Annotated in this window: 50 protein-coding genes (2 of these 50 only partly in view); 12 read left to right on the top strand and 38 right to left on the bottom strand. The window is 69.5% G+C overall.

The genetic code is table 11. From position 1 onward, the window contains the following. The 8 genes from mltB to FHR66_RS13710 form a co-directional block, all read right to left on the bottom strand. Positions 1-16 carry the 5' portion of a lytic murein transglycosylase B gene (mltB, locus tag FHR66_RS13745; protein ID WP_160966743.1) on the bottom strand. 1121 nt of this gene lie to the left of the window's left edge, so 16 of the gene's 1137 nt are visible here — the first part of the coding sequence; the start codon lies at positions 14-16; its stop codon lies off the left edge, out of view. Between the two features lie 353 nt (positions 17-369). Further along, complete coding sequence (locus FHR66_RS13740) at positions 370-1800, bottom strand: glycoside hydrolase family 28 protein (RefSeq protein WP_456361761.1); 1431 nt, start codon at positions 1798-1800, stop codon at positions 370-372. Beyond that, positions 1797-3137 (bottom strand): virulence factor family protein, encoded by a 1341-nt coding sequence (locus tag FHR66_RS13735; protein WP_160966741.1) that lies wholly within the window; start codon positions 3135-3137, stop codon positions 1797-1799. Before FHR66_RS13735 ends, FHR66_RS13740 begins: the two co-directional genes overlap by 4 nt. Positions 3138-3463: 326 nt before the next feature. Next, a complete protein-coding gene (gene rodA / locus FHR66_RS13730) occupies positions 3464-4570 on the bottom strand; it encodes a rod shape-determining protein RodA (RefSeq protein ID WP_160966739.1) in 1107 nt (368 codons plus the stop codon). Continuing rightward, a complete protein-coding gene (gene mrdA, locus FHR66_RS13725) occupies positions 4567-6627 on the bottom strand; it encodes a penicillin-binding protein 2 (RefSeq protein ID WP_160966737.1) in 2061 nt (686 codons plus the stop codon). Before mrdA ends, rodA begins: the two co-directional genes overlap by 4 nt. 1 nt (position 6628) lies before the next feature. After that, the gene (gene mreD, locus FHR66_RS13720) at positions 6629-7114 is read right to left on the bottom strand and encodes a rod shape-determining protein MreD (protein ID WP_048491037.1); all 486 of its coding nucleotides are present in this window, start codon (positions 7112-7114) and stop codon (positions 6629-6631) included. Beyond that, positions 7111-8199, bottom strand: coding sequence for a rod shape-determining protein MreC (gene mreC / locus FHR66_RS13715; RefSeq protein WP_167087875.1), 1089 nt, complete (start codon positions 8197-8199; stop codon positions 7111-7113). The genes mreD and mreC overlap by 4 nt, the downstream gene beginning before the upstream one ends. Positions 8200-8369: 170 nt before the next feature. Next, the gene (locus FHR66_RS13710; RefSeq protein ID WP_010343692.1) at positions 8370-9416 is read right to left on the bottom strand and encodes a rod shape-determining protein; all 1047 of its coding nucleotides are present in this window, start codon (positions 9414-9416) and stop codon (positions 8370-8372) included. 257 nt (positions 9417-9673) lie between these two features. On the opposite strand from FHR66_RS13710, the gene FHR66_RS13705 reads away from it, so the two are divergent. Beyond that, positions 9674-10606 carry a carbohydrate kinase family protein gene (locus tag FHR66_RS13705; RefSeq protein WP_160970804.1) on the top strand — a complete coding sequence of 311 codons (933 nt, stop codon included), beginning with the start codon at positions 9674-9676 and terminating at the stop codon, positions 10604-10606. A gap of 254 nt (positions 10607-10860) precedes the next feature. Then, a complete protein-coding gene (locus tag FHR66_RS13700; protein ID WP_160970806.1) occupies positions 10861-12840 on the top strand; it encodes a sigma-54-dependent Fis family transcriptional regulator in 1980 nt (659 codons plus the stop codon). Positions 12841-13266: 426 nt separating this feature from the next. Here FHR66_RS13700 and FHR66_RS13695 read toward each other — a convergent pair whose 3' ends face one another. The 12 genes from FHR66_RS13695 to ubiE all read right to left on the bottom strand — a co-directional run bounded on the left by FHR66_RS13695 (position 13267) and on the right by ubiE (position 28978). Beyond that, a complete protein-coding gene (locus FHR66_RS13695) occupies positions 13267-15663 on the bottom strand; it encodes a TonB-dependent receptor (protein ID WP_160970808.1) in 2397 nt (798 codons plus the stop codon). 16 nt (positions 15664-15679) lie between these two features. Continuing rightward, complete coding sequence (locus FHR66_RS13690; RefSeq protein ID WP_160970810.1) at positions 15680-16789, bottom strand: S-(hydroxymethyl)glutathione dehydrogenase/class III alcohol dehydrogenase; 1110 nt, start codon at positions 16787-16789, stop codon at positions 15680-15682. Between the two features lie 54 nt (positions 16790-16843). After that, positions 16844-17863, bottom strand: coding sequence for a beta-propeller fold lactonase family protein (locus FHR66_RS13685; protein WP_160970812.1), 1020 nt, complete (start codon positions 17861-17863; stop codon positions 16844-16846). Next, positions 17860-18426 (bottom strand): c-type cytochrome, encoded by a 567-nt coding sequence (locus FHR66_RS13680; RefSeq protein WP_160970814.1) that lies wholly within the window; start codon positions 18424-18426, stop codon positions 17860-17862. The genes FHR66_RS13685 and FHR66_RS13680 overlap by 4 nt, the downstream gene beginning before the upstream one ends. A gap of 77 nt (positions 18427-18503) precedes the next feature. Continuing rightward, complete coding sequence (locus tag FHR66_RS13675; RefSeq protein WP_202394994.1) at positions 18504-20210, bottom strand: quinoprotein dehydrogenase-associated putative ABC transporter substrate-binding protein; 1707 nt, start codon at positions 20208-20210, stop codon at positions 18504-18506. Between the two features lie 38 nt (positions 20211-20248). Continuing rightward, complete coding sequence (locus FHR66_RS13670; protein ID WP_160970818.1) at positions 20249-22261, bottom strand: methanol/ethanol family PQQ-dependent dehydrogenase; 2013 nt, start codon at positions 22259-22261, stop codon at positions 20249-20251. Between the two features lie 404 nt (positions 22262-22665). Then, entirely contained in the window at positions 22666-23304 is a 639-nt protein-coding gene (locus tag FHR66_RS13665) for an HAD family hydrolase (protein ID WP_160970828.1), read from the bottom strand. Positions 23305-23309: 5 nt separating this feature from the next. After that, positions 23310-24029 carry a hypothetical protein gene (locus FHR66_RS13660; RefSeq protein WP_160970820.1) on the bottom strand — a complete coding sequence of 240 codons (720 nt, stop codon included), beginning with the start codon at positions 24027-24029 and terminating at the stop codon, positions 23310-23312. Next, entirely contained in the window at positions 24026-25009 is a 984-nt protein-coding gene (locus FHR66_RS13655) for an alpha/beta fold hydrolase (RefSeq protein WP_160970822.1), read from the bottom strand. Before FHR66_RS13655 ends, FHR66_RS13660 begins: the two co-directional genes overlap by 4 nt. 33 nt (positions 25010-25042) lie before the next feature. Then, on the bottom strand, positions 25043-25393 hold the full coding sequence (locus FHR66_RS13650; RefSeq protein ID WP_160970824.1) for a cupin domain-containing protein: 351 nt from the start codon (positions 25391-25393) through the stop codon (positions 25043-25045). Between the two features lie 423 nt (positions 25394-25816). Then, on the bottom strand, positions 25817-27757 hold the full coding sequence (locus tag FHR66_RS13645; protein WP_160970826.1) for a M1 family metallopeptidase: 1941 nt from the start codon (positions 27755-27757) through the stop codon (positions 25817-25819). A gap of 459 nt (positions 27758-28216) precedes the next feature. Next, positions 28217-28978 (bottom strand): bifunctional demethylmenaquinone methyltransferase/2-methoxy-6-polyprenyl-1,4-benzoquinol methylase UbiE, encoded by a 762-nt coding sequence (gene ubiE, locus FHR66_RS13635; protein WP_160969761.1) that lies wholly within the window; start codon positions 28976-28978, stop codon positions 28217-28219. Positions 28979-29090: 112 nt separating this feature from the next. Between ubiE and FHR66_RS13630 the strand changes: the two genes are divergently transcribed. From FHR66_RS13630 to FHR66_RS13620, 3 genes are all read left to right on the top strand, one after another. After that, positions 29091-29546, top strand: a complete 456-nt coding sequence (locus tag FHR66_RS13630; protein ID WP_160969773.1) for a nucleoside deaminase — start codon at positions 29091-29093, stop codon at positions 29544-29546. Between the two features lie 288 nt (positions 29547-29834). Beyond that, positions 29835-31022, top strand: a complete 1188-nt coding sequence (locus tag FHR66_RS13625; protein ID WP_160969759.1) for a DUF1624 domain-containing protein — start codon at positions 29835-29837, stop codon at positions 31020-31022. 75 nt (positions 31023-31097) lie between these two features. Next, the gene (locus FHR66_RS13620) at positions 31098-32462 is read left to right on the top strand and encodes a DUF2252 domain-containing protein (protein ID WP_160969757.1); all 1365 of its coding nucleotides are present in this window, start codon (positions 31098-31100) and stop codon (positions 32460-32462) included. 225 nt (positions 32463-32687) lie between these two features. On the opposite strand, the gene hslU is transcribed toward FHR66_RS13620, so the two are convergent. From hslU to FHR66_RS13575, 9 genes are all read right to left on the bottom strand, one after another. Next, entirely contained in the window at positions 32688-34055 is a 1368-nt protein-coding gene (hslU, locus tag FHR66_RS13615; protein ID WP_048491054.1) for an ATP-dependent protease ATPase subunit HslU, read from the bottom strand. Between the two features lie 99 nt (positions 34056-34154). After that, on the bottom strand, positions 34155-34706 hold the full coding sequence (gene hslV, locus FHR66_RS13610) for an ATP-dependent protease subunit HslV (protein WP_048491055.1): 552 nt from the start codon (positions 34704-34706) through the stop codon (positions 34155-34157). 48 nt (positions 34707-34754) lie between these two features. Beyond that, the gene (locus tag FHR66_RS13605; RefSeq protein WP_160969755.1) at positions 34755-34985 is read right to left on the bottom strand and encodes a DUF3079 domain-containing protein; all 231 of its coding nucleotides are present in this window, start codon (positions 34983-34985) and stop codon (positions 34755-34757) included. 109 nt (positions 34986-35094) lie between these two features. After that, positions 35095-36105, bottom strand: coding sequence for a tyrosine recombinase XerC (gene xerC / locus FHR66_RS13600; protein ID WP_255419591.1), 1011 nt, complete (start codon positions 36103-36105; stop codon positions 35095-35097). Then, on the bottom strand, positions 36102-36767 hold the full coding sequence (locus tag FHR66_RS13595; RefSeq protein ID WP_160969753.1) for a DUF484 family protein: 666 nt from the start codon (positions 36765-36767) through the stop codon (positions 36102-36104). The genes xerC and FHR66_RS13595 overlap by 4 nt, the downstream gene beginning before the upstream one ends. Next, positions 36764-37618, bottom strand: a complete 855-nt coding sequence (dapF, locus tag FHR66_RS13590) for a diaminopimelate epimerase (RefSeq protein ID WP_160969751.1) — start codon at positions 37616-37618, stop codon at positions 36764-36766. Before dapF ends, FHR66_RS13595 begins: the two co-directional genes overlap by 4 nt. Then, positions 37611-37862 (bottom strand): LPS translocon maturation chaperone LptM, encoded by a 252-nt coding sequence (gene lptM / locus FHR66_RS13585; protein ID WP_017914634.1) that lies wholly within the window; start codon positions 37860-37862, stop codon positions 37611-37613. Before lptM ends, dapF begins: the two co-directional genes overlap by 8 nt. A gap of 61 nt (positions 37863-37923) precedes the next feature. After that, positions 37924-38304 (bottom strand): YbaN family protein, encoded by a 381-nt coding sequence (locus tag FHR66_RS13580; protein ID WP_160969749.1) that lies wholly within the window; start codon positions 38302-38304, stop codon positions 37924-37926. 300 nt (positions 38305-38604) lie between these two features. Next, positions 38605-40695, bottom strand: coding sequence for a S9 family peptidase (locus FHR66_RS13575; RefSeq protein WP_202394926.1), 2091 nt, complete (start codon positions 40693-40695; stop codon positions 38605-38607). A 450-nt stretch (positions 40696-41145) separates the two neighbouring features. Between FHR66_RS13575 and FHR66_RS13570 the strand changes: the two genes are divergently transcribed. Further along, positions 41146-42357, top strand: coding sequence for a pyridoxal phosphate-dependent aminotransferase (locus FHR66_RS13570; RefSeq protein WP_160969745.1), 1212 nt, complete (start codon positions 41146-41148; stop codon positions 42355-42357). Between the two features lie 38 nt (positions 42358-42395). After that, on the top strand, positions 42396-42878 hold the full coding sequence (locus tag FHR66_RS13565) for a GNAT family N-acetyltransferase (RefSeq protein WP_160969743.1): 483 nt from the start codon (positions 42396-42398) through the stop codon (positions 42876-42878). A gap of 133 nt (positions 42879-43011) precedes the next feature. Here the strand turns inward: FHR66_RS13565 and FHR66_RS13560 are convergent, their stop codons facing one another. Both FHR66_RS13560 and FHR66_RS13555 read right to left on the bottom strand, forming a co-directional pair. Then, on the bottom strand, positions 43012-45117 hold the full coding sequence (locus tag FHR66_RS13560) for a prolyl oligopeptidase family serine peptidase (protein ID WP_160969741.1): 2106 nt from the start codon (positions 45115-45117) through the stop codon (positions 43012-43014). A 67-nt stretch (positions 45118-45184) separates the two neighbouring features. After that, positions 45185-45484, bottom strand: coding sequence for a hypothetical protein (locus tag FHR66_RS13555; protein ID WP_160969739.1), 300 nt, complete (start codon positions 45482-45484; stop codon positions 45185-45187). Between the two features lie 125 nt (positions 45485-45609). On the opposite strand from FHR66_RS13555, the gene FHR66_RS13550 reads away from it, so the two are divergent. Next, positions 45610-46197, top strand: coding sequence for a lipocalin family protein (locus tag FHR66_RS13550; protein WP_160969737.1), 588 nt, complete (start codon positions 45610-45612; stop codon positions 46195-46197). Between the two features lie 225 nt (positions 46198-46422). After that, positions 46423-46848: a winged helix-turn-helix transcriptional regulator gene (locus FHR66_RS13545; RefSeq protein ID WP_425612909.1), complete on the top strand. Its 426-nt coding sequence runs from the start codon at positions 46423-46425 to the stop codon at positions 46846-46848. Positions 46849-47102: 254 nt separating this feature from the next. Here FHR66_RS13545 and FHR66_RS13540 read toward each other — a convergent pair whose 3' ends face one another. Further along, positions 47103-48074, bottom strand: a complete 972-nt coding sequence (locus FHR66_RS13540; protein WP_010341069.1) for a helix-turn-helix transcriptional regulator — start codon at positions 48072-48074, stop codon at positions 47103-47105. A gap of 181 nt (positions 48075-48255) precedes the next feature. Here FHR66_RS13540 and FHR66_RS13535 point away from each other — a divergent pair, with 181 nt between their 5' ends. After that, positions 48256-49050 carry a DUF481 domain-containing protein gene (locus FHR66_RS13535; protein ID WP_160969733.1) on the top strand — a complete coding sequence of 265 codons (795 nt, stop codon included), beginning with the start codon at positions 48256-48258 and terminating at the stop codon, positions 49048-49050. Positions 49051-49421: 371 nt separating this feature from the next. Here the strand turns inward: FHR66_RS13535 and hemC are convergent, their stop codons facing one another. The 4 genes from hemC to mdoH form a co-directional block, all read right to left on the bottom strand. After that, positions 49422-50345, bottom strand: a complete 924-nt coding sequence (gene hemC, locus FHR66_RS13530) for a hydroxymethylbilane synthase (RefSeq protein WP_160969731.1) — start codon at positions 50343-50345, stop codon at positions 49422-49424. A 58-nt stretch (positions 50346-50403) separates the two neighbouring features. Beyond that, positions 50404-51135, bottom strand: a complete 732-nt coding sequence (locus FHR66_RS13525; protein ID WP_160969729.1) for a response regulator — start codon at positions 51133-51135, stop codon at positions 50404-50406. A gap of 103 nt (positions 51136-51238) precedes the next feature. Then, on the bottom strand, positions 51239-51904 hold the full coding sequence (locus tag FHR66_RS13520) for an alpha/beta hydrolase (RefSeq protein WP_160969727.1): 666 nt from the start codon (positions 51902-51904) through the stop codon (positions 51239-51241). Positions 51905-51943: 39 nt separating this feature from the next. Then, on the bottom strand, positions 51944-53893 hold the full coding sequence (gene mdoH / locus FHR66_RS13515; RefSeq protein WP_160969725.1) for a glucans biosynthesis glucosyltransferase MdoH: 1950 nt from the start codon (positions 53891-53893) through the stop codon (positions 51944-51946). A gap of 417 nt (positions 53894-54310) precedes the next feature. Here mdoH and FHR66_RS13510 point away from each other — a divergent pair, with 417 nt between their 5' ends. Further along, the gene (locus FHR66_RS13510) at positions 54311-54829 is read left to right on the top strand and encodes a cysteine hydrolase family protein (protein ID WP_237475428.1); all 519 of its coding nucleotides are present in this window, start codon (positions 54311-54313) and stop codon (positions 54827-54829) included. A gap of 6 nt (positions 54830-54835) precedes the next feature. Here the strand turns inward: FHR66_RS13510 and FHR66_RS13505 are convergent, their stop codons facing one another. Beyond that, positions 54836-56137 (bottom strand): two-component system sensor histidine kinase NtrB, encoded by a 1302-nt coding sequence (locus FHR66_RS13505; protein ID WP_160969723.1) that lies wholly within the window; start codon positions 56135-56137, stop codon positions 54836-54838. Positions 56138-56252: 115 nt separating this feature from the next. Here FHR66_RS13505 and FHR66_RS13500 point away from each other — a divergent pair, with 115 nt between their 5' ends. Further along, positions 56253-56627, top strand: coding sequence for a response regulator (locus FHR66_RS13500; RefSeq protein WP_160969721.1), 375 nt, complete (start codon positions 56253-56255; stop codon positions 56625-56627). Between the two features lie 64 nt (positions 56628-56691). On the opposite strand, the gene FHR66_RS13495 is transcribed toward FHR66_RS13500, so the two are convergent. Continuing rightward, positions 56692-56808, bottom strand: partial view of a hypothetical protein gene (locus tag FHR66_RS13495; protein ID WP_184645986.1) — the 3' portion only. It continues 108 nt past the right edge of the window; only the last 117 of its 225 coding nucleotides appear in the window; its start codon lies beyond the right edge, outside the window; its stop codon occupies positions 56692-56694.

Here is a 56808-nt window from a genome sequence, read left to right as displayed (position 1 = left end):
GCGAGCGTCGGATCATGCCGGCAGACTACCAGATTCAAGATGAATTTCTACCAATAACGCCATGAAACAAAAGAACTTTGCCGCAGGTCAAGTGCGCCCGCAGCATTCTCTCCCAGGGCGCCTTGCACCTTCAGGGCCGCCTGCTGCTGCCGGAGCGTGAAACACCGCCTGGGATTACCCCGCGGTCGCAGCAGGCTCTCGCTGTGATGGCGCTCCCGGAACAAGTGGACGGTCAGCGGCGGAACGGCACCGGCGCGCAGGCGACATCGGCATGGGCCACGCCCGCGCGGCGCCTTTGTGGTGGCGTCTCACGCCAGGCACTCTCAACGGCGGACGTTTCGAGCGCGTCGGCGCGCGCCGCGCAACGGGCTACAGCGCCGGAAACACCGGCGCATGCGCGCAGGCCGGGACCGAGCCTGCGAGCGTGGTCGCGTAGGTGGAAGCCGCGCTGCTGTCCTCGCTCAAGCGCAGGTCGGACTGATCCACGCCGATGTGCGCGTTGCTGGCATGCAGGGCGGTGACGTCGGCGGCCACGTGCGCCAGCACCAGGTCCAGCGGCGTCGCGGCGCTGTGGCCCTGTACGGTGCTGCCCTTGCCGGCGGGCGTGTCCTGCGCGCGCAGTCCGTCGACCACGATCCCGGCAAAGGTCGGCACGCTGCCGCTGCGGCTGCCACCGTGGTCGTGGCCGTACAGCGGCGTGATCACCAGCGGCCTGGCCACGCCGAACAGGCAGGTGTTGCGGTAGAGCACGTCGCGCACCGGGCCGCCCTTGGCCAGGCCGGTCTTGATGCGCAGGCCGTTGTTATCGGTGGCGACGATGCCGTCGGCGTCATGACCGACCACGCTGTTGCCGTCCACCAGCACGTTGCCGACGCCGTACATCACCTCGCTGCCGATGGAGATGCCGTGGGTGCCGTAGAAGCGCGAGTCGCGCACGGTGATGTCGGCCGAGCGCGCGGCACTGGTCTTGATCGCGATGCCGTCGTCGCCGGCCATCACGTCGTTGTCGGCCAGGGTCGCGTTGCGCACGCTGTCCAGATCCAGGCCGTCGGTGTTGGGGCTGTTGGCGGGCGCCCTGACCCGCACGCCCCACACGGTGACGCCGTCGCCGCCGTGCACGAAGACGTGGAAGTACGGCGCGTCGAGCAGGTTGACGTGATAGAGCTGCAGATCGGCGACGTCCTGCGCACGGATCAGGTCGGGCGCGTTCTGGGTCTGGCCGGCGGCCTTGGCGCTGCGCGCGAACTGCCACCAGCTGTCGCTGCTGCCGAGCATCGGCAAATCGCCGCGGCCATCGATGCTGCCCTGGTGGCCGGCGGCGTCGCGCACGCCCATCACCCCCAGCGCGCGCCCCTGCAAGGTGATCAGCGCGCGGCAACCGCCGCTGCGGGCCGCCGCCTGGCCGCAGGCGTTGCGGCCCGGGACCTGATAATCGGCGGGCTGGCGCGAGGCGAACAGGGTCACGCCACTGTCGATCGCCAGCGTGGTGTTGCTGCGAATCGTCAACGGCCCGCTGAGGAAGGCAGTGCCGCGGCCGGCGCGCAACAGCACCGCGCCATGCGCGCCATCGGCGCAGCGGTCGAGCGCGGCCTGGATGCGCGCGGTGTCCGGCGGGCTGCGCTCCTGCGCATCGGCGAAGCGGCGTTGCTGCGCCTGCAAGGCGGCGTCCAGGGTCATGCACAGCGGCGGCAGGCGCGGTTCGACGACGCGGCGGGAATCGCCGGTCGCCGCCGCGCTGCCGAACGCAGCGGCGGCGAGCAGGCCGCCGAGCAGCAGCGCCGCGCGCATGCGCGAGGTCATTGCCGGAGTGCCGCCTGCGGTGGCTGCGGCGTGGCCGAGGGCGATGCAGCGGCCGGTGCATGGTGCGGCGGCGTCCGCAGTTCGGCGATGGGCTGCGCGCCGGCGGACAGCTGCTGCCAGCGGGTATCGACGATCGTCGCCAGGCCGGCCGGACGTTCGTCGAAATGGTGACCACCGTGCAACACCACGACCTCCGCACCGCGCGCGCGCAATTGCGGGCAGAGCGTATCTTTTTCCTTGTCGCCGTACACGCACAGCAATTGCGCCGCGGGAATGCGCGCCAGTTCCGGCTGCACCGGCAGCGCGTCGTCGTCATCGCCGAGATTGAGCCAACCGCGCACGCGGATCTGGAAATCGGCCTTGTGCTCCAGGCCCAGCAACGCCACCAGGCCGACCTGCTCGCGCTGCGCCGGCGGCAGCCGGTTGACCATGAACGGCAGCGTGGTGGCACCGAAGGAATAGCCGACCAGCAGGATCTTCTGCGGACGCCAGCGCTGCTGGTAGTAGGCGATGACCCGGCTCAGGTCGGCGCTGGCGCGGGCCGGCGGCTTGGCCCGCCAGAAGTAGCGCAGGCTGTCCCAGCCGACCACGGCGATGCCGCGCCGCTGCAGGGCCTCGGCCATGCCCTTGTCGATGTCGCGCCAGCCGCCGTCGCCGGACAGCACGATGGCCAGCGGCGCGCCCGGGGTCGCCGACGGCAGCTCGGTCAGCGGCAGATCGTCCAGCGCGCCGCCGCGGCCGCGCGCATGCAGGTGCGCGGCCACCCGCGCGGCCAGCGCGGCATCCACGCCGCCATCGGCCGGTGCCGCCACGGTGTCGACGAAGCCCTGCGCCGCGGTGGCGGCGGCCGTGCCGGCGCAGACCTCGGTGGGTGCCGGCGCCACGCCGATGGCGCCGCCCAGGGTCGCGGAGGGCGCCGCGCCGACGATGCGCGCGGCCAGGGTCGCGGCGGTGCCGGTCCCGGCCAAGACCGGCAGGTAATAGCTGTCGCCGTGCAATTGCCGCTGCAGCCGCCGGCTCAGCCGTTCGGCGTCGTGCCAGGCCTTGTCGCAGCCGTGGCCGCCATGGCGCAGATGCTTCAGATAGCGCTGGCCGTCGACCACCGCGACCAGCGCGCCGCTGGCGGCGATGCGCTGCGCAGCGGCCTGCCGCTGCGCCGGGCTGCCGCTGGCCAGCAGGATCACCACGCCCTGCGGCGCGCCCTGCGGATGCACCAGGGTCGTGCGGCCATAGCCGCGGACGTGCAGCGCCCCCGGCGGAAAGTAGTAGCGCAGCAGTGCGTAGCCGCTCAGGCCCAGCACCACGCTCGTCAACAGCAACACGCGCAGGAATTTCATCAATACGCATCCATCTCGGCCAACGCCGAGCATCGGGACAACCACTGGAACGGCGAGGGAGCGGCGGACGACGCGAACGGACGGGCCAGGGCCCGGATCGGCGGATGCGCTGCGTGGGGTGCCTCGGCGATGTGGGCTGGGATGGATGCGCGGGGTCGCACCTGCCTGCCCGGAAGTTCCTGCACGCGTGTGGGCCGGGGGGAGCGGCGCGCGTCACGTGGCATCGACGCGCATTGTGCGCATGCGCGACACGCGCCGCAATAATGCAGTCACCTGCCTGCAAGGGCGCGGTTAAGCCAGCGCGCAGCGGCCGCGGTGCCGCTCGCTCAGTAGCCGTGCACCGGACGGTGCGCCTTCACCGCCATCACCAGGCCCAGGCCGGCCAGCAGCGACACCGCCGAGGTGCCGCCGTAGCTCATCAGCGGCATCGGCACGCCGACCACAGGCAGCAGTCCGGAGATCATGCCGCCGTTGACCAGCACGTAGACGAAGAACGCCAGGCCGGTGGCACCGGCCAGCAGCCGCGAGAAGGTGTCGCGCGCCTGCGAGGCGATCCACAGGCAGCGCCCGATCACGATCAGGTACAGGGTCAGCACCGTGGCCACGCCGATCCAGCCGAACTCTTCGCTGAGCACGGAGAACGCGAAATCGGTGGTCTGCTCGGGAATGAAGTTCAGGTGCGACTGCGAGCCCAGACCCCAGCCCTTGCCGTGCAGGCCGCCGGAGCCGATCGCGATCTTGGACTGGATGATGTTCCAGCCGGCGCCGAGCGCGTCGTTCTCCGGATTGAGGAACATCATGATGCGGTCCTTCTGGTAGGGCCGCAGCAGCCACAACCAGGCCACCGGCGCGGCCGCGGCGACGCCGCCGACCGCGATGCCCACCCACCACCACGGCAGGCCGGCCAGCAGCAGCACGAAGCCGCCGCTGGCGGCGATCAGCACACCGGTACCGAAGTCCGGCTGCAGCATGATCAAGGCGGTAGGAATGCCGATGATCACCGCGCTGACCAGCACGGTCGGGATCCGCGGCGGCAGCGGCATGCGGTGCAGATACCAGGCCACCATCATCGGCATGCTGATCTTCAACAGCTCGGCCGGCTGCAGGTAGAACACCTTCAGGTCCAGCCACTGCCGCCCATACTTGCCGGTGCCCAGCACGAACACCGCCAACAGCGGCAGCATCGACAACGCGTAGATCATCGGTGTCCAGGCGCGCAGGCGCAGCGCCGACACCCGCGACAGGCCCCACATCGCCGCCGCACCGATCGCGAAGCGCGCGCCCTGCGCCATCACCAGGTGCATGCCGCCGGCGCTCTTGAGCACCGCCAGCCCCATCGCCATCAACGCGCCCAGCGCCAGGCACATGGGCCAGTCCAGGGTGCGGGTGAAGCGGCCGCCGATCTCGACCAGCCAGCGCAGGAAATCCTTCATCGCTCGTCCGGAATTTCGTCGGGAATCGGCGGCGGCGCGGCCTGCAGCGGCACCGCCGCGGCGTCCACCTCGGCCTGGCCGATCAGCACCGGGCGCTCACCGGCGGCCAGCGCGACCGCATCGGCCGCGGCGCGCGAACCCGGATCCTCGGCGTAGTACAGGTGGCTGCCGAAGGCGGTGGCGCCACGCAGGCTGTCCAGCGGCTCCACGCCAGGCGGCAGCCGGCCGAGCAGCCAGGCGTCGAAGATCTTGCGCGCGATCGGCGCGGCGGTACTGGCGCCGTAGCCGCCGCCTTCCACCGCGATCGCCAGGGCGATGGTGGGCTTGTCGGCCGGCGCGAAGCCTTCGAACAGCGAGCGGTGGCGCAGGTGCATCGGCAGGCTGCGCGGATCGACCGCCGCCAGCCCCTTGCGGCTGACCACCTGCGCGGTACCGGTCTTGCCGGCCATCTCGTACGGCGCGCCGATGGCGATGGCATGGCCGCTGCCGCCCGGACGCATGGTGTCCATCATGCCTTCGCGCACCGCCTGCAGGTTGCTGGGGTTGTCGCTGATCGGCTTGCTCGTGCCCGGCTGTACCGGCGCCCACGGTTGGTCGAAGGCCTCGCGCGTGGCCATCACCAGGTGCGGCGTGCGCAGTTGCCCATCGGCGAGGCCGGCGACGCCGCGCACCAGTTGCAGCGGCGTCACCTTCCAGTCGCCCTGGCCGATGGCGATGTTGACCGTGTCGCCGGGGTACCAGGCTTCCTTGCGGCTCTTGGCCTTGTATGCCGGCGACGGCACGATGCCGCCGGTCTCGCCGACCAGGTCGATGCCGGTGGGCACGCCGAAGCCGTAGCGGCTCATGTACTGGTCGACCTTGCTGATGCCCATGTCGATGGCCAGCTTGTAGTAGTAGGTGTTCACCGACTGCGCGATGGACTTGCGCAGGTCGGTCCAGCCGTGGCCGCCGCGGTGCGAGTCGCCCCAGCCGCGGCTGACCCCGGGCAGGTAGAACATGCCGGTGGAGAGGATCTTGTCCTCCGGGCGGCGGGTGCCGCTGTCCAGGCCGGCCAGGCCCATGAACGGCTTGATGGTGGAGCCGGGCGCCACGCCGCCCAGCACCAGGCGGTTGAACTGCGGCCGCGACGGGTCGCTGTTGAGCGCCTGGAAATCGGCGTGGGAGATGCCGTTGACGAACAGGTTGGGGTCGTAGGACGGCAGGCTGACCATCGCCAGGATCTCGCCGGTGCGCGGATCGATGGCGATCGCCGAGCCCTGGTAGTCGCCGAACGCGGCGACCATGGCACGCTGCAGGTCGGCGTCGATGGACAGGCGCAGGTCGGCGCCGGACTGCGCCGGCACCCGGCCGACGGTGCGGATCGCGCGGCCCTGCACGTTGGTCTCGACCTGTTCGTAGCCGACCTTGCCGCGCAGCTGTTCCTCGTAATAGCGCTCCAGCCCGGACTTGCCGATGTGGGTCAGCGCGGCGTTGCCCTCGCCCAGCGTCTCCAGGTCCTTCTCGTCGATGCGGCCGACGTAGCCGATGATGTGCGCGAACAGGTCGCCGTAGGGGTAGTGCCGGGTCAGGTAGGGTTCCAGCTCCACGCCCGGGAAGCGCCAGCGGTCCACCGCGAAGCGTGCCCGTTCCTCTTCGCTGACGCGCAGCTTCAGGGTGATCGGGCGGAAGCTGCGGCTGGCCTTGCGTGCGGCCTGGAAGCGCTCGATGTCTTCCGGCGACAGCGCGATGACCTTGCCCAGCTCGGCCAGCAACGCATCCATGTCGGCGACCTTGTCCGGGGTCACGTCGAGCCGGAACGCGGGCACGTTCTCGGCCAGCAGGCGGCCGTTACGGTCGTAGATCATGCCGCGCCCGGGCACCACCGGCCGCGGCTTGATGCGGTTGGCGTCGGAGCGGGTGGCGTAGACGTCGTGGTCCAGCACCTGCAGCTTGAAGTACCAGCCGCCCAGGCCCAGCAACGCCACCAGCACGCCGAGAAAGCCCAGTGCCGCGCGGCGCCGGAACTGCTCGGCCTCGGCGTGCGGGTTCTTCTGCGCGCGGCGCGGGTGCAAGGCCATGCTACTTGCTCCGCCGGCCCAGCCGCAGCGCGTCCAGCAGCACGAACAGCGGCGGCCACAAGGCCATGCCCAGCAGCGGCGCCCACCAGTAGTTCCACGGCAGCGTCGGCTCGCCGACCGCCAGATGCACCGCCGCGGCGACGATGCGGTCGTTGACCAGCAGGCCGCCGATCGCCAGCGCCTGCTGCGACATCGGGAAGAAGCGGATGCGCGCGCGGAAACGCTGCAGGATGAAGCTCAGGATCACCAGGCGCAGCGCCTGCTCGCCCAGCACCCCGCCGTACAGCAGATCGGCGAGCACCCCGACCGCGAAGGCGAAACCCAGCCCGACCTTGTCCGGCGTCTCGATCACCCAGTACGCCACCACCAGCGCCAGCCAGTACGGCCGCAACGGCTGCACCGCCAGCGGCAACGGCATCAGCCCCAGCAACAGCGCCACGATCACGCTGACCGGCAACACCCAGCCTTTGCTGCGCAGGCGGCTCATTGGGTGGGCTCCTTCGGAGCCGGGATTGGGGATTGGGGATTGGGGATTGGGGAAGGCCCTGGCTGCTTGGGGGTTGCGGGCGCGGCCGCAGGCCGTGCACGCGATTGGTCACTGGTGGCCCGCGAAGGCGTCGCCTGCTGAGAGGAAGACACCGGCTGCGTGGTCGCCGCCGGCATTCCATGACCATCGCCGACGCCAGTAGCGCCGCTTTTCACCAATCCCGAATCCCCAATCCCCAATCCCGTTGCCGCGGCCGAAGGCCGCAGCAACAACACATCCCGCCCGCGGTCCAGCTTCGCCGCCGGCTTCAGTTCGCCGACCAGGAAGGCGTGGGTGTCGTCCGGGCGCAGGGCGGAGATGGTGCCGACCGGGAAGCCGGCCGGGAAGCGGCCGCCCAGGCCGGAGGTGACGATCTCGTCGCCCACCTCGACGCCGGCGCTGAGCGGGATGTCGCGCAGCTCCAGGCTGCCGCCGCGGCCGTAGACGATCAGGCGCACGCCGTTGCGCGCCACCGTCACCGGCACCGCGTGGTCGGGGTCGGTCAGCAGCAGCACGGTGGAGTGCAGCGGGGTCACCGCGATCACCTGGCCCATCAGGCCGCCGGCGTCGATCACCGCCTGGCCGACGTGCACGCCATCGCGGCTGCCGGCATCGAGCACCAGCCGCTGCCGGGTCGGATCCAGGTCGATGTCCAGGATCGGCGCCAGCTGCACGTCCAGGCCGCGGCGTTCGGCCACGCCCAGCAGTTCGCGCAGCTGCGCGTTGTCCAGCGCCGCGGTCTGCAGCCGGGTCAGGCGCGCCTTGGCGATCAGCAGTTCGTTGCGCAACGCGCGATTTTCCTTGACCAGCTGCGAGTGGCTGGCCGCGTTCTCCTGCACCTGGGTGCCCAGCCGCCCCGGCAGGCCGGCCAGCGCCCAGATCGGCTGCACCAGCACCGTGGCCTGGCTGCGCAGGCGGGCCAGCCAGTCGGCCTGCGCGTCGAGCACGATCAGCACCAACGCCAGCGCCAGGTAGACCAGCAGGCGCGGCGTGCTGGCGGATTCGCCGGGGCGGGCGGTGACGGGAGGACCGGCGTAAGGAGGCACGGGCTAAAGCCGGGATTGGAGAATCGGGAGTGGAAAATCGGAAAGCGACGGCGCGCTCCCGGCGCGATCGGGCCGGGGCGCAAGCGGGCGATTAGAGACGGAGCCGGCAGTGCGGAGACGGAGGGGCCATTCTATTCCCCATTCCCGATTCCCCATTCCCGGCCTCACGCTCACTCCGGCGCGAAGAACTCGTTGCCGTGCATGTCCACCAGCTCCAGCGCACGGCCGCCGCCGCGGGCCACGCAGGTCAGCGGGTCGTCGGCGACCTGCACGTGCAGGCCGGTTTCCTCGGAGATCAGCCGGTCCAGGTCGCGCAGCAGCGCGCCGCCGCCGGTCAGCACGATGCCGCGCTCGGCGACGTCGGCGCACAGTTCCGGCGGGGTCTGCTCCAGGGCCAGCTTGACCGCCGAGACGATGCCCGACAGCGGCTCGTGCAGCGCTTCCAGCACTTCGTTGGAGTTGATCTTGATCATCTTCGGCACGCCCTCGGCGAGGTTGCGGCCGGAGATCTCCATCTCCTGCACCACCGCCTGCGGGTAGGCGCAGCCGATCTCCAGCTTGATCCGCTCGGCGGTGGCCTCGCCGATCAGCATGCCGTGGTTGCGGCGCACGTAGTTGGTGATCGACTCGTCGAAGCGGTCGCCGCCGATGCGCACCGACTGCGAATAGACGATGCCGTTCAGCGAAATGACCGCGACCTCGGTGGTACCGCCGCCGATGTCGATGACCATCGAGCCGCGCGCCTCGGTGACCGGCATGCCGGCGCCGATCGCCGCGGCCATCGGTTCCTCGATCAGGTACACGTCGCGGGCGCCGGCCTCCTCGGCCGATTCCTTGATCGCGCGGCGCTCCACCTGGGTGGAGCCGGCCGGCACGCACACCAGCACGCGCGGGCTGGGCCGCAGGAAGCGCGACTTGTGCACCTTCTTGATGAAGTGCTTCAGCATCGCCTCGGTGTAGGTGAAGTCGGCGATGACGCCGTCCTTCATCGGGCGGATGGTGGTGATATGGCCGGGAGTACGGCCGAGCATCTGCTTGGCCTCGGCGCCGACCGCCGCCACCGAGCGGGTGCCGCCGATCGCCCGGTCCTGGCGTACCGCCACCACCGACGGTTCGTTCAGCACGATGCCCTGGCCACGCACGTAGATGAGGGTGTTGGCCGTGCCCAGATCGATGGACAGGTCGTTGGAGAACATGCCGCGGAGTTTCTTGAACATCGGGGGATTGGGTCCTGGGGCGCGCCGTCGCCAGAATGGCGAAAAAATGGGCAGAAAACGAAGTCCGCTAGCCTAGCAACCCGCCTGGGTACGGGCAAGGAAAATTCTCGCTAAAACCACGCGTTGCGTGGTATCGGCGAGATCGCGATGGATCGTGGTTCTGGCCCTGCCGGGCCGCAGCCGTTACCCTTTGCGCCGCGGCGACCCCGCCCTCGCCCGCCTGAATGCGGGCTCATTCCTCCGCCAAGGCCTGCCCGATGTCTGCACTGATCTGTGGTTCCCTCGCTTACGACACCATCATGGTGTTCCCGGACCAGTTCAAGAACCACATCCTGCCGGACAAGGTGCACATCCTGAACGTGTCGTTCCTGGTGCCGCGGATGCGCCGCGAATTCGGCGGCTGCGCCGGCAACATCGCCTACAACCTGCACCTGCTGGGCGGCAATCCGATCCCGATGGGCACCGTGGGCCAGGACTTCGGCCCGTACCGGGAGCATTTCCAGGCGCTGGGCATCGACCTGTCGCGGATCAAGGTGATCGACGAACTGTTCACCCCGCAGGCGTTCATCACCACCGACCACGACAACAACCAGATCACCGCCTTCCACCCCGGCGCGATGATGCGCAGCTACGAGAACCACGTGAGGGACGTGCCGGGCGTGACCCTGGGCCTGGTCGGCCCGGACGGGCGCGAGGGCATGATCCAGAACGCCGAGGAATTCAGCGCCGGCGGCGTGCCGTTCATCTTCGATCCGGGCCAGGCCATGCCGCTGTTCAACGGCCCGGAGCTGCGCCAATTCATCGAGCAGGCCGACTACGTGGTGGTCAACGACTACGAGTCCAACCTGCTGCAGGAACGCACCGGCTGGGACGAGAAGGACATCGTCTCGCGCGTGCAGGCCTACATCACCACCCAGGGCCCGAAGGGCGCACTGGTGCACACCCCCGAGAAGACCTACGACATCCCGCCGGCGCACGAGCGCCGCGTGGTCGACCCGACCGGCTGCGGCGACGCCTTCCGCGCCGGCCTGATCTTCGGCATCCAGCGCGGCTGCGACTGGCTGACCATCGGCCGGATGGGCAATCTGATGGGCGCCCTGAAGGTCGAACACCCCGGCACCCAGAACCAGCGCTTCGACTTCGACGAGTTCAACGACCAGTTCAAGCAGCAGTTCGGTTACGCCTTGTAAAGGCGGGAGTGGGGAGTCGGGATTGGGGATTCGTAAAAGCTGGCCCCTGGCGCCTTGAGTCCATGAAGAACCGCGCGATCGCGCGGTTTTTTCGTTTGGCCTAACGGGCAAAGAAGCAGCCCCAGCCAAGCCGCTCTTACCAATCCCCAATCCCGATTCCCCACTCCCGGCTTTTGCTGCACTGCGGGTTGAGCACGGACCCCGTTTGTGCGTCACTTGCGTCAGGGGCCCCCTGGGGGGACGAGAGCGCGCCCATGTCCGAGTCGACTGTCGCCAACCTCGCGCACGCCGCTGTCGCACCCGTGCAGGACGCCGACTGTGCGCCGCTCGCGCGTATGCGCCAGTTTCGCCAGATCGAGACCTTGCCACCCGCCCTGGCGCGCTCGTGGCGGCGCTGCCTCGACGACTACGGCCTGGATCCGGATACCCATCCCTCGCCGATGGTCCACGACAACGGCGAGCTGCGCGAGCGCCAGCAGCGGCTGGAGGCGCTGCTGCGCATCGCCAAGGTGGAGATGGAGAACCTCTACGAGCAGATCGCCGGCGGCAGCTATGCGGTGGTGTTCGCCGACACCGAGGCCACCGTGCTGCACAGCGTGCAGGATCCGGCGCTGCTGCGTGCGTTCCGCGAAACCGGGCTGTTCTGCGGCGCCAGTTGGGCCGAACGCTACCAGGGCACCAACGGCATCGGCACCTGCGCGGTCGAGGGCAGCGCGCTGAGCGTGCACCGTGGCGAACATTATCTGGAGCGGCATCTGCCGCTCTCGTGCAGCGGCGCGCCGATCCTGGATCCGCAGGGCAACTTGCTGGCGGTGCTGGACGCGTCCACGCCCGACGCGCGCGACACCAGGCTGGTGCAGTGCCATACCGGCGCATTGGTGCGCATGTCGGCGGCGCAGATCGCCCGCGCGTACTTCCTGGAGCAGTACCGGCATGCGTGGATCCTGCGCTTCCATAGCCGCCCGGAGTTCGCCGGGTTGCTGCACGAGGCGCTGATCGCAGTCGGCGCCGACGGCCGCGTACTCGCGGTCAACGAGGCGACGCTGGAACAGCTGGGCAAGCCCGACCGCTCGCCGCTGGTCGGGCGCGATATCGCCCAGGTGATGCAACTGGATTTCGATACGCTGGAGCAGCGCGCGCGCAACGACGCCAGCACCCTGTGGTCGATCCGTTGCGCCTGCCACGGCCGCCGCTTCTTCGCCCTGGCGCAGCCGCCACGCGCGCGCAGCACTGCCGGCCGCACGCGCGCCGCGGGCGAGGATGGCCAGGCCGCGCGCGCCAACGACCATGTCGGCTCCGATCCGCGCATGCTGCACAACCTGGACAATGCGTTGAAGCTGGCCAAACACCGCGTGTCGATCCTGCTGTGCGGGGCCACCGGCACCGGCAAGGAAGAGTTCGCCAAGGCGGTGCACCGCAGCTCGCCCTGGGCCGACCGGCCGTTCGTGGCGGTGAACTGCGCGGCGATTCCGGAAGCGCTGATCGAGAGCGAACTGTTCGGCTATGCGCGCGGCGCCTTCACCGATGCCGCGCGCGAGGGACGCCACGGCAAGCTGCTGCAGGCCAGCGGCGGCACCTTGTTCCTGGACGAGATCGGCGACATGCCGCTGCCCTTGCAGACGCGCCTGCTGCGCGTGCTGGAGGACCAGAGCGTGACGCCATTGGGCAGCGACCGCGCGATGCCGCTGGAACTGCATGTGATCAGTGCCAGCCACCGCGACCTGGCGCAGATGGTCGGCAGCGGCGGCTTCCGCGAAGACCTGTACTACCGCCTCAACGGCGTGGTGCTGCACCTGCCGCCGTTGCGTGAGCGCAGCGACAAGGCCGAACTGATCCGCACCCTGTTGCGCGAAGAGAGCGGCGAGCAGCCGGTGCGCATCAGCGAGGATGCCCTGCACAAGCTGCTCAGCTATGCCTGGCCCGGCAACCTGCGGCAGTTGCGCAACGTGCTGCGCACCGCCGCGGTGCTGTGCGCCGATGGCGTCATCCGCATTCCCAACCTGCCGCAGGAGATCGTCGACGCCGACAGTGGGCCGTGCCTGCTCGGCGACGATGCGCACGCCGCCGACGGCGTGCCTGGCCGTGTCGCCCTGGACAGCGCCGAACGCAGCGTGCTACAGCAACAGCTCGAGCGTCATCGCTGGAACGTCAGCCGTACCGCCGATGCGCTGGGCATCAGCCGCAACACCTTGTATCGCAAGCTGCGCAAGCATGGGTTGGCGACGGTGAGCTGAGGAGGACTTACACGTTGCGGGTCTTGCCTGCGAGTTGCGAATGAAGCCTTGCCTGTTATGTTTTGCCAAGCAGCTGGCGCTACGATTGCCACGGGAAACGCAAGTCCCAACCTCTGAGGAGGCTGGATGATGCCTGGCTTCGATGTCGCGACTGAAGTCGCTCCTACGACAACAGCCGGCGAATCGATTGGGCGACACAACCTGTGGGAGGCACTTCAGTCCCGACTGCTATCGGAGCCAGATAGGTTCTGGCTCCGAGGTCGCGGCTGAAGCCGCTCCTACATGGGTTTCGCGCTTGGTACCGGCGCAGCGTTTCCTGTAGGAGCGGCTTCAGCCGCGACGGTCACCGGAGCCTAGCGGCTCGCGGCCACGGTAAGGCAAATGGCACGAAGTCCATCAGCGCCGACGCCAACCACGCGACGCGCGCTAGAAACGCCAGCGCAAACCGACCTGGTATTGCCGCGGGGCGCCAGGCGCGACGAAGCGCGAGGGGCCGTCTTCGACCGCGGCGTCCTGCGGGCGTGCCAGTGTGCCGCCCGGGAACAGGTCCTCGGCGATCGCCGCATAGGTTTCGTAGCGGCGGTCGAAGACGTTGTTGATCCGCAGGTACAGCGACAACCCGTCGGCCAGTTCCCAGGTGCCGTGCAGGTCGAGCAAGGCATAGCCGCCGGTGGACAGGTCGTGGCGCGCGGGTGCCTCGCCGTCCTCGGGATCCTCGACCAGGCCGTCCTCGTTGCCGCTGGCCACGCGCCGCGACACCGCGCGCAGGTCCGCGCCCAGCGACAATTGCGCCAGCGCCTGCCAGTCCATGCCCAGCTTCAGCGTGCTGCGCGGCAGGCCGGCGATGCGCGTGCCCGGACGCAATGTCACCGTGCGCTCGCCCGACAGCAATTCGCCGGCACTGCGGTAGGTGGCGTCCAGATAGCTGTAACCAGCGAACCAGCGCAGCGCGCCGTGGCTGCCGCGGTAGCTGAGGTCGGCGCCCTGGTAGCGGGTACGGCCGACGTTGTCGAAATAGCCCTGCTGGGAATTGGGCGCGCGCAGGAACAGGATGTCGTCGCGGTTGTCGGCGCGGTACAGCGAGGCGTTCAGCGTCTGCGCCGGCGACGGATTCCAGCGCAGGCCGACCTCGTAGGTGCGCGAGACGATCTGCTCCAGGCGCGGATCGGCCTGCAGCCCGGTCGGCAGCCGGCACGGTTGTTCCGGGTCGGCGCAGCCGAGTTCGATCGCGGTCGGTGCACGGCTGTTCTGCGAGGCCGAGGCGAACGCGGTGAAGCCGCTGCCCAGGCGCTGGGTGATGCCCAGCGAGGGATTGGCCTTGGCGAACACGAAGCGTTCGCGCGGCAGCACACCGTCGTCGCCGGTGGACAAGGTATTGGCGACGGCGACGCGGTTCCAGCGCAGCGCGGCGTTGAGGTGGGTGGCCTCGCCCAGTTCCCAGGTATCGGCAGCGAACAGGCCCAGGGTGCTGCTGCGGCCGTCGACGCCGGAGAAGAACGCCCGCTCCTCGCCCGGATCTGCGACCACCGACCGGTCGTCCTGCACGAACGCCTCCTGCTCGTACTGGCGGTAGCGCACGCGGTTACGGTCGTAGGTGGCGCCGATGCTCAGCGCGTGCGCGCCGGCCTGGTGGCTGAAGTTCAGCGCCACGCCCTCGGCGTGCTGGCGCATCTGCGTGGTGTTGAGCACGCCGCTGTGCAGCGCGTCGGCATCGGCGCGCGAGACCGTGCAGCCCGCATCCCGCGGCGTGCCGTCGGCGGCATAGCCGTCGGCGCAGTCGTCGACGAATGCCTCGTAGTCGTCGTTGATGTCGCCATTGACGGTGTCGCGGCGCCCCTGCCGGTAGTAGGCCAGCAGGTGCAGCGCAGTGCGTTCGTCGAAGCGATGGTCGAACTGCCCGGTCAGCAGCGTGTTGCGGTTGCGGGTCAGGTCGGGCGAGGTGTAGACCGCGGCGCGGTCGGCTTCGTACAACCCGGGCTCGGTGCCCTCGTCGGTGTAGCGATGGCTGGGCAGCAGGCCATTGCCGACCAGGCGGCTGCGCCCGTGCAGCAGCGACACGTCCCAGTCCGTGCTGTCGCCCTGCCGGCCGAGCTTGCCGAACACGGTGCCCAGGCGGCCGGCGGAGGCGTCGCGCCAGCCGTTCTCGTCGAAGCCGGTGACCGCGACGAAGGCATGCAGGCCGTCGCGGCCGGCGTAGCCGTACGACGCATCCAGACGCTTGCGCGCGCCGCTGCCCATCGACAGGTCGGCGCGCAGGCCCGGTGCGGTCAGGCCGGACTGGGTGGTGAAGGCCAGCGCGCCGCCCAGCGTGTTGGGACCGAACAGCGGGTTGGAACCCGGCATCAGCGCCACGCTGCGGATGGCCGCCTCCGGCATCATGTCCCAACTGACGATGTCGGCGAACGGCTCGTTCATGCGCACGCCGTCCAGGTACACCGACACGCCCTGCGAGGCACCCGGCAGCGCCGAGGCGCGGAAGCCGCGGAAGGTCAGATCGGTCTGGAACGGGCTGCCCTGCACCTCGTTGGTGTCCACGCCGTTCATCTCGCGCAGCAGGAAGTCGGTGAGGTTGCCGGCCTGGCTACGCGCGATGTCGTCGGCATTGGCGGTCTGCACCGTGTACGGCAACAGGTCGGCATCGATGAGCGTGCCGGGAATCGGCGTGGCGGTGACCTCGACCCGGTCCAGCGCGGTGATCTGCGCATCGTCGGCGTTGACCGTGGTTTGCGCGCGCGCGGGTGCGGCGAGCAGGCCGATGGCGGTGGCGACGGCCAGCGCGAGCAGGTTTGCCGACGGGAGGCTGCGTCCGTGGATGCGGGTCATGCCAACTCCTTGCGTGTCAGTAAAGAACGATCGATTTGATGCCACGGCCGGCGCGCATGGTCTCGAAGCCGCGATTGATGTGGTCCAGCGGCAGGGTTTCGCTGATCAGTTCGTCGATGCGGATCTCGCCGGCCAGGTAGCGCTCGGCGTACGCGGGCAATTCGCTGCGGCCCTTGACCCCGCCGAACGCGCTGCCGCGCCAGGCGCGACCGGTGACCAGTTGCAGCGGGCGCGTGCTGATCTCCTGCGCGCTCGGCGCCACGCCGAGGATGATGCTTTCGCCCCAGCCCTTGTGGCAGCACTCCAGCGCCGCGCGCATCGCGCGCACATCGCCCACGCAGGCGAAACTGTGGTCGGCGCCGCCGTCGGTGAGGTCGACGATGACCTGCTGCACCGGTGCGCCGAAATCCTTCGGGTCCAGGCAATCGGTGGCGCCCAGCGCGCGCGCCAGCGGGAACTTGTCGCGGTTGATGTCGACCACGATGATGCGTTCGGCGCGCGCCATCACCGCGCCCTGCACCACCGACAGGCCGATGCCACCGAGCCCGAACACCGCCACGCTCTCGCCCGGACGCACCCGCGCGGTGTTGAGCACCGCGCCGATGCCGGTGGTGACCGTGCAGCCGAGCAGGCAGACCTTGTCCAGCGGCGCGGACGGATGGATCCTGGCCACCGCGATCTCCGGCAGCACGGTGTACTCGGCGAAGGTGCTGGTGCCCATGTAGTGCAGCAGCGGGCGACCGTGCAGCGAGAAGCGGCTGCTGCCGTCGGGCATCAGCCCGCGCTCCTGGCTGCTGCGGATCGCCTGGCACAGGTTGGTGCGGTTGGAACGGCAGTACTTGCACACGCCGCATTCGGGCATGTACAGCGGGATCACGTGATCGCCCGGACGCACGCTGCTGACGCCGATACCGATCTCCTCGACCACGCCGGCGCCTTCCTGGCCCAGGATCACCGGGAACGCCGCCTCGGCATCGACGCCGGACAAGGCGATCTCGTCGCTGTGGCAGATGCCGCTGGCGACCATGCGCACCAGCACCTCGCCGGCCTTGGGCGGCTGCAGATCCACCTCCTCGATGGCCAGCGGCTGGTTCGCCGCCCAGGCGACCGCGGCTCGCGTCTTCATTCCGGCTCTCCCCGCCTCCCCGTCGCGGCGCCCACTGGCGCCGCTCGCCTCACGTCATTGCGCCACGACCACACCCCACGGCATCTCGCCCACCGCGATCTGCTTGATCTCCTTCATCGCCGCCGTGTCGATCACGCTGACGCTGTTGGAACGGCCGTTGGCCACGTACAGCTTCTTGCCGTCCGCACTCAGCGCCGGATTCCACGGACGCTGCCCGACCGGGATCTCCGCCAACGCACGGCGCGCGGCCGGGTCGATCACGCTGACCGTGCCGGCACCGTTGGACGCGTACACGCGGCTGCCGTCGCGGGCGATGGCGATGCCGGCGGTACGCTGCCCCGCCTGGATACTGGCCACGCGCTTGCGTGCGGCCAGGTCGATCACGTCGACCACGTTGGCCGCTTCCTGCGCCACATAGGCCGTCTTGCCGTCGGGCGCGAACGCCATGCCGCGCGGATGGCCACTGGTGGCGATGACGCCGGTGGAGGTGCCGGCCTTGACGTCGATCACGTCCAGGTCGTTGGAGCCTTCGTTGCTGGTCAGCAGCAGCGCGCCGTCCGGGGTGTAGACGCAATGTTCCGGCGCCTGGCCGCGGGTGGCGATATGCGCGCCGATCGCGAAACTGGCCGGATCGATCAGCATCACCTGGTTCTGCCCTTCCACGCACACCGCCAGCTGGCGGCCATCCGGCGCCACGGCGACGCCTTCGGCGTTCTCGCCGATGTCGACGCTGCGCAGCACGCGGTCCTGCACGGTATCCAGTTCCAGCAGGCGATGACCCTGCGCGTCGATGACGTACAGATGCCCAGCCGGTCCCGGCACCACCTGCTGCAGGCGCTTGCCGAGCTGGCCCTGCGCCGACAGCGTGCGCACCACGCGATCGCTGCCGGTGTCGATCACCGAGATGGTGCCGCTGCGCTGGTTCGGCACGTAGGCCAGGGCCGCGGCGCTGGTCGCAGGCGCGGGCGCGGCCGCCGCGGCGTCGGTGCCTGCGGCCGGTGCCGACGTGCGCTGGCAGGCCGCGGCGACCAGCGACAGCGCGACGACGGCGGACAGACGCCACGCATTCCTCATTGCGCGGCGCCCGCGGTCTTGTTGATGGAATGGATGAAGGCCAGCAGCTTCTCGGTATCGCCCGACTTGAGCACCGGCCCGAACGGCGGCATCTGCCCGACCACCTTCTCGTGGCCGATCCGGGTCTTGCCGTGCGCGGTCATGCCGGCGGTGCCTTCGGTGATCAGCGCGCGCAAGGTGTCGTCATCGTTGCCATACACCCAGATGTCGTTGGTCAGCGGCGGGCACATGCCACCACCACCGGTGCCGCCGTGGCAGGCGGTGCAGCCGGCGGAGTTGAAGATCGCCTTGCCTTCGGCGACCAGCTCCGGGGTGACCTTGACCGGCGGCCCCTTCGGAATCGGCGTCACCGCCGCAGCGGGTGCCGGTGCGGCGGCGGCGGGCGCGGGCGCGGCTGCCGCCGGTGCGGAGGCCGGTGCAGACGCGGGCGCCGGTGCGGGCGTGGCCGCCGGCGCGGGCGGCGTTTCCTGCTTGCCGCAGGCGGCCAGCAGCAAGAGCGAGGCGAACAGGGACAGGGGCAGCAGCGCGGAGACGGCGCGACGACGGATGGAAGCAGGACGCATGGGGACAACACCTTTGCGGAATGCACGATGGGAAGAGCAGGCCGCGCGAGCGGCATGTGCGGGACGACAGGAAGCGGTCATTGCGTGCGTCGGTGCTGGGCCTCCGTCAGCAGGTGGGCGAGTTCGGCATTGCCGCGCTGCTGGGCCAGCGCCGCCGGGGTCTTGCCGTCGGCATCGCGCGTATCGGCGCTGGCGCCGGCGGCGAGCAGGCGCCGGGCGCTGTCCTCGCGCCCGGCCGCGGCGGCCAGCATCAACGGCGTGACGCCGGCGCGGTTCGCACGGTCGGCGTCGGCGCCGCGCTTGAGCAGCAGGTCGAGGATCTTCGGATCGTTGCGCGCCACCGCGAACATCACCGGGGTGAAGCCGGCCGGGTTGGCGCGACGCACGCTGGCGCCAGCGTCGAGCAATGCCTGCACCAGGTCGGCATCGGCGTAGGAGATCGCCAGGTCCAGCGGCGTCCAGCCATCGGTGGACACCGCATCGACCTTGGCGCCATGCGCCAGCAACTGCGCGGCGCTCTTGCCGTCGTTGGACCAGGCCGCCTTCATCAGCGGCGTCCAGCCACTGCTGTCGTGGCTTTCGACCTTGGCAGCGGCCGCCAGCAGCTCGCCGACCAACAGCGGCGCCTGGTTACGGATTGCCTGCTGCAGCGGCGGCTCGCCGAGCAGGTTGGGTTTGTCGGCGCTGGCGCCATGGCGCAGCAGCCAGGCCACGCGCACGCCGTCGCCGGCATCCAGCGCGTGCGCCAGCTCCTCGTTGGGATCGGCACCGCCGGCGATGCGCAACTGCAGTTGCGCCAGCATGTCCGACGAGGCCTGCGCGCTCGGCGTGTCGTCCTGGTCGGCGGGCGCCGCATAGGGGCCGTGCGAGCGCAGGTCGCCGGCGACGATGCAATCGGCGCAGGCCACCAGCGGCACGTGGTAGTCGCGCAGGATCGCGTCGATCTTGCCGGCGCTGCGCTGCATCGCCTCATTCAGCGCATCGCGCAGTGCCGCGTTCTTGCGCGACACCGCCCACGCCATCGAATACTCCAGCACCTCGTTGTCGATGACGTTCAACGGCACCACGCCGAGGCCGCCGCGCGCGGCGTAGTAGCCGGCCACCGGGCCCCAGGATTCGGCGGCATCGAGCTTGCCGGCGGCGACTTGCTCGGCGAGCTTGCCGGGATGCTCCTGCGGCGCGCTGGCCGAATCGTAGAACAGGTATTGCACCTCGCCCTGCACGCCATGGTCGAACAGCGCCTGCCGCGCCGGCGAACTCTGGAACACGCCGACCTTGAGTTTCTTCAACGCCGGATCGTCCAGCGAGGCCGGGCGCAGTGCCAGGCCCTTGCGGGTGACCAGCACATAGGTGGAGCGATACAGCGGGCGCGTGGGCAGGCCCATCTCGAAATCGCTGTTCATGTCCATCAGCACGTCGCAACGCCCGGCGTTGATCGTGCTGCGCGCCAGGCCGCGCTGGTAATAGCTGCGCCATTCGTACTCCAGGCGCCGGCCCATCTCCGCGGCCACCACCTGGGCGATCTTGTTCTGGAACCCCTCGCCTGCGCGATCGGACAACGGCATGTTGCCGGGATCGGCGCAAACCCGCAGCACCGGCGCATTGGCCGGCAGCGTGGCGGCGGGCGCGGCGGAGGCCGGCGCCGTAGTGGCGGCTGGGGCAGCAGGAGCGCGAGCCGTCGCGGACGACGGCTCGCGCGTGCAACCTGCGGCGACGAGTCCGAGGCTGCACAACAGCAACACGGCGCGCGCGCCCGCAGGCAGGCGCCACGAGCCGGGCGCCATGCGGCACCCGCTCGTACCCTGGACGCGGCGCCGCCGGCTCATCGCACCGTCTTGGCGGCGACTGCCGCGCTACCGCCGCCCGCAGTCGCGGTGGCGGTCGCGGTAGGCGTGACGGTCTTGCCGGCGCCGTCGATGCGGAAGGTGTGCACCATGCCGCCCAACGGGATCTTGTCGAAGCCATTGCTGAAGGCCAGGCCGGCGGCACCCAGCGCGCCGTACGGATCGCCCGGATCCAGACCGGCGGCGACCGGCAGGCCGATCCAGCCGCCGATGCCCGAGAACACCGCCACGTACTGGTGGCCGTTGGCCTTGTAGGCGATCGGGTTGCCGATGATGCCCGAGGGCAGCTTGGTCTCCCACAGCTTCTTGCCGGTGTCCTTGTCCACGGCGCGGAACCAGCCGTCGAGCGTGCCGTAGAACACCAGCCCGCCGTCGGTGACCAGGGTGCCGCTCCACACCGGGAACTTCTCCTTGATCTCCCACTTGGACTTGCCTTCGACCACGTCGAACGCCTTGACGATGCCCAGCGCACCCGGCTCGTTCGGCTTCATCATCACGTTGGCGAACACGTACGGCAGGCCCATCATGGTGTTGCCGCGCTCCTGCGGGTCCAGCTCCATGTGCCAGTTGTTGGTGCCGCAGAAGAACACCGCCGAGTTGGCCGGATCCACCGAGCACGGCTGCTGGTCCTTGCCGCCCATCGCCGACGGGAACGCTTCGACCTTGCGGCCGCGTTCCAGCGGCGAATGCGCCGCGACCTTGACCGGACGCCCGGTCTTCATGTCGATGCGCTCGGCCCAGTTGGCCGGCACGAACTTGTTGGCGCGCAGCAGCGTGCCGTCGCGGCGATCGAGCACGTAGGCGAAGCCGTTGCGGTCGAACTGCACCACCGAGGGCACCTGCTTGCCGTCGATGGTCAGGTCCACCAGGATCGGCTCGTTGATGCCGTCGTAGTCCCATTGGTCGAACGGGGTCTTCTGGTAGCCCCATACCGCCTCGCCGGTATCGATCTTGCGGGCGAACAGGGTCATCGACCACTTGTTGTCGTACTCGCCGCTGTCGCATTCCTTCTGCGTGGTCTTGCCGCAGCGGTACGACGGGCTCCACAGGCCGGGATTGCCGGTGCCGTAGTAGACCAGCTTGAGTTTCGGGTCGTAGCTGTACCAGCCCCACGCCGCACCGCCGCCGCGCTTCCAGCCTTCGTCCGGATAGGTCTTCTGGCCGAGGTCGCCGAGCTGGCCGTGCTGCGGATTGGCCTTGTTGAAGTCCGGGCCGAGGCAGATGTCCTTGTCGGTGCCGGTGGCTTCGCAGGACCAGGCCTGCTTGCCGTCTGCCAGCGCATACGCGGCGACGCGGCCGCGCACGCCGAACTCGTTGCCGCTGATGCCGGCCACGACCTTGCCGTCGGCGATGATCGGGGCCATGGTGATGGTCTCGCCCTTCTCGGGATAGGCGAGCTTCTGCTTCCACACTTCCTTGCCGGTCTTGGCATCGAGCGCGATCACGTCGCCGCTGAGGCTGCCGAACACCAGCTTGCCGTCGGCATAGGAGGCGCCGCGGTTGACCGTGTCGCAGCAGGCCACCGCCACCGCGCGCTCGTCCTGCTGCGGGGTGTACTTCCACAGCACCTTGCCGTTGTCTTCCTGCGACAGGTCGATCGCGAACACGTTGTTCGGATACGCGCTGACCATGTACATGGTGCTGCCGATCACCAGCGGCTGGCCTTCGTGACCGCGGGTGGCGTCGGTCTTCATCTCCCACGACATCTTCAGGTTCTTGACGTTGTCGCGATTGATCTCGGCCAAGGGGCTGTGCCGGTTCAGGCCGAAGTCGCGACCGATGCCACCCCAGTTGTCGGGGTTGGCGGCATTGGTGGCGAACTCGCTGTCGGTATCGGCGACCGCGGCCGGCGCGGCGGCCGGCGGTTGCTGTGCGGCGGCCGGCGCGGCTGGTGCCGGGGCCTCTTCCTGCTTCTTGCAACCCGCCAGCGCCAACGCAGTGGCCAGCGCGAGCAACGTACAAGCCCGGGTACGACGTGAATGACTGTGCATCGTTCTACTCCCCTCGTTGAAGAGCCGCGACAGCTGCACCTGGGTCGGCGTGTGCCACGGAACCTGAAGCGTGGGTGTCTACGAGCAACGTCCATGCCATCGCACCGCTGCGATGCAACATCCCTTGACGTACGGATCACAACGTCGGTTGTGGTCGCAGAGACGCGCGTCGTCGCGGTCGAAGGCGTCCCGAGAACGTGACACTTTGTGCCATGCCGTTGCATCGCGATTGGCGCAGTGTGGGCACACGCACCGGTGGCACACCCTGCGCCATCGGCGCGCTTGCCGCACAGGTGCAGGCGCACGGGGACGCACGGCAGGAGCGCGCATTCGGCATGCATACGCCGATACGCGGACGGGGTTGGGTGTGAGGACGCGGCGGCCGTCAGCCGCCGCGTGCAGCATCAGTGCGGCTGCGGTCCGACGTGGTCCTGCCACCACGCCAGCAGCGCGGCGCAATCGGCGAAATGCAGATCGGCCAGCGCCGGCCATGGGTTCTCCGGGTTCAGCAGCACGGTGGTGGCACCGGCGTGGCGCCCGCACTGCAAGTCGTACGCGTGGTCGCCGACCATCGCCAGCGCCTGCGGTGCCACGCCCCAGTGTTCGGCCAGCTGCAGCAGGCCGCCCGGATGCGGCTTGGGCGGGGCCTCGTCGCGGCCGAGGATGGTCACTTCCTCGAACAGGTCGTCGACCTCGATCTCTTCCAGGGTCAGCTGCGCCAGTTCGCGGGCATTGCGGGTGAGCACCGCCAGCCGGCAATCGGCCGCATGCAGGGTGCGCAGCAGCGCCGGCGCGCCGTTGGCCGCGGTGGCCTCCTGGGCCAGTACGCGCTCGTGCTCCAGCAGCCAGGCATGCTTGCTGGTGCGCTGCGCGTCCGGCAGTGCCGCCAGGTGCTGCAGGATGTCGGCCTGCGGCGGGATCTGCAGTTCGCGGCGGATCAGCGCGAAATCGTGCACGGCGCGGGTCAGGGTGCCGTCCATGTCGAACACCCAGTGGCGCACCTGGCACAGCGCCTCGGCCGGCGGGGGCGTGGCGGCATGCATCGCGTTCAATCCCAGCCCGGCATCTGCGCACCGTCCAGGCCGCCGGTCTCGAACACCGCGGTGCGGGTGCCGCCGGCCTTCACCGGGAAGGTGATCTGCAGCACCGTGGTCTTGCGCGCCAGCTTCCACAGCGCCTTGTCGTCGCTGATGAACATGGCGATGGCCTCGTCGGTCTTGGGCCGCCAGGCCGCGGCCGCGTGCGGCGGCGCGTCGTCGGCCTTCAGTTCCACCTTGCAGCCGCCGGCGCAGCGGAAATCGCCGGACTGCAGCACCAGGTAAGCGCTGCGCTTCCATTCCGGGTGGTCGCGGAACACCAGTTGCACCGGCTTGGGCCCGCTGCCGTCCACGTCGACCTTGTCGCGGCTGTACAGCATCGCCGAGCGCTGCACGCCCTTGCCGGCCGGCACCTGCGAGTACTGCCAGGCGGCCTGCATGCGGCGCAGCTCGCGCGCCGCCTCGCCCTTGGCCTTGACCTCGGCGTAGCCGGGCTGGATGCGCTCGGCAGCGTCCGACCCGGGATACTGCTGCAGCAGCGCCGCGCCGTGGATCCGGGCCAGGTCCCAATTGCCCGACTTCACCGCGGCGTCGTACTGCTTGGCTAGGTCGTCGGCGGCCTGCGCCTTGGCCTGCGCTTCGGCCGCGGCCTGCGCCTTGCGCTCGCCCTCGTGATCGCCGCAAGCGGCCAGGGCGACGGCGCACAGCGCGCCGAGCAGGATGCGTTTCATCGTGGGGTTCCTCGTTGGATCAGGGTGTCGATGGCCTGCGCGACCTCGGCCGGCTTCTCGACGATGGACATGTGGCCGCTGCCGTCCAGCAGCACCTGGATCGCCTGCGGCAGGCGTTGCGCGTACAGCGCCAGCGCGCTGGCGTCGATCACCGCGTCCTGCACGCAATTCAGCAGCAGCGCCGGCTGGCGGATGTGCGCGGCTTCCTCGAACGGCAGGAACGCCTCCTCGCCGCGGCCGATGCGCGCCAGCACCTGCTGTTCGAACGCGGCCTCGCGACGGCGCCAGGCCACCACCGCCGGCACCGCCCAGCGCGGGATGCGCGGCTTGGCACGTTCGAGCAGGAACACGGTGTCGATGTAGCGCTGCAACGACGCCGCATCGTGCACCGCGAACGGATTGTGCCCGTCCAGCACCGCCTGGCCGAAGGCGTTGTCGGCGAAGCGCACGCCGGCGGCGTTGAACAGGCCGACCCGGTCGAACACCGCCGGATGGCGCGCCGCGGCCAGCGCGGCGATGCCGCCGCCCATCGAATGCCCGAGCAGCACGCATTCGCTGCCGGCACGACGCGCGCACTGCGTGGCGAACGCGGCCACGCGCTCGGCCTGCGCGACGAAGCCGTAGTCCTGCCCGGCGATGCGCTGGCTCTCGGCCCAGCCGGGCAGATCCGGGATCACCAGGTGATAGCGCGTGCTCAGCGCACGCGCCAGCGGCAACCAGTTCTCCTTGCTGCCGGTGAAACCATGCACCAGCAGCAGGGTCGGCGCGGCGGGATCGGTCGCGGCGCGCACGAGATAGGTCCAGGTGTGTCCAGCGACCTGGGCCTGGCGCCGCTGCAGTCCGCTGCCACGGCGCTGGCGCAAGCTCTCCAGGCGCACCAGCAGAAACGGATCGCGCAGCACCAGCAGCACGCCGATCACCACTGCCACCACCAGCAGGATGCCGGCGAGCAGCAACCAGGCAATCGTCAGCACCAGCACGGCGACACCGGAAGGCGAATACGGATCATGCGCTCAGACCACCACGTCGGCTTCGCCGAGATGCAGGGCCAGCCACACGGTCGGCTGCCCGGGATCGGTGAAGGTCACCCGATGCGGCGTATCGGCCGGGATGAACAGATGGTCGCCCGGCGCCAGCGCGACCTCGCGCTCGCACAGCGCCACCCGTGCGCTGCCGCGCAACAGCAGCACCCATTCGTCGTGCGCCTGCAGGTAGGGCGCGTCCTGCGGCGTGGTTTGCCCGTGCGAGACGATGCGCTCGACGCGGCAGCCGGAGCGCCGCAGCAGTTCGGTGAAGATTTCGCCACCGCGGGCATCGGGCAATTCGGCCAGCAAGGAGCCGGACAGGGCGTGAGCGTCAGTCATCTCGGCATTGCCTCCGCAGGCGCGAGCGGGTCCGCTCGCATCGGCGATGGCAGTGTCCTGCCAGGGCGATGGCGCTTGCTGCGACGACCGGGGCGGCGGTGGCGAACGATGTCATGCACGCATGGACCGAGGACCATCGGGACTGCCGAGGATATCGCGAATGCGTGGCAGCGGGTCGTGCACGCCCGCGACGGCGCGTGTGGAAAAAGTTAAGCACGATGGGACAGGCACGCGCTTCATGCAGGCAGCGCATGCGACGGCGCGCAGGGCGACATCGTGCAACGCGCGCGACCAAGCGCCGCCGAAGCGTTCGCCTCCGCCCCGCACAGCACACTCACCGCAACAGGCCGGCCGCACATACGCACACGGCGCCGGGATCGCTCCCGGCGCCGTGTGCGCGGTCTTTCCAGGTGGCGGCGCGCGTCAGTGTGCGGTGCTACCGGCCTTGGCCTTGTCCAGCATCTCCTGCACCGACACCGTGGTGATCGGGTGGTAGCCCGGCTTGGCCTTGGCGAACACCTCCTCGGCGAAGGCCAACCCGTCCGGCGTCTTCACCAGTTCGGCGTAGATCGGCAGGATCAGCTTGCGACGGCCGACGCGGGCGATGAACTCGCCGGCGGCCGGGCGCGCGTCCACGTAGCCGCTGCGGATCGCCAGCGGATACCAGCGCATGGCGATTTCGCCGTTGGCGGTGCTGGTGAAGTGGTAGGCGTCGTCGAGCTGCTTGAGCTGCGCCGGGGTCAGCTTCTCGCCCAGGCCGCTGAGGAAGCGCGTCCACTCCTGGGTGCTCCAGGCATCGGTGACCTGCTTGCCCGGCAGGGTGCCGCTGCCGGTCCAGGCGATGCGCGCGGTATCGACCATGGCGAAGTTGCGCGAGCGCGCCTTTTGCGCGAACGCCGGGATGCCCGGCTCGTCCAGCCACGCATGCAGTTCCTGCGCGGTTACCGCGTCGGGCTTCTTGGCCAGCAGGTGGGTCTTCAGGTATGCGACGAACTGGTCGGTGTTGGCGCTCTGGAAGGCGTGGTCGTCGAACCAGCCGCGCAGGAACGGATCGAAGGTGTCGCGGCCGAAGCGCTGCTCCAGGAACTGCAGGAACCACGCGCCCTTGACGTAGGCGACCTGGCTCAACGCCTCGTCCGGATCGCGCTCGGTCAGCGCCGGCAACGCCAGCGCCTGGTCGGCCGGGCTCATGCCCTTTAGTTCGGCCAGCAGGTCGGTCTGGTCGATCTCCCGCTCCATCTCCGCCGCTTCGGGGCCGTACAGCGCCTCGGTGATGCGCGCCTGCACGTAGGTGGTGAAGCCCTCGTTGAGCCAGATGTCCTTCCAGCTGGCGTTGGTCACCAGGTTGCCGGACCAGCTATGCGCCAGCTCGTGCGCGATCAGCGACACCAGCGACTTGTCGCCGACGATCACCGTCGGCGTGGCGAAGGTCAGGCGCGGATTCTCCATGCCGCCGAACGGGAACGACGGCGGCAGCACCAGCATGTCGTAGCGGCCCCAGCGGTACGGACCGTACAGCGTCTCGGCGGCCACGATCATCTTCTCGGTGTCCTCGAACTCCTTGGCCGCCTTGTCGACCATCGCCGGCTCGGCCCACACGCCCGAGCGCGCCGAGATCGGCTTGAACACCAGATCGCCGGCGGCGATGGCCAGCAGGTAGGAAGGGATCGGCTGCGGCATCTTGAAGCGGTAGTCGCCGTTGCGCACCGCCTTGGGATCGTTGTCGGCGCTCATCAGCACCATCACGTCCGGGCGCGAGACCACGTGCGCGCTGTAGGTGAAGCGCACGCTCGGGGTGTCCTGCAGCGGCACCCACGAGCGCGCGTGGATCGCCTGCGACTGGCTGAACATGAAGGGCAGCTTCTTGCCCTCGGTCATCGATGGCTCCAGCCACTGCAGGCCCGAGGCGGTCGGTGCGGTGTGGTAGGTGATGCTGATCTTCTGCGGCTGCGTCGGCGCCTCGATGGTCAGCTTGCTGCCGTAGATCTTGTCGGCCGGCGCCAGCGCGTACTGCAGCGGCGCGCCCTGGCCCTTGCCGTCGTCGGCCTGCACCTTCTCGATGGTCAGGTCGCGGGTATCCAGCACCAGTTGCTTGGCGCTCTTGTCCTTCCAGTCCAGCGTGTAGGTGGCGGTACCACCGATCTGCTTGCTGTCGAAATCCAGCTTCAGATCCAGCGCCAGGTCCTTGATCACGACCTTGGACGGCTCGGCGTAGGAGGTCTCGTCGTGGCTGCGATCGGCCGGCTTGGCCGCGGCCGGCGCTGGCTTGGCGGCAGGTGCGGCCGCATCGGGCGCGGACGCTTCACGGGAACACCCGGACGCGATCACCGCGGCCAGGGACAACAACAGGAACGGGGAACGCATGGCAGACAGCACCGGTTCGGGGAAACCGGAAGTTTACCGGAAGGCCGGGATTGGGGATTCGGGAGTGGGGATTCGCAACGGCAGTGCGGCGCACGCTGACGAATCCCGAATCCCCAATCGAAGCGGGGATTGGGGATTGGGGATTGGGGATTCGCAGCAGCGAACAGCCGGCGCGCTTACGAATCCCCAATCCCGATTCCCGAATCCCGGCTTCTCATATCTTGTAGCCGAGTGGATCGCCACGATGCCGCCGGCAAGGTTCTTGTAGTGGCTGCGGGCGAAGCCGGCTTCTTCCATCCTTGCCTTCGCGTCCTGCGGCGAATGCTTGCGCCGGCATCGTCGTATCGCGCGTCGGGACTGAAGTCCCTCCCACAAGGACTACCCAGCGCCGCGATCGGTCAGCAACCGATCGCCCGCTATTGCGAATCCCAAATCCCGATTCCCGAATCCCGGCTTCACTCAGATCTTGTAGCCCGAATGGATCGCCACGATCCCACCGGTGAGATTCTTGTAGTGGCTGCGGGCGAAGCCGGCCTCTTCCATCATCGCCTTCAGCGCGTCCTGCGGCGGATGCTTGCGGATGCTCTCGGCCAGGTACTGGTAGCTGTCGGCATCCTTGGCGAACAGTTGGCCCAGGCGCGGCAGCACTTTGAACGAATGGAAGTCATACAGCGGCTTGAACCAGTCGGCGGTGACTTCGGAGAACTCCAGCACCCGCGCCTGGCCGCCGACCTTGAGCACGCGGTACATCTCGCGCAGCGCGGCGTCCTTGTCGGTGACGTTGCGCAGGCCGAAGGCGATGGTCACCAGGTCGAAGCTCTGCTCCGGGAACGGCAGCGCCTCGGCGTTGCACTGCACGTAGTCCAGGCCCGCGACCAGGCCGCGGTTGGTGAGGCGGTCGCGGCCCACCGAGAGCATGCCGGCGTTGATGTCGCCCAGCACGATCTCGCCGTCGGCACCGACCCGGTCCTTCAGCAGCGCGGCGATGTCGCCGGTGCCGCCAGCCAGATCCAGCACGCGGTCGCCCGGCTTGACCTGCGCGGTGGCGACGAAATAGCGCTTCCAGACCCGATGGATGCCCATGCTCATCAGGTCGTTCATCAGGTCGTAGTTGCCGGCGACCGAAGTGAAGACCTCGCCGACCAGCTTCTGCTTGTCCTTGGCGGCGACGTCGCGGAAGCCGAAATGGGTGGTGCCGGATTTGTAGGGGGATTCGCTCATGCCGGGATTATCGCACCGCCGGCCGCTCCGTGCCGGTGAAGCACCGCCCGGGATGACAGCCGCCCGCCGCCTGCGCCAGACTGCCAGCCACTCCCTTTCCCCCGGCCATCCCATGCTGACCACGCCCGACTACCGCGCCCTGCTCGACACCGCCATCGCCGAAGCCCGCCAGGGCCTGGCCGAGGGCGGCATCCCGATCGGCGCCGCCCTGTACCACCGCGACGGCCGCCTGCTCGGCTGCGGCCACAACCGCCGCGTGCAGGAAGGCGATCCGTCGGTGCACGGCGAGACCGACGCCTTCCGCAAGGCCGGGCGCCAGCGCCGCTACCGCGACACCATCATGGTCACCACCCTGGCGCCGTGCTGGTACTGCAGCGGCCTGGTGCGGCAGTTCAACATCGGCACGGTGGTGGTCGGCGAATCGGTGACCTTCCAGGGCGGCATCGACTGGCTGCGCGAGAGCGGAGTGAACGTGATCGACCTGCACAGCCAGGAGTGCATCGACCTGCTCGGCGGCTTCATCGCCGCGCACCCGGACGTGTGGAACGAGGACATCGGCGAGGACTGAGCGGCCCGCCGCGGGCGCCGGCGCGGCGCACCGAGCATCACGCCGCCGCCTTCAGGCCCGCAGGCGAACCAGGCGACGCCGACCGCCGCCGCCCCGCCTGGCGCATCCACCTCTGCCCCACTCAAGCGTGCCGCCGCAGCGCCGGCAGCCCTGCACTGCCATGGCCTGAGCCCCCACGCCAGTCGCGCCGGGAATGGCTCTGCCACTCAAGTGGCACGCCAGTCGCGCCGGGAATGGCTCTGCCACTCGAGTGTTATATTGTTTCAAAATCGACACCGATCGCACCGCATGCCGTCTGTTGCCCTCGCTTCGCCCACTTCCCTCGCCGTTCCCGCAACGCCGGCCGCGCGGCTAGCCTCGATCGACCTGCTGCGCGGCACGGTGATGCTGCTGATGCTGCTCGACCACGTGCGCGAGACCTTCTACCTGCACCACCCGGTCGGCGACCCGATGGAGGTGGAAGGCACGGCGCCGGCGCTGTTCGTCGCGCGCACCCTCGCCCACCTGTGCGCGCCGGTGTTCGTGTTCCTGACCGGCCTGTCGGCCTGGCTGTACGCCGCGCGGCAGGCCGACGGCCGCGCGGCGGCCGCCCGCTTCCTGCTCAAGCGCGGCCTGTTCCTGATCGTGCTGGAGCTGACCCTGGTCAACCTGGCCTGGAGCGGCGCCTTTCCGCCGCAGACGCTGTACCTGCAGGTGATCTGGGCGATCGGCCTGAGCATGCTCGCCCTGGCCGCGCTGCTGTGGCTGCCGCGGCCGACACTGGCCCTGCTGGGCGCGGCGCTGGTCGCCGGCCACCACCTGCTGGACGATGTGCAGGTACAGGGCGACGGCCCGCTCGCGGCCGTCTGGGCGGTGCTGTACGACCGGCGCTGGCTGGAGCTGGGCGAGCTGCGCCTGCGCACCTCCTATCCGGTGCTGCCGTGGATCGGGGTGATCGCGCTCGGCTACGCCGCCGGCCCCTGGTACGGCGCCGCCACCGACCCGGCGCAACGCCAGCAGCGCCTGCTGGCCTGGGGGCTGGGCGCGCTGGCCGGGTTCCACCTGCTGCGCTGGCACAACGGCTACGGCGATGCGCCCTGGCAGGTGCAGAACGACCTCGTGCATACCGCGATGAGCTTCTTCAACGTCACCAAGTACCCGCCGTCGCTGCAGTTCCTGCTGCTGACCCTGGGCGTGGGCCTGCTGTTGCTGCGGCTGTACGAACACCCCGCCGTGGCCCGCACGCTGGCGCCCCTGGCGGCGATCGGCGCGGCGCCGATGTTCTTCTACCTGCTGCACCTGTACGTGCTGAAGCTCGTCTACCTGGCCGCGCTGGCGCTGTGGGGCACCAACCGGGGCGATCTGTTCGGCGTGGACAGCGTGGCCGCGCTGTGGGCCATCGCCGCCTTGCTTGGCCTGGCCCTGTACTGGCCCACCGCCGCATTCGCGCGGCTGAAGGCGCGGCGCCGCGACCTGGCCTGGCTGCGCTACTTCTAAGCTGCGATGGTTCATCTGCGTGCAATGCCGGCGTGGTCGACTGCCGGTTCCTTCGTCCGCGCCTGGAGACCTGCGATGTCCACCCGCCTGCCGCAGTTGCTGCTGATCGGCCTGACCCTTGCCGCCTGCGCCGGATGCGCGACCGCGGCAAGCCAGCGCGACGCCTGGGTAGTGCAGCAGATCCACGACTACAACCATCCCTACGCCGCGCAGCGCGCCGAGCTGGACACCAAGATGGCGACCATGGCCACCAGCGCCTACGCCTTCTACCGCGGCACCGACCACATTTTCTATCAGGACATGACGACCCTGCCGGGTTCGCTGTGGACCTCGCCGCAGACCGGCTACACCTGGCTCGGCGGCGACACCCACATCGGCAACTTCGATGCGGCACGCGACAGCAGCGGCAAGGCGGTGTTCCAGGTCGCCGACTTCGACGAAGGCCACCTCGGCCAGTACGTGTGGGACCTGCGCCGGCTGGCCGCGAGCATGGTCCTGGCCGGCCGCGACAACGGCCTGTCCGACAGCGACATCGGCGACGCCATCGACACCATGGTCGGCGCCTACCTGGACAAGATCGCCGATTTCCGCGGCAGCGACGCCGAAGCAAGCTTCCAGTTGAGCAAGCGCAACACCAGCGGCGCGGTGGCCAAGATCATCGACGGCGCCGACGGCAAGAGCCGCAGCAGCCTGCTGTCCAAGTACACGGTGGTCAGCGGCGGCAAGCGCCAGTTCCAGGACCTGGACAACCTGGTCGCGGTGGACGCCGGCACCGCCTCGGCGGTGGCCGCGGCGATGAACGGCTACATCGGCTCGATCGCCGCGTCCAAGCGTTATGCGGCCAGCTACTACAGCATCAAGGACGTGCGCCAGAAGCTGGGCTCGGGCACCGGCAGCCTCGGCCGCCTGCGCCTGTACGTGCTGATCGAAGGCCCGAGCGCGTCGACCAGCGACGACGTGATCCTGGAATGGAAGCAGGAAGCGGCCAGCGTGGTCGCGGTGGCCGCGCCGTCGCAGATGCCGGCCTCCACCTACGACAACAACGAGGGCGCACGGGTCGCGCGCACCGCCAAGGCGCAGACCATCGACGCCGACGTGCTGGTCGGCTACGCCAGCGTCAACGGCACGCCGTTCTATGTGCACGAGAAGTCGCCATTCCAGCAGGACCTGGACCCGACCGCGCTGGACAGCGCCGGCAAGCTCGCCACCGCCGCCACCTACCTGGGCCAGGCCCTGGCCTCGGCGCACGCGCTGGCCGACCAGGACTACGACCCGAACGTGGTGCCCTACAGCATCGACAAGCAGATCGATCAGGCGGTCACCAGCAGGAGCGGCCTGAAATCGGAACTGCGCCAGTTCGCGTTCGACTACGCCGCGCAGGTACAACTGGACTGGCAGTCGTTCGTGGCCGCGTACAAGGCGGGAACGCCGCTGTATTGAGTTGGCCGGGTGCGAGGTGACGCACGCGCTGCGCGGTTTTGCGGCGGGCCTACGCGGCGGAGCCGCGTCTTGTAGGAGCAGCTTCAGCCGCGACGGGGCGTTACCGGGAAGACCCGGCGCGGCTGAAGCCGCGCCTACGACGCGCGCGATGTAGGCGCGACGTAGGGATCAGGTGCACAGCGGCAGGCGCAGGTAAGGCGCCTGCCGCTTTAGATCGCGCTGGCGTTACAGGATGTACCGGCTCAGGTCCGGATCCTGCACCAGCTCGCCCAGGTGCGCATCGACATAGGCCGCGTCCACGGTGACGCTCTGCCCGTCGCGGTCCGGGGCTTCGTAGCTCAGCGTGTCGAGCAGGCGCTCGAGCACCGTGTGCAGGCGCCGTGCACCGATGTTTTCCTGGCGCTCGTTGACCAGGAAGGCGATCTCCGCCAGACGCGCGATGGCGTCGTCGGTGAAGCGCAGGCTCACGCCCTCGGTCAGCAACAGCGCCTCGTACTGCTTGGTCAGCGCCGCCTTCGGCTCGGTGAGGATGCGGATGAAGTCGTCCTTCGACAGCGCCGACAGCTCCACGCGGATCGGGAAACGGCCCTGCAGCTCCGGGATCAGGTCGCTGGGCTTGGCCAGGTGGAACGCACCGGAGGCGATGAACAGGATGTGGTCGGTCTTGACCGTGCCGTACTTGGTGCTGACGTTGGACCCTTCCACCAGCGGCAGCAGATCGCGCTGCACGCCCTCGCGCGAGACATCGCCGCCGGTGGCGCCGGCCTCGCTGCGCTTGGCCACCTTGTCGATCTCGTCGATGAACACGATGCCGTGCTGTTCGCAGGCTTCGATCGCCGCGGCGCGGACATCGTCCTCGTTGACCAGCTTGCCGGCCTCTTCCTCGATCAGCAGCGGCCGCGCGGCCTTGATGGTCAGCTTGCGCGACTGCGACTTGCCGCCACCCAGGTTGGAGAACATCTGCCGCAGCTGCTGGCCCATTTCCTCCATGCCCGGCGGGGTCATGATGTCCATGCTGACGTTGACCGCGACATCCAGCTCGATCTCGCGCTCGTCCAGCTCGCCCGCGCGCAGCATGCGCCGGAACTTGCTGCGGGTGTCGTTGTCCTGCGCCGAGGGTTCGTTGCGCGCGGCTTCCGGATCGAAGCCGATGCCGGCGCTGCGCCGCGGCAGCAGCGCATCGAGGATGCGGTCCTCGGCACGCTCCTCAGCCTGCGTGCGCACGCGGGTCTTGGCCTGCTCGCGGTACAGCTTGACCGCGGTGTCGGCCAGGTCGCGCACGATCTGCTCCACGTCCTTGCCGACGTAGCCGACCTCGGTGAAGCGGGTCGCCTCGACCTTGACGAAGGGCGCGTTGGCCAGCGTCGCCAGGCGCCGCGCGATCTCGGTCTTGCCGACGCCGGTGGGGCCGATCATCAGGATGTTCTTCGGCATCACTTCGTTGCGCAGCGCGTCGGGCAACTGCATGCGCCGCCAGCGGTTGCGCAGCGCGATCGCCACCGCGCGCTTGGCCTCGTGCTGGCCGACGATGTGGCGGTCCAGCTCCTGCACGATCTCGCGCGGGGTCATGGTGGAAGTGTCGGGATTGGGCATTGGGGATTGGGGATTCGTAAAAGCGGAGGAGGAATGATCGATGCGTGGCCGGAGACCGGGAGGGAGTCGCTCAGCGAATCCCCACTCCCGACTCCCGAATCACAGCTCTTCGACCACCACGTTGCGATTGGTGTAGATGCAGATGTCGCCGGCGATGTTCAGCGCTTCGGTGGCGATGGTGCGCGCGTCCAGCGTGGTGTGGCCGAGCAGGGCGCGCGCCGCCGACAGGGCGTAGGAACCGCCGGAGCCGATGGCGATGATGCCGTCCTCCGGTTCGATCACATCGCCGGTGCCGCTGATGATCAGCGAGGTCTCCTTGTCGGCCACCGCCAGCAGCGCCTCGAGCTTGCCGAGACGACGCTCGGTGCGCCAATCCTTGGCCAGCTCCACCGCGGCGCGGGTCAGCTGGCCGTGCTTCTCCAGCTTGGCCTCGAACAGTTCGAACAGGGTGAACGCATCGGCGGCGGCGCCGGCGAAGCCGGCCAGCACCTGGCCCTCGCGGCCGAGCCGGCGCACCTTGCGCGCGTTGCCCTTCATCACGGTGTGGCCCAGGGTCACCTGGCCGTCGCCGGCCACGGCGACGCGGCCATCGCGGCGCACCGACAGGATCGTGGTGGCGTGGAAAACATTGGGGTTCTGACTGGGATCCATGCGGCCTCCGGAGCGATGACTCAGGTGTGGGGGCTGGCGACGCGCGGTTCAAGCGTCGCCGTGCGCGGACGGGTCGTCGCCCAACCGGGCATGCGCCGGCCGTGCCGGATCGGCGGCGATGCCCCAGGCGACGTGCCAGTCCTCGCCCTGGGTTTCGATCGGGTGCAGGGTGCGCCCGGCGCCGTTGCCGCACGCCAGGTCGTGCGCGGCGCAATAGCGATCGCAGCCCCAGCACAGCCGTTCGGGATGGCGCGGCGCCAGAGGAAAGGGTTTGGCCATGGGGGAGCCCTCGCGACGTGGGAGGGCAGTGTCGTCCTGCCTGCGCCGGCGCGCCTTGATCCAGAACAAGCGCGGATGCGGCAGCGGCCGTGCGACCGCGATTCCGCGATCAGGACTTGCGCTTGGCGCGCGGGTGCGCCGCGTCGTAGACCTTGGCCAGGTGCTGGAAGTCCAGATGCGTGTAGATCTGCGTGGTGGCGATGTCGGCATGGCCGAGCAGTTCCTGCACGCCGCGCAGGTCGCCCGAGGATTCCAGGATGTGGCTGGCGAAACTGTGCCGCAGCATGTGCGGATGCACGTGCTTGAACAGGCCCTGGCGCCCGGCCAGTTGCTTGATCCGGATCTGCACTGCACGCGCGCCGATCGGCGCCCCGCCGCGGCCCGGGAACACCGGCGCGGCGGACTCGCCTTTGCTCTCCTCGCGCCACGCCAGCAGCGCGGTGCGCGCATGCGAGCCGACCGGCACCAGCCGCTGCTTGTTGCCCTTGCCCAGCACGCTGACCATGCCGGCAACGAAATCCAGATCGCGCCAGCGCAGTGCGCACAGCTCGCTCAGGCGCAGGCCGGAGGAATAGAACAGTTCCAATAGCGCGCGATCGCGCAGGCCCAGCGGCGCATCGGTCGACACTTCGACCAGGCGCACCGCCTCGTCGGCGTCGAGCACCTGCGGCAGCTTGCGTGGCGCCTTCGGTGCGCGCAGTGCCGCGGCCGGGCTGACGGCGATGTGGCCGTGCTTGAGCAGCCACGCGTAGAAGCTGCGGCACGCCGACAACCGCCGTTGCAGGCTCTTGGGCGACAGCCCGCGACGGTGCTCGGCGGCGATGAAGTTGCGCAGTTGCGCGGCATCGAGCGCGGCCGGTTCGCCGAGCAGGTTGGCTGCCGCCCACGCCTCCAGCGCCGCCAGGTCGCGCCGATACGCGTCCACGGTATGCGCGGACATGCGCCGCTCGACCTGCAGGTAGGAAAGGAACCGCGACTCGGGACTCGGGACCCGGGACCCGGGAGACGCGGCCTCGTGCGCAGCGCCGGCAGTCTCCTTCCCAGCCTCATGGACGGCAGTCCCGGTTGCGGCTTCTCCCCGGGTCCCGGGTCCCGGATCCCGAGTCCCGGCCCCACTCATCGCTGCAACGCCACCGCCAGCGCCTCGCCCATCATGCGCAGGAACAAGGTGCCCATGCCGGGATAGAACCGGTTCGGGTCGCGGCTGCCGACCGCGATCAGGCCCAGGCCGGGCAGCGGCAGCAGCGCGGTGGATTGCACCTCGTCCACGCGCTCGCCGTACAGCAGCGCCTGCTTTTCCGGTTGCAGGCGGCCGCAGATCGGCTCGCCATCCTTCAGGCAATCGCGGAACGGCACCAGCCGCGGATCGTCGGCCGCCAGCACCTGCAGCCACGGTGCCTGCTCCAGGCCGGGCAAGGAATGCAGCAGCACGATGCTGACCAGGTCGCCCTGGAAATCCTCCTGCAGCGAGGCCGCCATCGCGCGCACGCTGTCGGCCGCGCTGCGCTGGCGCATCAGCGCCAGGGTCAACTGATGGGTGCGCACCGCCAGCCGTTCGTTGACCTGCGCATTGGCGGCCAGGTCGGCCAGCCGCCGCGACAGCTCGCGATTCTTGTCGCGCAGCACTTCCAACTGGTAGCTAGCCAGCGACGCGGTGGGGCCGTCGTCGCGCGGCACCACCAGGGTCAGCGCCAGATCGGGAAACTGTTTCAGGAAGCCGGGATGGCGCCGCAACCACGCCGCCACCTCATGCGCACCGAGCTTGTCGTGGCTGTCGCTCATCGGATCCATTCTCCATCGAAGACGAACGTCGCCGGCCCGGACATCACCACCGGTGCGGTGTCGTCCGGCCACTGCACGCGCAGCTCGCCGCCAGGCAGGCTGACGCGTACGTCGCGCTCGACCCGACCGCGCTGCATCATCACCGCCGCCGCCGCGCAGGCGCCGCTGCCGCAGGCCAGCGTCTCGCCGACACCGCGCTCGTACACGCGCAGGCGTAGGTGGCCACGGTCGATCACCTGCACGAAGCCGACGTTGACCGAATCCGGGAACGAGGCGTGCTGCTGCAGCAACGGGCCCAGGCGGTCCACCGGCGCCGCATCGACCAGGCCCACTTCCAGCACCGCGTGCGGGTTGCCCATCGACACCGCGCCGAAACGCACGCTCCCGCCTTGCAGCGGCAGCACGTACTCGTCGCGCGCGCGCGGAAAGCCGACCAGCGGCACGTCTTCCGGCGCGAACCGCGGCACGCCCATGGCCACGGCGAATTCGCCGTCGGCACTGCGGGTGATGTGGTGGCTGCCGGCGGGGCTTTCGATCACGAAGTCCGCGCCGCTGGCACTGCCGTCGCGTACCAGCCAGGCGGCCACGCAGCGCGCACCGTTGCCGCATTGCCCGGCGGCGCTGCCATCGGTGTTCCAGATGCGGTAGCTGGCGACCGCCGCGGCATCGCGCGGCGGTTCGATGGTCAGGATCTGGTCGCAGCCGACGCCGAAGTGGCGGTCGGCCAGGCGGACCGCCAGTGCGGCGTCCGGCGGCGGGGAGCCGTCGCGCAGGTCGAGCACCACGAAATCGTTGCCCGCGCCCTGCATCTTGCTGAAACGCAGGCGCGTGTCGTGGCGGGCCTCACTCATTCCCATTGGTGGGCATGGTGGTGTCGTTGGCCGGCGGGCGCTGCCCATCCACCGGCTGCGCCTGCCCGGCGGGATCGGTGGTCGCCGGCGGCGTCGCGTCGGGCGCGGGCGTGGCGGGCGCGGCTTCCACCGGGACCGGCTTCTGCGGCATCACCAGCGGCCCCTTGTTGCCACAGCCGGCCAGGGCCAGCAACGCAGCGGCGGAGAGAACGAGACGGATCGGAGAAGAGGACGATGTGCTCATGCGCCGAGTATAGCCACACCGGCATGAACCGGCTGTGCCGCGCTCGCGCGCCGCGGCGCACTCACTCGCGCGGCGGTTCCGGCCGCCACCACAGCCACAGCGCCACCGCGCTCATGCAACCAATCGCCAGCACCTGCACCCACGGCCGGTGCACGAACAGCAGCAGCACCAGCGCGCACGCGGCCATGGTCAGCGTCGCCATCCACTTGCCGCGACGGCTGACCGCGCCATGCCGTTCCCAGTCGCGGATGCTGCGGCCGAAGCGCGGATCGCGCAGCAGGCGCCGGCGCAGCCGCGGCGAGCCGCGCGCGGCGGCGTAGGCGGCGATCAGCACGAACACCGTGGTCGGCAAGCCCGGCACGAAAATGCCGACGATGCCGGTCGCCAGGCTGGCATACGCCAGCAGCCACCAGGCCCAGCGGAAACGGGAGTTCGGACGCATCGCGCCATCATAAGCCCGCGCTGGCACGCACTGGCGTCGACCCGACTACTGACGCGACCGCCGGACGCGTGCAGCAACGGCTGTAGGAGCGGCTTCAGCCGCGACGGGCGTTACCGGTAACGCCGTCGCGGCTGAAGCCGCTCCTACGACCGCAGTCTTTCGTGGTCGCTGGAGCACACCGTTGGTCGCGAAGAAAGACGTCGCCGGCCGATCGGACTTCGGCGCAGCCGGGACCGGCGCCCATCCCGCACAACATCAGCGCCATCGGCCGGCCCGCAGGCCAGCCGATGCGCACCCCGCTCACTTGGCCGGCGGCTCCACGCCGAGCTGATCCAGCATGAAGGCATAGGACTCGGCCATTTCGCGGTAGCGACGGAAGCGGCCGGACTTGCCGCCGTGGCCGGCTTCCATGTTGACGCGGAACACGATCGGCTGGCTGCCGGTGTCGTTCTCGCGCAGCTTGGCCACCCACTTGGCCGGCTCCCAGTACTGCACCTGCGAATCCCACAGGCCGGTGCCGACGTACATCGCCGGGTAGGCCTGGCGGGCGACGTTGTCGTAGGGCGAGTAGCTGAGCATGTAGTCGTAGTACGTCTTCTGCTCGGGATTGCCCCACTCGTCGTATTCGTTGGTGGTCAGCGGGATGCTCGGGTCGAGCATGGTGGTGACCACGTCCACGAACGGCACCTGCGCCACCAGCACGCGGTAGTCCTTGGGCGCCATGTTCGCCACCGCGCCCATCAGCAGGCCGCCGGCGCTGCCGCCGGCCGCGGCCACGCGGTCCGGTGCGGCGTAGCCCTGCTGCACCAACCCGCGGGTGACGTCGATGAAGTCGGTGAAGGTGTTCTTCTTGTGCAGCAGCTTGCCCTGGTCGTACCAGTCGCGGCCCATTTCCTGGCCGCCGCGGATGTGCGCGATGGCGTAGACCACGCCGCGGTCGAGCAGGCTCACCACCGGCAGATTGAACGCCGGATCGGTGGACATGCCGTAGCTGCCGTAGGCGTACTGGTACAGCGCGGCGCTGCCGTCCTTCTTGAAGCCCTTCTTGTAGACCAGCGACACCGGCACCTTGACTCCGTCGCGCGCGGTCACCCAGACGCGTTCGGTCTGGTACTTGCTGGCGTCGTAGCCGATCACCGGCTGCTGCTTGAGCAGCTTGCGCTCGCCGGTGCGGGTGTTGAGTTCGTAGGTGGTCGCCGGAGTAGTCAGCGAGGTATAGCTGTAGCGCAGCCACGGTGTGTCCGGCTCGGCGTTGATCGACAGACCCATCGAATACGCCGGCTCGTCGGCCTTGACGTACTCCTCTTTGCCGTCGGCGAAGTGCAGGCGGATCCGCTCTAGGCCGTCGGAGCGCTCGGCGATGGCGGTGAAGCCGTCGAACAGTTCGAAGCCGTCGATGAACACCTTCTCGTCGTAGGGCAGCCAGTTCTGCCACTGGCTGCGCGCGGTGGCGCCGTCGGGCGCGGTCATCAGCGCGTAGTTCTTGGCCTTCCAGTTGGTGCGGATCACCCAGCGGCCGTCGAAGTGGTCGGCGTGGTACTCGACGTCGCGCTCGCGCGGCGCCAGTACGGTGAAGCGCTGCGGATCGGCGGCCGGCGCGTAGCGCTGCTCGGAGGACACGGTGCTTTCGACGCCGATGACGATGTACTTGTCGTCGCGGGTACGGCCCACGCCCATGTAGAAGCTGTCGTCCTTTTCCTCGTAGACCAGCACGTCCTGCGCGGCCGGGGTGCCCAGCACGTGCTTCTTGACCCGCACCGTCAGCAGTGTCTCCGGGTCGTTCTCGACGTAGAACAGGGTCTTGTTGTCGTCGGCCCAGACCACGTCCGGCGACACGCCGGGAATGCGGTCGGCGTAGACCTCGCCGGTGTCCAGGTTCTTGAAGCGCACCACGTACTGGCGGCGGCCCACGTCGTCCTCGGTCCAGGCGAGGAGGCGATTGTCCTGGCTGACCGCCGCGTCGCCGACGCTGAAGTAGCCCTTGCCGGCAGCCATGGTGTTGACGTCGAGCAGGATCTCCTCCGGCGCCTCCATGCTGCCCTTGCGGCGCGCCTGGATCGGGTAGTCCTTGCCGCTCTCGTAGCGGGTGTAATACCAGTAGCCGCGCTCGCGGTACGGCACGCTGCTGTCGTCCTGCTTGATGCGGCCGACGATCTCCTGGTAGAGCGTGTCTTCCAGCGGCTTGAGCGGCTTCAGCACCTGGTCCGCGTAGGCGTTCTCGGCATTGAGATAGGCCAGCATCTGCGGATTCTTGCGCGCGTCGTCGCGCAGCCAGTAGTAGGCGTCCTGGCGGACGGCGCCGAACGGCGCCTTGACCGCGTGCGGCTGCTTGGCCGGATGCGGCGGGGTCGCCGCGGCGGCGGAGGCGGAGGAAGCGAAGGAGGCGGTCATGAGCAGGACAAGGCTCGCTAGCAAGGGGCGGTGAGGCATCTAATGGGGCTCCGGCGGCGGTAACGCAACGGGACGCGTCGCCCTGGCCGGGCGGCGGCAGCGGGCGGGCGCCGCGCAGTGCCGGCCGAGTCTCCCTGCAACGCCGCGCCGTGGCAAGCATGTCGGGCGATGCGTGCGATGCGGCATGGGATGCGGTGGGTCAGGCGACCTGCGGCGCGGCGATGGCATTGCGGCATAGGACCTTTCGCGCCAAGGCGAATGGCACCGTGCAACGAACGATAGCGCTCGCCGGAAAGCGGCGCTTGGCGTGCCGACCGCTGCTCGCGCCCCGCTGCACCACCGCTCCGCCCGGGTGCAGCGCACACGGTGTGTCGGCATGACACATGCCGTTTCGCAGTCCGCTCGATATCGCTAACACGCGCGAAAGCACGCTCCTCTATCATCGGCGGCATGGCTTCCCTTCCCGGCGACACCTTCAACGCCTCGCCCGCCGCGCCTGGCTACAGCCAGCGCAGCCGCGAGATCGAACCCTTCCACGTGATGGCGCTGCTGGCCCGCGCCAACGAACTGGAACACGCCGGCCACGACGTGATCCACCTGGAGATCGGCGAGCCGGACTTCACCACCGCCGCGCCGATCGTCGCCGCTGGGCAGGCCGCGCTGGGCGCCGGCCATACCCGCTACACCGCCGCGCGCGGCCTGCCCGCCCTGCGCCAGGCGCTGGCGGATTTCTACCGGCAGCGCCACGATGTCGACCTGGACCCGGCACGCATCCTGATCACCCCCGGCGGCTCCGGCGCACTGCTGCTGGCCAGCGCGCTGCTGGTCGATCCCGGCCGCCACTGGCTGATGGCCGACCCCGGCTATCCGTGCAACCGCCACTTCCTGCGCCTGGTCGAAGGGTCGGCGCAGTTGGTGCCGGTCGGCCCGGACAGCCGCTACCAGTTGACCCCGGACCTGCTGCAGCGGCACTGGAACGCGGACAGCGTCGGCGCGCTGGTGGCGTCGCCGGCCAACCCCACCGGCACGCTGCTGTCGCGCGCCGAACTGGCGGCGCTGTCGCAGACGCTGCACGCCCGCGGCGGGCACCTGGTGGTGGACGAGATCTACCATGGCCTGAGCTACGGCATCGACGCGCCCAGCGTGCTCGAGGTCGACGACGACGCCTACGTGCTCAACAGTTTCTCCAAGTACTTCGGCATGACCGGCTGGCGCCTGGGCTGGCTGGTGGCCCCGCACGCGGCGGTACCGTCGCTGGAGAAGCTGGCGCAGAACCTGTACATCAGCGCGTCCAGCATCGCCCAGCACGCGGCGCTGGCCTGCTTCCTGCCGGAGACGCTGCAGATTCTGGAAGCGCGCCGCGCCGAATTCGCCCAGCGCCGCGACTACCTGCTGCCGGCGCTGCGTGCGCTCGGCTTCCGCATCGAGGTCGAGCCGGAGGGCGCGTTCTACCTGTATGCCGACGTGTCCGATTTCACCGACGATGCGCAGGCCTTCTGCGCCCACTTCCTCGAGACCGAGCATGTCGCATTCACCCCGGGCGTGGATTTCGGCCGCCACCGCGCGCGCCAGCACGTGCGCATCGCCTACACGCAGAGCCTGCCGCGGCTGGAACAGGCCGTGGCGCGGATCGCGCGTGGGCTGTCGCGCTGGCCGCGCTGAGGCGGCCAGCGGCACAGGAAAGCGACTGGAGCCCCCTCATGCTCACCTATCGCGAAGCCATCGCATCCGATCTCCCCGCGATCTGCGCGCTCGGCGAGGAAGTCAATGCACTCCATCATGCGGCGTTTCCCCAGGTCTTCGCCGGCGCAGGTGCCGCGGACCGCGATGCGACGCACTGGACGCGCAGCATCGGCCAGGACGATGCCACCACCTTCGTCGCCGAGGCGCAGGGCGTGCTCGTCGGCTTCGTCACGGTCGGCATCGTCGTGGAATCGCACTCATTGCTGCAGCCCATGCGCTTCGGCCGGGTGGGCAGCGTGGGCATCACCCGCAGCCATCGCGGCCAGGGCATCGGCCCGGCGCTGATGCAGCGCGCGCACGACTGGGTGGCGCGACGCGGCGGGGTCGAAATGCGTCTGAACGTCTGGGCCTTCAACAGGCACGCGCTGCACGTGTATGAAGAACTGGGCTACGACGTGCGTTCGCTGACGCTGGTCAAGCCGTTGACCGACGACGTCTGAGCATCCACTGCGGCAACGCGGACAGTGCCGGCGCGTTCATTGATGCCGCGCGTTGCGCGCGTCTCGACCGTTCACTGCCGAGACGCCAACCAGGCGATGGTCCGCGCCCCGACCGGAACGCGGACCGCGCCACTCACTTGGACAGCCGCTCCCACAGGAAGCTGTACGCCAGCGCCTGCATGTGCGCCGCCTGCGCGTTGTTGGCCGCGCCGCCATGACCGCCTTCGATGTTCTCGTAGTAGGTCACGTCCTTGCCGGCGTCGATCATCTTCGCCGCCATCTTCCGCGCATGGCCCGGGTGTACGCGGTCGTCGCGGGTGGAGGTCAGGAAGATCACCGGCGGATAGCTCTTCTTCGGATCGAACAGGTGGTACGGCGAGAAGGTCTGGATGAACTTCCAGTCGTCGGTGTCCGGGTTGCCGTACTCGGCCATCCACGACGCACCGGCCAGCAGGTGGCTGTAGCGCTTCATGTCCAGCAACGGCACCTGCACCACCACCGCGCCGAACAGCTGCGGGTACTGCATCAGCATGTTGCCGGCCATCAGCCCGCCGTTGCTGCCGCCCTGCACGCCCAGGTGCTTGGCCGAGGTGATCTTGCGCGCGACCAGGTCCTGCGCCACCGCCGCCATGTCCTCGTAGGCCTTGTGCCGGTTCTGCTTCAGCGCCGCCTGGTGCCAGCGCGGGCCATACTCGCCGCCGCCGCGGATGTTGGCCAGCGCGTACACGCCGCCCTGGTCGAGCCAGGCGCGGCCGAGGCTGCCCGAGTAGAACGGGGTCATCGAGATCTCGAAGCCGCCGTAGGCGTACAACAGGGTCGGTGCGCTGCCGTCGGCCTTGAGCTGCTTGGGCCGGACCAGGAAGTACGGCACCTTGGTGCCGTCCTTGGACACGGCGAAGTGCTGCTCGATCGCATCCTTGGACGCGTCGAAGAAGCTCGGCATCGCCTTCAGCGTCTCGATGCTCTTCGGCCCGCGCTGCACGTCGGCCAGCATCAGCGTGGTCGGGGTCAGGAAGTCGGTGGAGGTCAGCCACACCTGGTCGTTCTCGTCGGCATCGACCGCGTCGACGCTGGTGCTGCCGAAGGCCAGGTCGCCGACCGGGAACGGCGCGCGCGCCCACTCGCCCTCGCCCGGGGTCAGCACCCACAGCCGGCTCTTGACGTCGTCGAGCACGTTCAGCACCAGCCGCGACTTGGTCCAGGCGAAGGACGCCAGCGACGCGGTCTCGGTCGGCGTGAACAGCACCTGGAAGGTGCGCTTGCCGGCCATGAAGTCGTCGAACTTGGTCGCCAGCAGCGCACCGGCCGGGTAGGTCGTGCCGCCCACCGTCCACGGATCGCGCAGCTCCAGGGTCAGCCACTGGCGGTGCACGCCCTTGTTGGCCGAGTTGGGCACGTCGATCTTGGTCAGGCGGCCATCGGCGCCGCGCAGGTACATTTCGTCGTTGTAGAAGGCCAGCGTGCGGCTGACGAAATCGCGCTCGTAGCCGGGCGTGTCGTCGTGCATCGCGGCGATGTACATGTCGTCCGGCTTGCCCTCGTAGACCAGCGTGGCGCTGCTCATCGGGGTGCCGCGCTTCCACTGCTTGACGATGCGCGGATAGCCGGAGCTGGTCAGCGAGCCGGGGCCGAAGTCGGTGTACAGGTAGACGGTATCGGCATCGATCCAGCTCAGCCCGCCCTTGGCCTCGGGACGGAAAAAGCCGTCCTTGATCCATTGCTTGCTGTTCAGGTCGAACTCGCGGGTGACGTCGGCGTCGGCGCCGCCGCGCGACAGCGCGATCAAGCAGCGGCGGTATTCCGGGCGCAGGCAGTTGGCGCCATGCCACACCCAGTTCTCGCCCTCGGCCTTGTTCAGCGCGTCCAGGTCCAGCACCGTCTCCCACTTCGGCTCGGGCTTGCGGTACTCGTCCAGGGTGGTGCGGCGCCACAGGCCGCGTTCGTGCGCGCGGTCCTTCCACAGGTTGTAGTAATACGGGCCGATCTTCTGCACGGCCGGGATCTTGGCGTCGGAATCCAGCACCTCGCGGATGCCGGCCTCGCGGGCCTTGAAGGCGGGGGTGTCGGCCAAGCGCGCCTCGGTCTTGGCGTTCTGCGCCTTGACCCAGTCCAGCGCCTTGGTGCCGGTGACGTCTTCGAGCCAGGCGTAGGGGTCTTGGGGCATCGCGGTTTCCTTGGCCGCGGCGGTGCCGGCGGCGAGCAGGCCGGCGATCAGGCAGGCGTGTGCGAGTGAGGACATGGTTCGGATCCGGGAAGGACAGCGCCGCACCGTAGCACGCAGTATCGCCGCCCTCCCCTGCCGAAGGTCAGGCCGGGCGCGCGCTTCGCAGCGCCGGCCGGCGCCGCCGCGCCTGCGCCCGTGGCCGGGCCCGCCATTGCCCCCACAGGCGCCGCAGCGGCGGCAGCGGGAAGCGATGCAGGGCCCACCAGGCGCTCAGCGGCATGCCCAGCAGCCACAGCGGCCGCCAGCCCAGCCACTCGCTGTGGCCGCGCGCGGCCGGCCACACCAGGACCAGGGCCAGTCCGGCCAGGATCGCCTGGCGCAGCAGGCGGCGCAGGCCGGGGTGCGGGACATGGGTGCGCGGGGACGACGGGACGATCGGCATGACGGCAGCTCCTGGAAGTCGAGGCGCGCAGGGTGCCGCCGCCACATCTCAGGGGCTGCGACGCACCATTGACATGGCGCACGCGCATACTTCACCGGCGTTCGCCCTTCGCCCCGGAATTCCCTATGCGCCTGCTTTCCCTGTTCGCTTCCGTGCTGCTGCTGGGCATGGCCGTCCCGTTGCCGACGGCCCGCGCCAAGGCGCCGGACCCGGAACAGGAGCCGGCGCAGCCGCCGATCGACCTGCAGCGCTTCATGGGCCGCTGGTACGTGATCGCGCACATCCCGTACTTCGCCGAGCGCGGCCACGTCGCCAGCAGCGACGAATACACCCTCGAGGAAGACGGCAAGATCGCGGTGCGCTACGAGTACCGCAACGGCTTCGACGAGCCGGTCAAGGAGCTCAAGTCGCGCGCCACGGTCAAGGAAGGCACCGGCAACCGCCGCTGGACCACCTGGTTCTTCAGGATGGTGCCCACCAAATACCGCATCCTGGAAGTGGCGCCGGACTATTCTTGGGCGCTGATCGACTACCCCGGTCGCGACCTGGCCTGGGTATTCGCGCGCTCGCCGAACATGAGCCACAAGCAGTACCGCGAGCTGGTGGACAAGCTGGACCACCAGTACGGGGTCAATATCGACAAGCTCAAGCGCGTGGCGCAACACCGCGACCAGGTCGGCAAGCTCGGCTTCGAAGTGCCGAACAAGCCCTGAGGCGGCTCACGACCAAGGCCGGTCGCGACGCGGCCGGCTGCCTGCGCTGCGGCAAGCCGGCGTGCCTATCCGTCATTCGGGCCGCATCAAGCAGCGGTACTGCCAGCACAAGCGCCATGAACGTCATGGCGCCACGGACGGCCTGCACCGAACCATCGATCATCCGTCGCTCAGCGAAACGCCCGGCGCGGCCCGTATGATCGGGGCGCCCTCCCCCACAGACAGGTGCACCGCTTGGCCAGCGTCCTCTCCGACCCTCTCGACGAAGCGCCGCGCGGCTGCGCGGACGCGACCCTGCTGCGCGGCCAGGTGTTCGCGCAGAACTGCCCGTCCCGCGCCGTGCTCAGCCATGTCACCAGCCGCTGGGGCGTGCTGGTGCTGGTGGCGCTGCGCAAGGGCACCCACCGCTTCGGCGACCTGCGCCGCAGCCTGGAAGGGGTCAGCGAAAAGATGCTGTCGCAGACCCTGCAGGCGCTGGAGGCGGACGGCCTGGTGCAGCGCACCGCCTACCCGGTGGTGCCACCGCACGTGGAATACGACCTGACCCCGCTCGGCGAGGAAGCGGCCGCGCACGTGCATGCCTTGGTGGACTGGATCGAGCGCAATATCGGCGTGATCCTCGGCGGCGGCGCGCCGCTGGATGCGGCATAGAGCGCCCACATCCCGGCCGCGGCGGGCATTGGCGGTAACGCCCCGGTCGCGGCTGAAGCCGCTCTTACAACAGACGCTGTGTCGTGTGGACCAGGATGCATCCAGCCCACTGCGATGCATACCTCGGCGACGGCGCATTCTGGACGCGAGGCGGATCACCCGTAGGAGCGGTTTCGGCCGCGACACGCTGGGCAAGTGACACCCGTCGCGGCTGAAGCCGCTCCTACAGAAATCGCGTCGCCGGCAACGGCGCCTCAATCGTCGCTGTAGTTGCTCAACGCCAGCGACAGCAGCGCCTTGGCCTGTTCGCGCAGCGAGCGCGGCTCCACGATCTCCGCATCCGAACCGTAGTGCAGCACGTCCATCAGCAGCTCGCGCGAGACGCTGTAGGGCACCTTCAGTTCGTAGCGGCCATCGGCCAGGAAGCGGCCCTGCTGCTTGGAATGCCAGTGCTCGTCGGCGACCCAGCGCGCCGCCTTGGGACTGAACACGATGGTGGCCCAGCCCTTGGGCGCGCCGGAGAAGATGCCGTAGCTGGCGGCCAGTTGCGAATCCAGCTCGGCGTCGGCCACGTCCTGTGCCGGCTGGTCGAGCAGGCGCGCATGGTTGATGCGGTCCACCGCGAAGCTGCGCACCGCGTCGCGGCCATGGTCCCAGGCGTCCAGATACCAGTTGTCGCGGTAGTGGGTGATGCGCTGCGGCGACACCGTGCGCTTGGTCGATTCATCGGTGGAGCGGGCACGGTAGTCGAAGGACAGGCGCTTGCGCTCCAGCACCGCCGAGGCGACGGTGCGGAAGCTGGCTTCGTCGAGCTTGCGGCCGCGGTGCGGGATCACCCGCACCCGCTCCACCGGCCAATGGGTCGCGCCGGCCTGGGCGGCGAGCAGGCTCTCGATGCGCTGCTGCAGCGGCGCCAGCACCGAGGACAGCACCCCGCCGCCGGTGCGCGCCAACAGTTGCTGCGAGGCCAGCAGCGCGTGCAGTTCCTCCGAACTCAGCCACAGCCCCGGCAACTCGAAGCGGTCGCTCTCGCCGGATTCGTAGCGGAAGCCGGCCTCGCCGTCGCCTTCCACCGGCGCCATCAGCGCGTCGCGCAGGAAGGCCAGATCGCGGTAGACGGTGGCGCGGGAGCAGCCCAGTTCGTCCTGCAGCCGCGCCACCGTGACCGGATAGCGTGCGGACTTGAGCAGGCGGTGCAGTGCGTTGATGCGTTCGTAGCGGTCCATGGCCTCGATTATGTCTGAGTCGCGGGCGGAAAACGCCTGCCCGGCGCGGCTGCCGGCCAGGCGCCCTAACCGGCGATGAAGCCGGGGGCCGGCGTCGGCCAGGGTGTCATGTGGATCCGGTATGATGAAATCGTTTCCATTTCGTTAGCCGAAGGCTGCGTCCCCCACACTCGGAGAAGCCATGTCCCGCCGTGCCACCCTCGTATCCGCCATCGCTTTGCTGCTGCTGAGCACGTCCCCGGCCTGGGCCGCCGACGTTGCGACCTCACCGACAGCCACGGACCCGGCCAGTTCGCCGTGGAGCGGATCGGGCGAACTGGGCTTCGCCTCCTCGCACGGCAACAGCAGCAACGAAAGCCTCAACGGCCGGCTCAAGGGCCAGTACGTGGACGGCGACTGGATCCACAGCCTGGACCTGCTGGCCCTGCACGCCAGCGCCGAGTACGTCGACACCAATCCCGACGGCACCACCACGCGCAAGCGCCAGACCACCTCCAACCGCTACACCGGCAGCGCTGGCAGCGCGCTGCAGCTCGGCGAGCACCGCCAGCTGACCGCCTCGCTGCGCTACGAGCGCGACGACTTCGCCACCTACGACCGCCTGGCCACGATCGGCATCGGCTACGGTACCCGGATCATGGACGGCGACCGCCGCAGCCTCGACGTGCAAATCGGCCCAGGCGTGCGCCGCGCCCACGATGTGGTCGAGAACCGCAACGAGACCGGCCTGATCGGCCGCGGCCTGGTCGACTTCAAGTACGGCCTGACCAGCAACACCGAACTGGGCAACACCCTGCTGGTCGAATCCGGCGCGTACAACACCTTCGCGCAGAACGACCTGGGCATCTCGGTGAGCATGAACGAGCGCCTGGCGCTGAAGGCCGGCTGGCAGGCGCGCTACAACAGCGACGTCAGCGTCGACAAGAAGAAGACCGACACCCTGGCCACGATGAACCTGGTCTACAAGTTCAAGTGAGCCGGGATTGGGGAGTGGGGATTCGGGATTGGGGCGCAGCGGCGCGACAAGCTGCCACGCTGCAGGGCTGACCCGTTGACCGCTTCTCGTAGGAGCGCTGCAGCCGCGCCCCGCCAGCACAGAATGGCGGTGGCGCGCAGAGACCAAATGTCTCACCTGTAGCAGCGGCTTCAGCCGCGACAGGCCTTCCCGGTAACGCCCGTCGCGGCTGAAGCCGCTCCCGCACGTGCACAACCGGCACTGTCGGGATCTGCACTGTGGGAGGGACTTCAGTCCCGACGACGGAGGGTATCAGTCGGCTTTCGGCTTGGCTTGTCGCGGCTGCATGACAGTTGACTCGTACGGCGGATGGCGCGGGGCGGTGGACACCCTCAGCCCGGCAGGTCCACATCCAGCAATTCGCGCGCGCCGGCGCCGAGCAGGGCCTCGGCCACGGCTTGGCCCAGGGCCTGCGGATCCTGCGCACTGCGCTGCAGGTCGGCGCGCACCAGGCGCCCGTCGGCGACGCCGCCGACCAGGCCCTGCAGCAGCAGGTCGTCGCCACGCCATTGCGCGAAGGCGGCCACCGGCACGTGGCAACTGCCATGCAGGGCACGATTCATCGCCCGCTCGGCCTCCACGCAGGTACGGGTCGGCGCGTCGTCGAGCGCCGCGAACAGCGCCAGCGCGGCACTGGCGTCCTCGCGGCACTCCACCGCGATCGCGCCCTGCGCCGGCGCCGGCAGCCAGTCCGGCGCCTGCAGGCGCTGGGTGATGCGTCCGTCCAGGCCCAGCCGCTGCAGGCCGGCGCAGGCCAGCACGATGCCGTCGTAGCCGCCGTTGTCGAGCTTGGCCAGACGCGTATTGACGTTGCCGCGCAGGTCCAGCAGCTCCAGGTCCGGGCGCCGCGCGCGCAGCTGCGCCTGCCGCCGCAGCGAGGAGGTGCCGACGCGCGCGCCGAGCGGCAGCGCGTCCAGCGAAGCGTAGAGGTTGGAGATAAGCGCATCGGCCGGATCGGCGCGCGGCAGGATCGCCGGCAGCACGAACGGCGGGTCCAGCTCCATCGGCACGTCCTTGAGCGAGTGCACCGCGCAATCGGCCTCGCCGCGCAGCATCGCCAGTTCCAGCTCCTTGAGGAACAGGCCCTTGCCGCCGATCGCCGCCAGCGAGCGGTCCAGGACTTCGTCGCCGCGGGTGCTCATCGGCACCAGCACTACGTCCAGATGCGGGTGCGCGCGGCGCAGGCAGGCGGCGACATGCTCGCTCTGCCACAGGGCGAGCGGACTCTTGCGGGTAGCGATGCGCAGGATCTTCATGCGCGCATTATCGCGGAAAGCCACCGCCCGCCGCTGCTGCCGCGCGATCCGGCCGGCCTCAGCGCTGGTGGATCTCCTTGCGCAGCTGCGCCACGCAGCGCCGGCTGACCTCCAGCGGCTGCTTGCCATGGCGCAGCACCGCCTGCACCTGGCCCTCGCCGAGCCGGCGCAGTTCCACCAGCTCGTGGCGCGCGACCAGGCAGTTGCGGTGGATGCGCACGAAGCGCTCGGCGAACTCCTCCTCCAGCGCGCGCAGCGACTCCTCGATCAGGTCCTCTCCGCGGGCGTGGTGCACCACCACGTACTTTTCCTCGGCCTGCAGGTAGTGGATGTCGTCGACCGGGATCAGCCGCAGGCTGCCGCGCAGGCGTGCGCACAGGTGGGTGCGCGCCTGCGGCGCCGGCGTGGCGGCCGCGCCGTTGCCGCGTCCAGCCATGAAGGTGCGGGCGCGCTGCAGGGCCGCGGCCAGGCGCTCGGCGCGCACCGGCTTCATCAGGTAGTCGATCGCCGCCGCTTCGAACGCGGACAGCGCGTGCGCATCGTAGGCGGTGCAGAACACCACGGCCGGGCGCGGCTCGAACGTGGCCAGGTGACGGGCGGCCTCCAGGCCGTCGAGGCCGGGCATCGCGATGTCCAGCAGCACCAGGTCCGGCTGGGCGGCAGCGCAGGCGTGCAGCGCATCCATGCCGTTGTCGGCCTCAGCCACCACTTCCACACCGGCATGCGCGGCCAGCAGCGTGCGCAGGCGTTCGCGGGCCAGGGGTTCGTCGGCGGCGATCAATACCTTCACCCAGGTCTCCCCCGCTCGGCTGGCGTGCGCTGCGGCCGATACTAGCCCCGGTTCCGGGCGCCCGCCATCGGCAGCGCACCATGCCGCCACGCGGCCGCCGTCCTCAGTTGCCGGTGATGCAGGCATCCATCCAGTCGCCCAGGTCGGCGATTTCCTCGGCGCAGACCTGATGCGCCATCGGATAGCGCCGCCACTGCACCGGCATGCCCAGCGCCTGCAGCGTCTGTGCGGTGCGCTCGGCGTAGGTCTGCGGGATCACCGGGTCGCCCTGGCCATGGGCCATGAACAGCGGCTGCTGCAGGGCCGCCGGGGCGTGCCAGCGGGCGACGCTCTCCAGTTCCGGCAGATAGGTGGACAGGCCGATCAGGCCGGCCAGCGGCCGTTCGCGGCGCAGGCCGGCGGCCAGGGTGATCGCGCCGCCCTGGGAAAAGCCGGCCAGCAACAGGCGCTCGGCCGGCACGCCGCGCGCGTCCTCGCGTGCGATCAATTCCTCGACCTGGGCCACCGAGTCGGCGACGCCGGCGCTGTCGGCGCGGTTGGAGAAGTCCATGCTGACGATGTCGTACCAGGCGCGCATGCGCACGCCGTTGTTGATCGTCACCGCCCGCACCGGCGCGTGCGGAAACACGAAGCGTAGCGCCGGCCAGTGCGGCCGCACCAGCTCCGGCACCAGCGGCGCGAAGTCGTTGCCGTCGGCGCCCAGGCCGTGCAGCCACAGGACGGTCCAGCGCGGCGCCGCGCCGGTCTCGTGTTCCACTGTTTCCAGCATGTCGGTTCCCGATGGAGGAGGCCGGATAGTATGCCGGCGTCAGCCCTGGGCCTGCGCCTCGGCCTCGACACGGCGTGCGGCGGCTTCGCGGCGCAGTTCGGCGGCGCGCAGCAGCACTGCCGGCGGTTGCGATTCCTCGGGTATGGCGAGGATGCGCAGCTTTCGCAGCCACAGGCCGGCGGCGCGCGAGGAACTGATCGCCACCACCGGCACCGCCAGCGCCATGCCGATCACCACCGGCGCCATCCATGCCGCCAGCGACGGCGACACGGCATAGGCCATACCGCCCATCAGCAGACCGAACGCGCTCAGTCCGCCGTAGCTGCGCAACAGCGCCGCCCACGAAATGCGGCCGTCGTCGCGCTGCTGCGCGTCCCAGCCCGAGTCCTTGCCGGCCAGCACCTCGGAGACGCCGCGCGACTGCACGTACATCACCACCGGCGCCATCAGCGCGGCCAGCAGGGTTTCCAGCAGCATGCTGACGAAGGCGCGCAGTCCGCCGCCGCAGCCGCGACGTTCGCCGGGCTTGAGCAGCATCGCGAAGTAGCCCATCACCTTGGGCGCGAGCAGCACGAACATGGTCACCGCGAACACCCAGAACACCCGCGTGGAGTCCTGCTGGTGCCAGTAGCGCGCCGGCGAGAACGGCGAGATCACCGAGGCGACCAGGTCGAAGCCGCCGTTCTGCAGCGGAATGGCGATGCCGATCAGCATCAACATGCCCCACATCGGCGCAGTGAAGTAATGGCCGATGCCGATCAGCATGTGCATGCGGCTGACCCAGTGCAGGCCACGCGCGCGCACCACCTTGGAGTGCTGCAGGTTGCCCTGGCACCAGCGACGGTCGCGCACCAGCAGGTCGGTCAGCGTCGGCGGGCCTTCCTCGTAGCTGCCCTGCAGGTACGGCACCATGTGCATGGCCCAGCCGCCGCGGCGCATCAACGCGGCTTCGACGAAGTCGTGGCTGAGCACGTGGCCGCAGAACGGCTTGCGCCCGGGCAGCGACGGCAGGCCGGCCTGCGCGGCGAAGGCCTCGGTGCGGATCATCGCGTTGTGGCCCCAGTAGTTGCTTTCCGAACCGTGCCACCAGGCCACGCCGAACGCGATCACCGGGCCGTAGACGCGGCCGCCGAACTGCTGCATGCGCGCGAACAGGGTATTGCCGTTGACCACTTCCGGCAGGGTCTGGATCAGGCCGACGTCGGGGTTGGCCTCCATGCCGGCGGCCAGGCGCACGATGCTGTCGCCGGTCATCAGGCTGTCGGCGTCGAGGATCAGCATCTGCGGATAGGCGCCGCCGAAACGACGCACCCAGTCGGCGATGTTGCCGGCCTTGCGCCCGGCGTTGCTGGCGCGGCGCCGGTAGAACAGCCGGCCTTGCCCGCCGACGCGCTCCACCAGTTCGGCGTACACCTTCTCTTCTTCCGCACCGATCGCCGGACGCGTGGTGTCGCTGAGGATGAAGAAATCGAAGCGCTCGATCTGGCCGGTGGCCTCCACCGACTCGTAGATCGCCTGCAGGCCGGCCATCAGCCGGTGCGGATCCTCGTTGTAGGTGGGCATCAGCAACGCGGTGCGGTTGCGCACCTGCGGCAGCGGCGCGTCCGGATCGATGCCGAGCTTGCGGCCCTTGCCGAACACCAGGGTGAAGAAGCCGGCCAGCGCGCTGACGAAGGACAGCGCGATCCAGGCGAACAGCGGGATGAACAGCACCATCAGGCAGGCTTCGAGCACGCTGACGCCGCCGATCAGCAGCACCTTGCCGATCAGCCAACTGGCGTAGGCGGTCATCGCCGCAGTGGTGCCGAACACGTAGAACCGCCGCCAGCCGATCCCGACCGGCGTGCTGGGCAGGCGCTTGTTGCGCAGCTTGCCTTCCTGCAGCGACTGCAGCGGCATCGCCAGCGGCGCTTCGGGCGGCAGGACCGCGTGGCCGGCATCCAGCGGAGCGTCGACGTGCATGGCCGATGTGGGGGCGACCGTACTCATGCGACCTGCCGACCGCGTCCGGCGCCGCAGCGCCATCGGGAAGTGCCGCGGGCGGACGGCACGGCGGATGCCGCCGCGGCCACGCGCGCCTCGTTATGTTCGCCAGTTCGTACCACGTGCTCTCCTGTCGACGGGCAAAGACGCCGGTCAATGTAAACCCTAAATAGTAAGCTTTCGCGAAGGCGGACACCGGCGCGGTGGCGGCGCTGGCCGCCGATCCGTTCAGCCACGTCTTCACTCGCACTCACCTTGGTTTCACCGCGCGCGCCGACGATGAAGCCCTGTCCGGCAATGGAGGATCGGCGCATGCGGCACCCGGCCCGGCGACGTACTGACACCCCTTGCGATCAGCCGCGCCCATCGACGGCCAAGCAGGCACCGACCCAGCCTGGGCAACCAGCGTTGCTGATCGTGGACATGATCAGCCGCTTCGATTTCCCCGGCGGCGCGCATCTGGCCGCCGCCGCGTTGCCGGTGGCCGAGCGCATCGCCCAGGTTCGTGCACGCTTCCATCGCCGCGGCTGGCCGGTGCTGTTCGCCAACGACAACTTCGCCGACTGGCGGACCGACTTCGAAGGCCTGTGGACGCTGTGCGCCGATCCGGCGCAGCGCGGCGCGCAGATCGCCGCGTGCCTGGCGCCGCGCCCGCAGGACTACTACGTGCTCAAGCCCAAGCACTCCGCCTTTCTCGGCTCGGCCCTGGCCCTGCTGCTGGCGCGGCTGCAGACCACCCACCTGCTGGTGACCGGCATCGCCACCGATGCCTGCGTGCTGGCCACGGCGATCGATGCGCGCATGCGCGACTTCCAGGTGCAGGTGCCGCCATCGTGTTGCGCGGCGCTGGATGCCGGGCGCCAGCAACGGGCGCTGCGGCTGCTGCGCGAGGCCTTCGCGGTGCGTATCAGCGACCGACTGCCGGCGCGCGCAGGCGGATGACGGCGATTACTCCGCCGCCGGCACCGGGCCTGCGCCCTCGTCGTCGTCGCCGAGCGGCCGGGGCACGAACGGAAACGCCAGGGTGATGGTGGTGCCGCGACTCAGTTCCGATTCGACGTCGACGAAGCCGCCGGCCTGGCGCACCAGACCGTAGACCTGGGCCAACCCCAGCCCGGTGCCCTTGCCCTCGGGCTTGGTGGTGAAATACGCCTCGAACAGGCGCGACTTGACCTCCTCGGACATGCCTTCGCCCTGGTCAGCGACCGCCAGGGTCACGTAGCGGCCGGGCTGGCGCATCGCCGCCGCACGCGAGGGCGGCACCTCCAGCGCGCCGCAGCGGATCGTCACCGTATCGCCAGGGCGACAGGCGTCGCGCGCGTTCAGCGCCAGGTTCATCACCGCCTGCTCGACCGCATTGCGATCGGCGTAGGTCGTCGCCACCTCGTCGCATGCAATCAATTGCAAGCGCATTTCGCCGCCCAGCGCCTGCGCCAGCAGCGGTTGCATCTGCCTCACCAATGCGTTCAGGTCCAGCCAGACCGGCTTGACCGGGTGCGCGCGGGCGAAACCGAGCAGGCGCCGGGTCATGCCCGCGCCGTGCTGCAGGGCCTCGCCGGCAATGCCGAGCAGGCGGCGCTGGTCCGGCTGCAAGCGCTGCGGATGGTCGGCGACCATGCTCACCGAGGTCATCGCGGTATGCAGCATGTTATTGAAGTCGTGCACCACGCCGGCGAGCATTTGCCCGATCGCCTCGCCCTTCTGCGCCTGGGTCATCGCGCGCTCGGCCACGCGCTGCGCGGCCAGGGCGATGTCCAGTTGCCCGCGCAGCTGCGACTGTTCGGTCTGCCAGTGGCGGCCCAGCGCCGCCGCATCGGCCGGCAGCAGCGGCTGCTCTTCCGCATCGATGGGTGCCAGATCGCCCAGCGCGCGCAGCGCCTGCTCGATCTGGTACTGCTGGGTGACGTCGCGGCTGATCACCAGCACGCTCTCGACCCGCGCCGAGGCATTGGCCAGCGGACTGACCATCACGTGCCACCAGCGCCGGCGTCCATCCAGCGACGGGCGCTCGGCCCAGAATTCGCGCTGCTCGTTGCCCAGCGCCGCGGCAAAGGCGCCCTGAGTGAGCGAGCGCATGTCCTCGGGCCACAGCTCGGCCCAAGGGTGGCCGACGATGTCGGCGGGATCGGACACCCCGAGCAGGGCCAACCCGTGGGGATTGATCGAGCGCACGATGCCGTCGCGGCCGACTTCCTTGATGCAGTCGTGTGAAAGTTCGACGATCTGCCGATAGTGGGCGTGAGTGGACAAGCTGCGTCTCGCAGTGAATGTGGACGAGAATATCGGGATTGCCGGGGCGTCACCAGCGCTTCACCGACACATCGTGAAGCTGCAGTGGATTATTTATTAAAGCGATCACTGCATTATGCGCGTCACCTCCGCCTTCACCGCCATTCTTCTGGTGGAGGACGACCAAACGATTCGAGAGCTGGCTGCGGCCATGCTGGCCGCCGACGGGTACCGGGTGCTGTCGGCGGCGACCGCGCAGGAAGCGCTGGAGGTGCTGGAGCGGCACCCGGACGTGGAGTTGATCTTCAGCGACGTGCAGATGCCCCGCTGCGACGGCCTGAGCATGGTGCGCCAGTTGCGCCGCCGTGGCATCGACACCCCGGCCCTGCTGACCTCGGGCATGCATGCGCCGGAGCCGTGGATGCTGCCGGCATACACCGGCTTCCTGCCCAAGCCGTACCGCCGCGCCGACCTGCTGGCGGCATTGGATCGCCTGCAGACCGGAACCTGAGCGAGGCAATTGCCATGGCGCGTCGCCGCAGCGCTCGAACACGACGCGGGAGCGGAGTGCGGCGTCAGGCGAAGACCAGTTTTCCGTACCGTGCCGAACGGATTGCCGCCAGGCGCTCGGCAACGAAATAGGCGCCGGCATGCGCGTCACGGAAATACACCCCGTCGAATGCATGCCGGCC

Source organism: Xanthomonas sp. F4 (genome assembly GCF_011761895.1).
The sequence above is the reverse complement of the archived record's forward strand: the minus strand, read 5'-3'. Positions and strand labels throughout refer to the sequence as shown.

Bases quoted from the DNA above. Each gene is read 5' to 3' on its own strand.
- FHR66_RS13620 (WP_160969757.1), top strand. From the start codon at position 31,098: ATGTCCACCCGCCTGCCGCAGTTGCTGCTGATCGGCCTGACCCTTGCC.
- hslV (WP_048491055.1), bottom strand. From the start codon at position 34,706: ATGGATCCCAGTCAGAACCCCAATGTTTTCCACGCCACCACGATCCTG.
- FHR66_RS13540 (WP_010341069.1), bottom strand. From the start codon at position 48,074: ATGGACCGCTACGAACGCATCAACGCACTGCACCGCCTGCTCAAGTCC.
- FHR66_RS13660 (WP_160970820.1), bottom strand. From the start codon at position 24,029: ATGAAACGCATCCTGCTCGGCGCGCTGTGCGCCGTCGCCCTGGCCGCT.
- FHR66_RS13650 (WP_160970824.1), bottom strand. From the start codon at position 25,393: ATGACTGACGCTCACGCCCTGTCCGGCTCCTTGCTGGCCGAATTGCCC.
- FHR66_RS13670 (WP_160970818.1), bottom strand. From the start codon at position 22,261: ATGCACAGTCATTCACGTCGTACCCGGGCTTGTACGTTGCTCGCGCTG.
- FHR66_RS13605 (WP_160969755.1), bottom strand. From the start codon at position 34,985: ATGGCCAAACCCTTTCCTCTGGCGCCGCGCCATCCCGAACGGCTGTGC.
- FHR66_RS13625 (WP_160969759.1), top strand. From the start codon at position 29,835: ATGCCGTCTGTTGCCCTCGCTTCGCCCACTTCCCTCGCCGTTCCCGCA.
- mrdA (WP_160966737.1), bottom strand. From the start codon at position 6,627: ATGGCCTTGCACCCGCGCCGCGCGCAGAAGAACCCGCACGCCGAGGCC.
- hemC (WP_160969731.1), bottom strand. From the start codon at position 50,345: ATGAAGATCCTGCGCATCGCTACCCGCAAGAGTCCGCTCGCCCTGTGG.
- mdoH (WP_160969725.1), bottom strand. From the start codon at position 53,893: ATGAGTACGGTCGCCCCCACATCGGCCATGCACGTCGACGCTCCGCTG.
- dapF (WP_160969751.1), bottom strand. From the start codon at position 37,618: ATGAGTGAGGCCCGCCACGACACGCGCCTGCGTTTCAGCAAGATGCAG.
- FHR66_RS13740 (WP_456361761.1), bottom strand. From the start codon at position 1,800: ATGACCTCGCGCATGCGCGCGGCGCTGCTGCTCGGCGGCCTGCTCGCC.
- FHR66_RS13575 (WP_202394926.1), bottom strand. From the start codon at position 40,695: ATGACCGCCTCCTTCGCTTCCTCCGCCTCCGCCGCCGCGGCGACCCCG.
- FHR66_RS13520 (WP_160969727.1), bottom strand. From the start codon at position 51,904: ATGCTGGAAACAGTGGAACACGAGACCGGCGCGGCGCCGCGCTGGACC.
- ubiE (WP_160969761.1), bottom strand. From the start codon at position 28,978: ATGAGCGAATCCCCCTACAAATCCGGCACCACCCATTTCGGCTTCCGC.
- FHR66_RS13735 (WP_160966741.1), bottom strand. From the start codon at position 3,137: ATGAAATTCCTGCGCGTGTTGCTGTTGACGAGCGTGGTGCTGGGCCTG.
- FHR66_RS13570 (WP_160969745.1), top strand. From the start codon at position 41,146: ATGGCTTCCCTTCCCGGCGACACCTTCAACGCCTCGCCCGCCGCGCCT.
- FHR66_RS13680 (WP_160970814.1), bottom strand. From the start codon at position 18,426: ATGCGTCCTGCTTCCATCCGTCGTCGCGCCGTCTCCGCGCTGCTGCCC.
- FHR66_RS13550 (WP_160969737.1), top strand. From the start codon at position 45,610: ATGCGCCTGCTTTCCCTGTTCGCTTCCGTGCTGCTGCTGGGCATGGCC.
- FHR66_RS13560 (WP_160969741.1), bottom strand. From the start codon at position 45,117: ATGTCCTCACTCGCACACGCCTGCCTGATCGCCGGCCTGCTCGCCGCC.
- FHR66_RS13555 (WP_160969739.1), bottom strand. From the start codon at position 45,484: ATGCCGATCGTCCCGTCGTCCCCGCGCACCCATGTCCCGCACCCCGGC.
- xerC (WP_255419591.1), bottom strand. From the start codon at position 36,105: ATGAGTGGGGCCGGGACTCGGGATCCGGGACCCGGGACCCGGGGAGAA.
- FHR66_RS13535 (WP_160969733.1), top strand. From the start codon at position 48,256: ATGTCCCGCCGTGCCACCCTCGTATCCGCCATCGCTTTGCTGCTGCTG.
- FHR66_RS13580 (WP_160969749.1), bottom strand. From the start codon at position 38,304: ATGCGTCCGAACTCCCGTTTCCGCTGGGCCTGGTGGCTGCTGGCGTAT.
- FHR66_RS13690 (WP_160970810.1), bottom strand. From the start codon at position 16,789: ATGAAGACGCGAGCCGCGGTCGCCTGGGCGGCGAACCAGCCGCTGGCC.
- hslU (WP_048491054.1), bottom strand. From the start codon at position 34,055: ATGCCCAATCCCGACACTTCCACCATGACCCCGCGCGAGATCGTGCAG.
- FHR66_RS13645 (WP_160970826.1), bottom strand. From the start codon at position 27,757: ATGCGTTCCCCGTTCCTGTTGTTGTCCCTGGCCGCGGTGATCGCGTCC.
- FHR66_RS13565 (WP_160969743.1), top strand. From the start codon at position 42,396: ATGCTCACCTATCGCGAAGCCATCGCATCCGATCTCCCCGCGATCTGC.
- FHR66_RS13695 (WP_160970808.1), bottom strand. From the start codon at position 15,663: ATGACCCGCATCCACGGACGCAGCCTCCCGTCGGCAAACCTGCTCGCG.
- FHR66_RS13685 (WP_160970812.1), bottom strand. From the start codon at position 17,863: ATGAGGAATGCGTGGCGTCTGTCCGCCGTCGTCGCGCTGTCGCTGGTC.
- FHR66_RS13710 (WP_010343692.1), bottom strand. From the start codon at position 9,416: ATGTTCAAGAAACTCCGCGGCATGTTCTCCAACGACCTGTCCATCGAT.
- FHR66_RS13510 (WP_237475428.1), top strand. From the start codon at position 54,311: ATGATCAGCCGCTTCGATTTCCCCGGCGGCGCGCATCTGGCCGCCGCC.
- FHR66_RS13705 (WP_160970804.1), top strand. From the start codon at position 9,674: ATGTCTGCACTGATCTGTGGTTCCCTCGCTTACGACACCATCATGGTG.
- rodA (WP_160966739.1), bottom strand. From the start codon at position 4,570: ATGAAGGATTTCCTGCGCTGGCTGGTCGAGATCGGCGGCCGCTTCACC.
- FHR66_RS13665 (WP_160970828.1), bottom strand. From the start codon at position 23,304: ATGCATGCCGCCACGCCCCCGCCGGCCGAGGCGCTGTGCCAGGTGCGC.
- FHR66_RS13630 (WP_160969773.1), top strand. From the start codon at position 29,091: ATGCTGACCACGCCCGACTACCGCGCCCTGCTCGACACCGCCATCGCC.
- FHR66_RS13500 (WP_160969721.1), top strand. From the start codon at position 56,253: ATGCGCGTCACCTCCGCCTTCACCGCCATTCTTCTGGTGGAGGACGAC.
- FHR66_RS13700 (WP_160970806.1), top strand. From the start codon at position 10,861: ATGTCCGAGTCGACTGTCGCCAACCTCGCGCACGCCGCTGTCGCACCC.
- FHR66_RS13595 (WP_160969753.1), bottom strand. From the start codon at position 36,767: ATGAGCGACAGCCACGACAAGCTCGGTGCGCATGAGGTGGCGGCGTGG.
- mreD (WP_048491037.1), bottom strand. From the start codon at position 7,114: ATGAGCCGCCTGCGCAGCAAAGGCTGGGTGTTGCCGGTCAGCGTGATC.
- FHR66_RS13675 (WP_202394994.1), bottom strand. From the start codon at position 20,210: ATGGCGCCCGGCTCGTGGCGCCTGCCTGCGGGCGCGCGCGCCGTGTTG.
- lptM (WP_017914634.1), bottom strand. From the start codon at position 37,862: ATGAGCACATCGTCCTCTTCTCCGATCCGTCTCGTTCTCTCCGCCGCT.